The 55,741-nt window shown below is 55.5% G+C and carries 58 protein-coding genes and 1 tRNA gene (1 of these 59 running past the window's edge); 42 read left to right on the forward strand and 17 right to left on the reverse strand.

Annotation, left to right across the window (positions count from 1 at the left end; all coding sequences use genetic code 11):
- Positions 1 to 119: 119 nt before the first annotated feature.
- From BUC32_RS08745 to ribD, 14 genes are all read left to right on the forward strand, one after another.
- Positions 120 to 1,376, forward strand: coding sequence for a sarcosine oxidase subunit beta family protein (locus tag BUC32_RS08745; RefSeq protein ID WP_073251680.1), 1,257 nt, complete (start codon positions 120 to 122; stop codon positions 1,374 to 1,376).
- Positions 1,377 to 1,388: 12 nt separating this feature from the next.
- A complete protein-coding gene (locus tag BUC32_RS08750; protein WP_073251682.1) occupies positions 1,389 to 1,661 on the forward strand; it encodes a sarcosine oxidase subunit delta in 273 nt (90 codons plus the stop codon).
- On the forward strand, positions 1,658 to 4,591 hold the full coding sequence (locus tag BUC32_RS08755) for a sarcosine oxidase subunit alpha family protein (protein WP_073251684.1): 2,934 nt from the start codon (positions 1,658 to 1,660) through the stop codon (positions 4,589 to 4,591). The genes BUC32_RS08750 and BUC32_RS08755 overlap by 4 nt, the downstream gene beginning before the upstream one ends.
- The gene (locus BUC32_RS08760) at positions 4,584 to 5,135 is read left to right on the forward strand and encodes a sarcosine oxidase subunit gamma (protein ID WP_073251685.1); all 552 of its coding nucleotides are present in this window, start codon (positions 4,584 to 4,586) and stop codon (positions 5,133 to 5,135) included. Before BUC32_RS08755 ends, BUC32_RS08760 begins: the two co-directional genes overlap by 8 nt.
- Positions 5,136 to 5,178: 43 nt before the next feature.
- Positions 5,179 to 5,487, forward strand: coding sequence for a hypothetical protein (locus tag BUC32_RS08765; RefSeq protein ID WP_073251687.1), 309 nt, complete (start codon positions 5,179 to 5,181; stop codon positions 5,485 to 5,487).
- Between the two features lie 36 nt (positions 5,488 to 5,523).
- Complete coding sequence (gene dnaG / locus BUC32_RS08770) at positions 5,524 to 7,461, forward strand: DNA primase (protein ID WP_073251688.1); 1,938 nt, start codon at positions 5,524 to 5,526, stop codon at positions 7,459 to 7,461.
- 126 nt (positions 7,462 to 7,587) lie between these two features.
- A complete protein-coding gene (gene rpoD / locus BUC32_RS08775) occupies positions 7,588 to 9,570 on the forward strand; it encodes an RNA polymerase sigma factor RpoD (protein ID WP_073251691.1) in 1,983 nt (660 codons plus the stop codon).
- A 99-nt stretch (positions 9,571 to 9,669) separates the two neighbouring features.
- On the forward strand, positions 9,670 to 9,963 hold the full coding sequence (locus BUC32_RS08780) for an HlyU family transcriptional regulator (protein ID WP_073251693.1): 294 nt from the start codon (positions 9,670 to 9,672) through the stop codon (positions 9,961 to 9,963).
- A 91-nt stretch (positions 9,964 to 10,054) separates the two neighbouring features.
- The gene (locus tag BUC32_RS08785; RefSeq protein WP_073251695.1) at positions 10,055 to 11,110 is read left to right on the forward strand and encodes an Ldh family oxidoreductase; all 1,056 of its coding nucleotides are present in this window, start codon (positions 10,055 to 10,057) and stop codon (positions 11,108 to 11,110) included.
- 298 nt (positions 11,111 to 11,408) lie between these two features.
- On the forward strand, positions 11,409 to 11,615 hold the full coding sequence (locus BUC32_RS20400) for a hypothetical protein (protein WP_139280686.1): 207 nt from the start codon (positions 11,409 to 11,411) through the stop codon (positions 11,613 to 11,615).
- 60 nt (positions 11,616 to 11,675) lie between these two features.
- The gene (locus BUC32_RS08795) at positions 11,676 to 12,539 is read left to right on the forward strand and encodes a haloalkane dehalogenase (RefSeq protein WP_245815156.1); all 864 of its coding nucleotides are present in this window, start codon (positions 11,676 to 11,678) and stop codon (positions 12,537 to 12,539) included.
- Between the two features lie 69 nt (positions 12,540 to 12,608).
- Positions 12,609 to 13,028: a secondary thiamine-phosphate synthase enzyme YjbQ gene (locus BUC32_RS08800; RefSeq protein WP_073251838.1), complete on the forward strand. Its 420-nt coding sequence runs from the start codon at positions 12,609 to 12,611 to the stop codon at positions 13,026 to 13,028.
- A 222-nt stretch (positions 13,029 to 13,250) separates the two neighbouring features.
- The gene (gene nrdR / locus BUC32_RS08805) at positions 13,251 to 13,718 is read left to right on the forward strand and encodes a transcriptional regulator NrdR (RefSeq protein WP_073251701.1); all 468 of its coding nucleotides are present in this window, start codon (positions 13,251 to 13,253) and stop codon (positions 13,716 to 13,718) included.
- A 20-nt stretch (positions 13,719 to 13,738) separates the two neighbouring features.
- Positions 13,739 to 14,806 (forward strand): bifunctional diaminohydroxyphosphoribosylaminopyrimidine deaminase/5-amino-6-(5-phosphoribosylamino)uracil reductase RibD, encoded by a 1,068-nt coding sequence (ribD, locus tag BUC32_RS08810; protein WP_073251703.1) that lies wholly within the window; start codon positions 13,739 to 13,741, stop codon positions 14,804 to 14,806.
- Here ribD and BUC32_RS08815 read toward each other — a convergent pair.
- From BUC32_RS08815 to BUC32_RS08825, 3 genes are all read right to left on the reverse strand, one after another.
- A complete protein-coding gene (locus tag BUC32_RS08815) occupies positions 14,803 to 16,812 on the reverse strand; it encodes a capsular polysaccharide biosynthesis protein (RefSeq protein WP_073251705.1) in 2,010 nt (669 codons plus the stop codon). The genes ribD and BUC32_RS08815 overlap by 4 nt on opposite strands.
- Positions 16,813 to 17,949 (reverse strand): polysaccharide biosynthesis/export family protein, encoded by a 1,137-nt coding sequence (locus tag BUC32_RS08820; RefSeq protein ID WP_245815158.1) that lies wholly within the window; start codon positions 17,947 to 17,949, stop codon positions 16,813 to 16,815.
- Between the two features lie 97 nt (positions 17,950 to 18,046).
- Positions 18,047 to 19,339 carry a capsule biosynthesis protein gene (locus BUC32_RS08825; RefSeq protein ID WP_073251708.1) on the reverse strand — a complete coding sequence of 431 codons (1,293 nt, stop codon included), beginning with the start codon at positions 19,337 to 19,339 and terminating at the stop codon, positions 18,047 to 18,049.
- A gap of 132 nt (positions 19,340 to 19,471) precedes the next feature.
- Here BUC32_RS08825 and BUC32_RS08830 point away from each other — a divergent pair, with 132 nt between their 5' ends.
- The gene (locus BUC32_RS08830; protein WP_073251710.1) at positions 19,472 to 20,059 is read left to right on the forward strand and encodes a riboflavin synthase; all 588 of its coding nucleotides are present in this window, start codon (positions 19,472 to 19,474) and stop codon (positions 20,057 to 20,059) included.
- Positions 20,060 to 20,078: 19 nt separating this feature from the next.
- Here the strand turns inward: BUC32_RS08830 and BUC32_RS08835 are convergent, their stop codons facing one another.
- Complete coding sequence (locus BUC32_RS08835; RefSeq protein WP_073251842.1) at positions 20,079 to 21,131, reverse strand: proline racemase family protein; 1,053 nt, start codon at positions 21,129 to 21,131, stop codon at positions 20,079 to 20,081.
- A gap of 197 nt (positions 21,132 to 21,328) precedes the next feature.
- On the opposite strand from BUC32_RS08835, the gene BUC32_RS08840 reads away from it, so the two are divergent.
- The 9 genes from BUC32_RS08840 to BUC32_RS08880 all read left to right on the forward strand — a co-directional run bounded on the left by BUC32_RS08840 (position 21,329) and on the right by BUC32_RS08880 (position 27,658).
- On the forward strand, positions 21,329 to 21,964 hold the full coding sequence (locus BUC32_RS08840) for an NUDIX hydrolase (RefSeq protein WP_073251712.1): 636 nt from the start codon (positions 21,329 to 21,331) through the stop codon (positions 21,962 to 21,964).
- 164 nt (positions 21,965 to 22,128) lie between these two features.
- Entirely contained in the window at positions 22,129 to 23,247 is a 1,119-nt protein-coding gene (gene ribB, locus BUC32_RS08845; RefSeq protein WP_073251844.1) for a 3,4-dihydroxy-2-butanone-4-phosphate synthase, read from the forward strand.
- Positions 23,248 to 23,250: 3 nt separating this feature from the next.
- On the forward strand, positions 23,251 to 23,802 hold the full coding sequence (locus BUC32_RS08850) for a 6,7-dimethyl-8-ribityllumazine synthase (RefSeq protein WP_073251713.1): 552 nt from the start codon (positions 23,251 to 23,253) through the stop codon (positions 23,800 to 23,802).
- Positions 23,799 to 24,266: a transcription antitermination factor NusB gene (gene nusB, locus BUC32_RS08855; protein ID WP_073251715.1), complete on the forward strand. Its 468-nt coding sequence runs from the start codon at positions 23,799 to 23,801 to the stop codon at positions 24,264 to 24,266. Before BUC32_RS08850 ends, nusB begins: the two co-directional genes overlap by 4 nt.
- A gap of 355 nt (positions 24,267 to 24,621) precedes the next feature.
- Complete coding sequence (locus BUC32_RS08860) at positions 24,622 to 25,431, forward strand: GNAT family N-acetyltransferase (protein WP_073251717.1); 810 nt, start codon at positions 24,622 to 24,624, stop codon at positions 25,429 to 25,431.
- Between the two features lie 171 nt (positions 25,432 to 25,602).
- The gene (locus BUC32_RS08865) at positions 25,603 to 25,929 is read left to right on the forward strand and encodes an ArsR/SmtB family transcription factor (RefSeq protein ID WP_073251719.1); all 327 of its coding nucleotides are present in this window, start codon (positions 25,603 to 25,605) and stop codon (positions 25,927 to 25,929) included.
- On the forward strand, positions 25,922 to 26,329 hold the full coding sequence (locus tag BUC32_RS08870; RefSeq protein WP_073251721.1) for an SRPBCC family protein: 408 nt from the start codon (positions 25,922 to 25,924) through the stop codon (positions 26,327 to 26,329). Before BUC32_RS08865 ends, BUC32_RS08870 begins: the two co-directional genes overlap by 8 nt.
- 198 nt (positions 26,330 to 26,527) lie before the next feature.
- Positions 26,528 to 27,220 carry a nitroreductase family protein gene (locus tag BUC32_RS08875; protein WP_073251722.1) on the forward strand — a complete coding sequence of 231 codons (693 nt, stop codon included), beginning with the start codon at positions 26,528 to 26,530 and terminating at the stop codon, positions 27,218 to 27,220.
- 21 nt (positions 27,221 to 27,241) lie between these two features.
- Complete coding sequence (locus tag BUC32_RS08880) at positions 27,242 to 27,658, forward strand: ACT domain-containing protein (protein ID WP_073251724.1); 417 nt, start codon at positions 27,242 to 27,244, stop codon at positions 27,656 to 27,658.
- 31 nt (positions 27,659 to 27,689) lie between these two features.
- Here the strand turns inward: BUC32_RS08880 and BUC32_RS08885 are convergent, their stop codons facing one another.
- Positions 27,690 to 28,010, reverse strand: a complete 321-nt coding sequence (locus tag BUC32_RS08885; protein ID WP_073251726.1) for a hypothetical protein — start codon at positions 28,008 to 28,010, stop codon at positions 27,690 to 27,692.
- Positions 28,011 to 28,178: 168 nt separating this feature from the next.
- On the opposite strand from BUC32_RS08885, the gene BUC32_RS08890 reads away from it, so the two are divergent.
- A complete protein-coding gene (locus tag BUC32_RS08890; RefSeq protein WP_073251727.1) occupies positions 28,179 to 29,753 on the forward strand; it encodes a zinc-binding metallopeptidase family protein in 1,575 nt (524 codons plus the stop codon).
- A 15-nt stretch (positions 29,754 to 29,768) separates the two neighbouring features.
- On the opposite strand, the gene BUC32_RS08895 is transcribed toward BUC32_RS08890, so the two are convergent.
- Positions 29,769 to 31,280 carry a trimethylamine methyltransferase family protein gene (locus tag BUC32_RS08895; protein WP_073251729.1) on the reverse strand — a complete coding sequence of 504 codons (1,512 nt, stop codon included), beginning with the start codon at positions 31,278 to 31,280 and terminating at the stop codon, positions 29,769 to 29,771.
- 113 nt (positions 31,281 to 31,393) lie between these two features.
- Here BUC32_RS08895 and BUC32_RS08900 point away from each other — a divergent pair, with 113 nt between their 5' ends.
- Complete coding sequence (locus BUC32_RS08900) at positions 31,394 to 31,855, forward strand: MmcB family DNA repair protein (RefSeq protein ID WP_073251731.1); 462 nt, start codon at positions 31,394 to 31,396, stop codon at positions 31,853 to 31,855.
- A gap of 3 nt (positions 31,856 to 31,858) precedes the next feature.
- Positions 31,859 to 32,041 (forward strand): hypothetical protein, encoded by a 183-nt coding sequence (locus tag BUC32_RS08905; protein WP_073251732.1) that lies wholly within the window; start codon positions 31,859 to 31,861, stop codon positions 32,039 to 32,041.
- 10 nt (positions 32,042 to 32,051) lie between these two features.
- Here BUC32_RS08905 and BUC32_RS08910 read toward each other — a convergent pair whose 3' ends face one another.
- Complete coding sequence (locus BUC32_RS08910) at positions 32,052 to 32,240, reverse strand: DUF6324 family protein (protein WP_073251734.1); 189 nt, start codon at positions 32,238 to 32,240, stop codon at positions 32,052 to 32,054.
- 64 nt (positions 32,241 to 32,304) lie between these two features.
- On the opposite strand from BUC32_RS08910, the gene BUC32_RS08915 reads away from it, so the two are divergent.
- Both BUC32_RS08915 and BUC32_RS08920 read left to right on the forward strand, forming a co-directional pair.
- The gene (locus tag BUC32_RS08915; protein WP_073251736.1) at positions 32,305 to 32,790 is read left to right on the forward strand and encodes a GNAT family N-acetyltransferase; all 486 of its coding nucleotides are present in this window, start codon (positions 32,305 to 32,307) and stop codon (positions 32,788 to 32,790) included.
- A gap of 43 nt (positions 32,791 to 32,833) precedes the next feature.
- Positions 32,834 to 32,910 (forward strand) — tRNA-His (locus tag BUC32_RS08920).
- 64 nt (positions 32,911 to 32,974) lie between these two features.
- On the opposite strand, the gene BUC32_RS08925 is transcribed toward BUC32_RS08920, so the two are convergent.
- Complete coding sequence (locus BUC32_RS08925) at positions 32,975 to 33,271, reverse strand: DUF6476 family protein (RefSeq protein ID WP_073251738.1); 297 nt, start codon at positions 33,269 to 33,271, stop codon at positions 32,975 to 32,977.
- On the opposite strand from BUC32_RS08925, the gene BUC32_RS08930 reads away from it, so the two are divergent.
- The 5 genes from BUC32_RS08930 (at position 33,270) to BUC32_RS08950 (ending at position 37,169) form a co-directional block, all read left to right on the forward strand.
- Positions 33,270 to 34,307 carry an RluA family pseudouridine synthase gene (locus BUC32_RS08930; protein ID WP_073251740.1) on the forward strand — a complete coding sequence of 346 codons (1,038 nt, stop codon included), beginning with the start codon at positions 33,270 to 33,272 and terminating at the stop codon, positions 34,305 to 34,307. The two genes, BUC32_RS08925 and BUC32_RS08930, sit on opposite strands and share 2 nt — an antisense overlap.
- Before the next feature lie 167 nt (positions 34,308 to 34,474).
- A complete protein-coding gene (rpoH, locus tag BUC32_RS08935) occupies positions 34,475 to 35,371 on the forward strand; it encodes an RNA polymerase sigma factor RpoH (RefSeq protein ID WP_073251742.1) in 897 nt (298 codons plus the stop codon).
- Positions 35,372 to 35,467: 96 nt separating this feature from the next.
- Positions 35,468 to 36,385 carry a capsular polysaccharide export protein, LipB/KpsS family gene (locus BUC32_RS08940; RefSeq protein ID WP_139280687.1) on the forward strand — a complete coding sequence of 306 codons (918 nt, stop codon included), beginning with the start codon at positions 35,468 to 35,470 and terminating at the stop codon, positions 36,383 to 36,385.
- A 91-nt stretch (positions 36,386 to 36,476) separates the two neighbouring features.
- Positions 36,477 to 36,746 carry a DksA/TraR family C4-type zinc finger protein gene (locus tag BUC32_RS08945; RefSeq protein WP_073251746.1) on the forward strand — a complete coding sequence of 90 codons (270 nt, stop codon included), beginning with the start codon at positions 36,477 to 36,479 and terminating at the stop codon, positions 36,744 to 36,746.
- Positions 36,747 to 36,827: 81 nt separating this feature from the next.
- Positions 36,828 to 37,169, forward strand: a complete 342-nt coding sequence (locus BUC32_RS08950; protein WP_073251748.1) for a RidA family protein — start codon at positions 36,828 to 36,830, stop codon at positions 37,167 to 37,169.
- A gap of 58 nt (positions 37,170 to 37,227) precedes the next feature.
- Here BUC32_RS08950 and BUC32_RS08955 read toward each other — a convergent pair whose 3' ends face one another.
- From BUC32_RS08955 to BUC32_RS08965, 3 genes are all read right to left on the reverse strand, one after another.
- A complete protein-coding gene (locus tag BUC32_RS08955) occupies positions 37,228 to 39,048 on the reverse strand; it encodes a M3 family oligoendopeptidase (RefSeq protein ID WP_073251750.1) in 1,821 nt (606 codons plus the stop codon).
- A 108-nt stretch (positions 39,049 to 39,156) separates the two neighbouring features.
- Positions 39,157 to 40,107, reverse strand: a complete 951-nt coding sequence (locus tag BUC32_RS08960) for an alpha/beta fold hydrolase (protein ID WP_073251752.1) — start codon at positions 40,105 to 40,107, stop codon at positions 39,157 to 39,159.
- The gene (locus BUC32_RS08965) at positions 40,107 to 40,397 is read right to left on the reverse strand and encodes an SCP2 sterol-binding domain-containing protein (protein ID WP_073251754.1); all 291 of its coding nucleotides are present in this window, start codon (positions 40,395 to 40,397) and stop codon (positions 40,107 to 40,109) included. The genes BUC32_RS08960 and BUC32_RS08965 overlap by 1 nt, the downstream gene beginning before the upstream one ends.
- Before the next feature lie 66 nt (positions 40,398 to 40,463).
- Here BUC32_RS08965 and BUC32_RS08970 point away from each other — a divergent pair, with 66 nt between their 5' ends.
- The 5 genes from BUC32_RS08970 to BUC32_RS08990 all read left to right on the forward strand — a co-directional run bounded on the left by BUC32_RS08970 (position 40,464) and on the right by BUC32_RS08990 (position 45,493).
- Positions 40,464 to 41,030: a tetratricopeptide repeat protein gene (locus BUC32_RS08970; protein ID WP_073251756.1), complete on the forward strand. Its 567-nt coding sequence runs from the start codon at positions 40,464 to 40,466 to the stop codon at positions 41,028 to 41,030.
- Between the two features lie 16 nt (positions 41,031 to 41,046).
- Positions 41,047 to 43,863 carry a helicase-related protein gene (locus BUC32_RS08975; RefSeq protein ID WP_073251758.1) on the forward strand — a complete coding sequence of 939 codons (2,817 nt, stop codon included), beginning with the start codon at positions 41,047 to 41,049 and terminating at the stop codon, positions 43,861 to 43,863.
- A 66-nt stretch (positions 43,864 to 43,929) separates the two neighbouring features.
- Positions 43,930 to 44,304 carry an RNA-binding S4 domain-containing protein gene (locus BUC32_RS08980; protein ID WP_073251760.1) on the forward strand — a complete coding sequence of 125 codons (375 nt, stop codon included), beginning with the start codon at positions 43,930 to 43,932 and terminating at the stop codon, positions 44,302 to 44,304.
- Between the two features lie 54 nt (positions 44,305 to 44,358).
- On the forward strand, positions 44,359 to 44,697 hold the full coding sequence (gene fdxA / locus BUC32_RS08985) for a ferredoxin FdxA (RefSeq protein WP_073251762.1): 339 nt from the start codon (positions 44,359 to 44,361) through the stop codon (positions 44,695 to 44,697).
- Positions 44,698 to 44,974: 277 nt separating this feature from the next.
- Positions 44,975 to 45,493, forward strand: coding sequence for a CarD family transcriptional regulator (locus BUC32_RS08990; protein ID WP_073251764.1), 519 nt, complete (start codon positions 44,975 to 44,977; stop codon positions 45,491 to 45,493).
- Between the two features lie 129 nt (positions 45,494 to 45,622).
- Here BUC32_RS08990 and cobS read toward each other — a convergent pair whose 3' ends face one another.
- Entirely contained in the window at positions 45,623 to 46,372 is a 750-nt protein-coding gene (gene cobS / locus BUC32_RS08995; RefSeq protein WP_073251846.1) for an adenosylcobinamide-GDP ribazoletransferase, read from the reverse strand.
- Positions 46,373 to 46,453: 81 nt separating this feature from the next.
- On the opposite strand from cobS, the gene cobT reads away from it, so the two are divergent.
- Positions 46,454 to 47,464, forward strand: coding sequence for a nicotinate-nucleotide--dimethylbenzimidazole phosphoribosyltransferase (cobT, locus tag BUC32_RS09000; protein ID WP_073251765.1), 1,011 nt, complete (start codon positions 46,454 to 46,456; stop codon positions 47,462 to 47,464).
- Positions 47,465 to 47,516: 52 nt separating this feature from the next.
- Here cobT and BUC32_RS09005 read toward each other — a convergent pair whose 3' ends face one another.
- A complete protein-coding gene (locus BUC32_RS09005) occupies positions 47,517 to 49,385 on the reverse strand; it encodes a monovalent cation:proton antiporter-2 (CPA2) family protein (protein WP_073251767.1) in 1,869 nt (622 codons plus the stop codon).
- Positions 49,386 to 49,401: 16 nt separating this feature from the next.
- Positions 49,402 to 49,857: an Lrp/AsnC family transcriptional regulator gene (locus BUC32_RS09010; RefSeq protein WP_073251848.1), complete on the reverse strand. Its 456-nt coding sequence runs from the start codon at positions 49,855 to 49,857 to the stop codon at positions 49,402 to 49,404.
- 153 nt (positions 49,858 to 50,010) lie between these two features.
- On the opposite strand from BUC32_RS09010, the gene hppD reads away from it, so the two are divergent.
- Both hppD and BUC32_RS09020 read left to right on the forward strand, forming a co-directional pair.
- Positions 50,011 to 51,108, forward strand: coding sequence for a 4-hydroxyphenylpyruvate dioxygenase (hppD, locus tag BUC32_RS09015; protein WP_073251769.1), 1,098 nt, complete (start codon positions 50,011 to 50,013; stop codon positions 51,106 to 51,108).
- A gap of 131 nt (positions 51,109 to 51,239) precedes the next feature.
- Positions 51,240 to 51,596 (forward strand): VOC family protein, encoded by a 357-nt coding sequence (locus BUC32_RS09020; RefSeq protein ID WP_073251771.1) that lies wholly within the window; start codon positions 51,240 to 51,242, stop codon positions 51,594 to 51,596.
- Here BUC32_RS09020 and BUC32_RS09025 read toward each other — a convergent pair.
- From BUC32_RS09025 to BUC32_RS09035, 3 genes are all read right to left on the reverse strand, one after another.
- Positions 51,581 to 52,459, reverse strand: a complete 879-nt coding sequence (locus tag BUC32_RS09025; protein WP_073251773.1) for a lysophospholipid acyltransferase family protein — start codon at positions 52,457 to 52,459, stop codon at positions 51,581 to 51,583. The genes BUC32_RS09020 and BUC32_RS09025 overlap by 16 nt on opposite strands.
- A gap of 263 nt (positions 52,460 to 52,722) precedes the next feature.
- On the reverse strand, positions 52,723 to 53,556 hold the full coding sequence (locus BUC32_RS09030) for a 1-acyl-sn-glycerol-3-phosphate acyltransferase (protein WP_073251775.1): 834 nt from the start codon (positions 53,554 to 53,556) through the stop codon (positions 52,723 to 52,725).
- Between the two features lie 111 nt (positions 53,557 to 53,667).
- A protein-coding gene (locus BUC32_RS09035; protein WP_073251777.1) for a hypothetical protein crosses the window boundary here: on the reverse strand, positions 53,668 to 55,741 show its 3' portion. The gene runs 431 nt beyond the window's last position; 2,074 of the gene's 2,505 nt are visible here — the last part of the coding sequence; the start codon falls outside the window, past its right edge — the gene reads right to left on this strand; it ends in the stop codon at positions 53,668 to 53,670.

Raw genomic sequence — 55,741 nt, forward strand, 5'->3', positions numbered from 1 at the left:
AACCAAAGTTAGAGCAAATTCGGCATCGCCTGTCGCAAAACACCAAGTAGATCCTGTTCGCGCATTGCACTTTGCCATCAAGCCGGGTTTCAATGGCGGTGATCTGACGGGAGTGAATCATGCGCTTTTCTGGGTGGAAAGTTATCAAAGAGGGATTGTCTGGCAACAAAGGGTGGGGGGCACATTGGCGTGATGCCCAGCCTAAACCGGAATATGACGCGATTATTATCGGTGGTGGTGGTCATGGTTTGTCGACGGCTTATTATCTGGCCAAGAACCACGGCTTGACCAATATTGCGGTTGTTGAAAAAGGCTATCTTGGTGGCGGAAATGTTGGACGCAATACCACCATTGTTCGGGCCAATTATTTTCTTCAAGGCAACTCAGAATTCTATTCGCACTCGCTGAAACTGTGGGAAGGGCTGGAAGAAGACCTGAACTACAACGTCATGCATTCCCAGCGCGGCCTAATCAATCTTTTCCATTCGGACGGTCAGCGTGACGCCTTTGCACGCCGAGGCAATATGATGGTTAATCAAGGCGATGACGCGATCCTGCTGGACCGCGAAGGGGTGCGCAAACATCTGCCGTATCTGGACTTTGAACAAACCCGGTTTCCGATCTTTGGCGGGCTTTATCATCCTCGCGGCGGTACAGCACGTCATGATGCCGTGGCATGGGGTTATGCACGCGGCGCGTCGGATCGCGGTGTGGACCTGATCCAGAACTGCGAAGTCACCGACATTGATATCGAAGGCGGTGTTGTCAAAGGTGTGCAGACCACGCGTGGCCCCATCAAGGCCAAGAAAGTTGGCATCGTTGTGGCGGGCCGTTCGGGGCAGGTGGCCGCCATGGCCGGACGCCGTCTGCCGATCGAAAGTCACGTGCTGCAGGCCTTTGTGACCGAAGGCCTAAAACCTGTGATCGATCATGTTGTCAGCTTTGGTATGGGTCACTTTTATATCAGTCAATCTGACAAGGGTGGTCTGGTTTTCGGTGGTGACCTTGATTTTTATGCCTCATATGCGCAACGCGGCAATCTGCCGATGAAAGAGCATGTGATGGATGCGGGCATGACCCTGATGCCGATGATCGGCAAAGCTAAGGTGCTGCGCTCCTGGGGTGGGATCATGGATATGACGCCTGATGGATCTCCCTTTATTGACAAGATGGACGGAGTCGATGGGCTATTTATTGATTGCGGCTGGAATTACGGCGGCTTCAAAGCGGTTCCCGCGTCAGGTTGGTGCATGGCGCATCTGATGGCCACAGACACACATCACGAGGCTGCGGCCAAATTCCGACTCGACCGGACGCGAACCGGCGTGAACATTCTTGACGAAGAGGGCACGGGCTCTCAACACAACCTGCACTGAGGAGGAACCACAATGCGTATTAAATGTCCTCATTGCGGCGAACGGGATCGACGCGAGTTTTATTATGTTGGCGATGCCGTGGCGCTGGATCGCCCAGACCCCGACGCAGGCGACGTGGTCTGGGACGACTATGTGCATAACCGCGACAACCCCGCCGGAGTGACCCGCGATCTTTGGTATCACGAGAGTGGATGTTCTACATGGATTGTCGTGACCCGAAATACGGTCACCCATGAAATCTTAAAAACCGAGCTGGCCTCGAAAGTGAAGGAGGCGATGGCATGAGGATCAATGGTAAGGGTCTGGTCGACCGATCTACTCCGCTGACATTCACCTTTGATGGCCATTCTGTGGATGCTTATGCAGGGGACACCGTAGCATCGGCGCTTTTGGCTGCCGAAGTTAAACTGGTTGCGCGTTCGTTCAAATATCACCGCCCGCGTGGCGTGATGGGAGCGGGCAGCGAAGAAGCTGGTGCGCTGATCACAGTGGGCAATGGGGCCGGACAAGACCCCAACGTGCGTGCGACAATGCAAGAGGTTTACAGCGGTCTGGAAACCCGCTCGCAAAACCGCTGGCCATCTTTGAATTTCGATGTACTGAGCCTCAACGATCTGGCTTCGCCTTTCCTGAGTGCGGGGTTTTATTACAAGACCTTCATGTGGCCCAAAGCGTTTTGGGAAAAGCTGTACGAGCCGGTGATCCGGCGCGCGGCTGGTATTGGTGGGTTGAGTGGAGAGCACAACCCGGACAGCTATGAAAAGGCCTATGCGTTCTGCGATTTTCTGGTGATTGGAGCAGGGTCTGCCGGTTTGATGGCGGCCTTGACTGCCGGCCGCGCTGGAGCTGACGTGATCCTGTGTGATGAAGACAGCATCATGGGTGGACGCCTGAATGGTGAAACCTATGATGTTGGCGGCGCGACGGGCCAGGATTGGGCCGCTTCCACGGTGGCGGAACTGGCGTCGATGGACAACGTACGCCTGATGACACGCACCACCGTGACCGGGGCGTATGACCAGGGCACATTTGGCGCCTTGGAGCGCGTATCGCACCATTTAGAGGATCGCGGTGGTCGTCCGGTGGAATGCTTCTGGCGTATCGCCGCCAAGCGGTCCGTTTTGGCGGCAGGTTCGATCGAACGTCCGGTGGCATTTCGCAACAATGATCGTCCCGGCATTATGACCGCAAGTGCGGTGCGGACTTACCTCAATCGCTATGGTGTGGCGCCGGGCAAGGCGGTGACAGTTTTCGCCAACAATGATGACGCCCATCGTACAGCGCGTGATCTTGTGGAGGCTGGCGTGCATGTGGCCGGTGTGATCGACACCCGTCGTGATGCACCTGACGGCGATGGCTATGAGGTTTATAAAGGGGCTGAGATTTGCAACAGCGAGGGTCGCAAGGCGCTTGAGGCTGTGACGTTCCGCTATCCCGATGGCCGCGAAGACAAACTGCAAACCGACTGTCTGGCGATGTCAGGAGGGTGGAATCCATCTGTGCATATGACTTGCCACATGAATGGGCGACCTGTCTGGAATGAAGGTATTCAATCCTTTGTTCCGGTCGATGGCACTGTCCCGGGCATGTTGACGGCCGGGGCCTGTAACGGCGTGTTTTCAACCCATGGCGCGTTGACCCAAGGCATCGCCGCTGCCCAAGAGGCGCTGAGCGACCTGGGGGTCAAAACGGCAAAAGCAGATGTCCCTAAAGCCGAAGATGCGCCTTATCGCTTGAAGCCACTTTGGGCTGTTGAGGGCAAAGGCCGCGCGTGGCTTGATTTTCAGAACGACGTCACGGTCAAGGACGTGAAACTGGCCGCTGCGGAAAACTTTCGCTCGGTCGAGCATATGAAACGCTATACCACGCAAGGCATGGCGCCAGATCAGGGTAAGAACTCGAATGTGGCGGCGCTGGCGGTGCTGGCAGACGCCACGGGTCGCGGTATTCCTGAAACCGGGACAACCACTTTTCGCCCGCCTTATGTGCCAGTTTCCATTGCAGCGATGGGTGCGGGATCGCAGGGCATCGGGTTTGCGCCACAACGGTTCACCACCAGTCATAAGGCGAGTGTTGAAGCTGGCGCGCCCATGGTCGAAGTGGGCATGTGGTATCGCCCCAGTTTCTTCCCCGCACCGGGTGAAAAGACATGGCGACAATCCTGTGACCGTGAAGTTAACAATGTGCGCAATGCGGTAGGCGTGTGTGACGTGTCAACCCTTGGCAAGATCGACTTGCAGGGCCCGGATGTGGGAGAATTTCTGGATTTCGTCTACACCAACATGTTCTCAACGCTCAAAGTGGGGCGTACCCGTTATGGGCTGATGTTGCGCGAAGATGGTACGGTGATGGATGACGGAACCACGGCACGGATGGGGGAAAATCACTATGTGATGACCACCACCACTGCAGCGGCAGGCCCCGTGATGCGCCACCTTGAGTATGTGCACCAGTGCTTGCGGCCTGATCTGGATGTCTCGATGATTTCGGTCACAGAGCAATGGGCCCAGTTTGCTGTTGCCGGGCCAAAATCGCGTGAATTGCTGAACGGATTATTGGCAGAAGAGATCAACAGTGACAGCTGGCCATTCATGGCCTGCGGTGAGGCCTTGATCCAAGGTGTGAAGGGCCGCTTGTTCCGCATCTCTTTCTCGGGAGAACATGCTTATGAGGTTGCGGTGCCGTCACGCTATGGTGACAGCCTGTTCCGATTGCTGGTCTCGCGCGCCGAGTCTATGGGCGGTGGTGCCTACGGCATGGAGGCGCTGAATGTGCTGCGTATCGAGAAAGGCCACATCACCCATTCAGAAATCCATGGCCGCACCAATGCGTTCGACATTGGCTTCGCTCGTATGGTCAGCGCCAAGAAAGACTGTATCGGTAAAACAATGAGTGAGCGTCCCGGCTTAGTGGGCGACACACGCGAGCAACTTGTCGGTCTCAAACCCATTGGGGTGGTGAAACAACTGACCGCCGGGGCGCATCTGTTTGAGAAGGGCGCTGATCCGGTTCGTGTGAACGAGCAGGGCTATACCACGTCAGTCGGGTTTTCGCCCACGCTAGAAACCTATCTTGGGCTTGGGTTTTTGAGAAACGGGCGTGCTCGCCATGGTGAAGAGATCCAGATGGTGGATCACTTGCGTGGCATCACAACCCAATGTGTGGTCTGTGATCCGGTATTTATTGATCCTGAAGGAGGACGTGTTCGTGGTTGATTTGATGGCAAAATCGCCCTGTGACGGGCTGCTTCCGGTTGAGCATGGTGGCGTTTCGCTGAGTGAGATTGACATGACCGTGCTGACCTCAGTCTCCCCATACAAAGGTCAGGACAAGGCTTTGTCGGCTGCGCTGAAAGAAGCACATGGAATGGCGTTTCCCGGGATCAACCGGGCCACGGGCAAAGAAGGGGCGCGTGCGATCTGGTTTGGACAAGGTCAGGCAATGCTCATCGGGCCGGATCCGGCCTCTTCGCTTTGCGTGCATGCTGCGGTGACGGATCAATCTGATGCCTGGGTTTTGGTGCGGCTTGAAGGAGGCAGAGCCGAAGATGTGCTGGCCCGTTTGGTGCCGGTTGATCTGCGGCAGGCAGCTTTTAAACGTGGACACACGGCGCGCACCCAATTGCAGCACATGATGATCTCAGTCACCCGCACGGGGGACAGCAGTTTTTTGATAATGGCCTTCCGATCCATGGCCAAAACCCTTGTGCATGATCTGGAAACTGCCATGCGGGGGGTTGCGGCAAGGCACGCGGGCTGACATCTATAGAGGGTCTGCCTGTTGCTGCCAAAAGGTGTATCCAATGCGTAATCTTACCATCGCTTCTTGCCTGAGCCTTGTTGTTTTATCGTCGCCCGTTTTTGCGGACAAAGCTGAAGAGTGCCAGTTGCAGGCTGATATTGTGACCCGCGCAACAGAATTGCGCATCGAACGCAACAGCCAGAAAAAGACACTTGAGATCATGACCTCTGGCGAAGATGAAGCCGTTGCGGAAGCATATATCGGGGCTGTTCCGGCGATTGTGGACTGGATTTACACGCTGAAGCGCAAAGAACTGAAGCAAGAGGTCGGCCCGGGTGAGTCCTACTATAGCTCCTGCGTTGCACAATAACTGGAAAGAGGCGCCTCTTGCGCCCATATTTGATCGATGAGCCTGCCACCCGGATTTCTGGATGAATTGCGCACCCGCACCAGCCTGACACAGGTGGTGGGGCGTAAAGTCATGTGGGATGCACGCAAATCCAATCAAGGCAAGGGCGACATGTGGTCTCCGTGCCCATTTCATCAGGAAAAAACTGCATCCTTTCACGTCGATGACCGCAAGGGTTTCTATTATTGTTTTGGGTGTCACGCTAAAGGGGATGCAATTTCCTTTGTGCAGGAAACCGAAAATGTCGGTTTCATGGAGGCAATCCGTATTCTTGCTGATGAAGCCGGAATGCAGATGCCAGCGCGTGATCCCCGAGCGCAGGAAAAGTCCGACCGACGTACGCTGTTGGTTGAGGTTATGGAACAAGCGGCCCAGTTTTTCCGTCTGCAGTTGAAAACCGGCGCTGGAACGACGGCGCGGGACTATTTAGATGGTCGCGGGCTGGGTGAAGCCGCCCGGGACCGCTGGGAAGTTGGCTTTGCACCCGATGGATGGCAGGCGCTGTGGGATCACCTGACGGCAAAGGGCGTTGAGGCTGATCTGATTATAGGCTGCGGATTGGCGAAACCGTCGACCAAAGGCGGCAAACCTTATGACACGTTCCGCAACCGCATAATGTTCCCGATCCGCGACGCCCGAGGGCGCTGTATCGCTTTTGGCGGCCGCGCGATGGACCCAAATGACAACGCCAAATATCTGAACAGCCCTGAGACGGAATTGTTCGACAAGGGTCGCAGCCTATACAATCACGCCCCCGCCCGCGAGGCGGCTGGTAGAGGTCAGCAATTGCTGGTCGCCGAAGGTTACATGGACGTGATTGCCCTTGGCGAAGCGGGATTTGGCGCGTCCGTCGCGCCTTTGGGTACAGCGATTACCGAAAACCAGCTGGAGCTTTTGTGGCGCATCGCGCCCGAACCGGTGATTGCGCTGGATGGCGACAAGGCGGGTCTGCGCGCCGCTATGCGGTTGATTGATCTGGCGCTTCCTCTTCTTGAAGCCGGAAAATCTCTTCGCTTTGCCTTGATGCCCGAAGGGCAGGACCCGGACGATGTGATCCGTGCCAAAGGGGCAAGAGCCGTTCAAAAGGTGCTTGAAGCCGCAATCCCTATGGTGGACTTGCTTTGGCAACGCGAAATTGAGGGCAAGATTTTCGACAGCCCTGAACGCAAAGCGGCGTTGGACAAGGCGCTGCGCGAAAAGATCATGCTAATCCGCGACCCGTCCATTCGCCGGCACTATGGCGACGCGATCAAAGACATGCGGTGGCAATTGTTTCGGCCCCAGCGAGGTGGAGGGGGATTTCGCGGCAAAGGCAAATGGAACGCCCAACCCAAGGTGCAGACCGACACGCGCGCCTCGATGTTGGCAGCATCTCATGGGGCCGTTGAGCAGCGCCTGCGTGAAGCGGTTATTCTGGCGGTTGCACTTTGCACTCCCGAGGTTCTCGACGATTTTGAACATGAGATTGAGCGGTTGGAGTGTCAGGATCCGGAAAACGCACGCCTGCGAGATGCTTTGTTGCGTTATGCCAACAGTCCCGATCCGCGCGCCGCGATAGAACAAGCTTTGGGGCCTGAGGCTGTTGAAAAGCTGCTGCGCCACCCCCATGTGGCGATTGCGCCCGCCGTGCGTCGCCCTGGTGATGTGGAAATGGCACGCCTGACCCTGAGCGAAGAGCTGGCCAAACTCACAACCGAACACGGGCTAACGGTCGAGATTGCCGAAGCAGAAGAAGACTTGCGAGGGGTTGCAGACGAAGCTGTCACCTGGAGACTTGGGCAGGCGGCCCAAGCCCGTAACCGCGCTTTGCAAAGCAGGCAAGAAGACAGCGGAGATTTTGACGTTGGCCCAAACGGGGCACCGATCGACAAAGAAGAGCGTGCCGCACTGGACGCATTGATGGAACGAATTGGCTCTCCGAAGAAATCCAGCTAGGCGTTTGCTGGGCTTTCCGTTGAGGAGCAGGTAAAGGAATCAGGGTAAACGGGTTGCGAATCACTCAATCTAACGATTGATTCGTTTTAGCGAATCACCCACGAGCCCTTTTTGCAGGAGCACCGCATGGCCGCCAAAGATACCGACGACCGTAAGTCCACTGACCAAGAGGCCGAATCCTCGCTGGATATGAGCCAGACAGCCGTCAAAAAGATGATCGCTGAGGCTCGGGAGAAGGGCTACATCACCTATGATCAGCTGAATCAGGTTTTGCCCCCCGATCAGGTGAGTTCCGAACAGATTGAAGACGTGATGTCGATGCTGTCGGAAATGGGCATCAACATCATTGAAGATGAAGAAGCCGAAGAAGAAGATCAAAAATCTACCGCAGTGGTCGACACATCGTCGGCCAACCGTGAGGTCACTCTGGGCTCTGGCACCGCTGAAAAGCTGGACCGCACAGATGATCCGGTGCGCATGTACCTGCGCGAAATGGGCTCAGTTGAACTGTTGAGTCGCGAGGGCGAAATCGCCATCGCCAAGCGTATCGAAGCTGGCCGTAACACGATGATTGCCGGGCTTTGCGAAAGCCCGCTGACATTTCAGGCGATCACCATCTGGCGCGACGAACTTTTGTCTGAAGACATTCTGTTGCGCGATGTGATCGACCTTGAGACCACATTTGGCAATCAGATGGGAGAAGAGGAAGAAGAACCCGTAGTTGATACCTCGAACGTCAATGCCGCTCCCAAGAAAGAAGGCGAAGACAGCCCCGAGCTGGACGCCGATGGCAACCCGATTGCCAAGGACGACGACGACGACGAAGACGAACAGGCCAACATGTCGCTCGCGGCAATGGAAGCGGCACTGAAGCCACGGGTTCTCGAAACTCTGGACCTGATTGCGCGTGATTTTGCCTTGTTGTCGGAAATGCAGGACGCCCGGATCAGCGCGACCTTGAATGAAGATGATACGTTCTCGAAAAAAGCTGAGGACAAGTATCAAAAACTGCGCGCCGAGATCGTTCTTTTGGTAAATGAACTGCACCTGCACAACAACCGCATCGAAGCATTGATTGACCAGCTCTACGGCATCAATCGCCGCGTGATGCAGATCGATGGCGCGATGGTCAAGCTTGCCGACCAAGCCCGGATCAACCGCCGCGAATTCATTGAAGCCTACCGCGGTCGCGAGCTGGACCCGACTTGGCTCGAGGACATGAGCCAAAAGACAGGCCGTGGCTGGCAGATGTTTATGGAACGCTCAAAAGACAAAGTGCTGGAACTGCGCGCTGACATGGCTCAGGTCGGTACTTATGTGGGTCTGGATGTTTCTGAATTTCGCCGGATTGTGCAGCAAGTTCAAAAAGGTGAAAAAGAGGCGCGTCAAGCCAAGAAAGAAATGGTCGAAGCCAACCTGCGTCTGGTGATTTCGATTGCCAAAAAATACACCAACCGTGGGCTGCAATTCCTTGATCTTATTCAGGAAGGTAACATTGGCCTGATGAAGGCGGTGGACAAGTTCGAATACCGTCGCGGGTACAAATTCTCGACCTATGCGACTTGGTGGATCCGTCAGGCAATCACCCGTTCGATTGCCGATCAGGCCCGCACCATCCGTATTCCGGTTCACATGATTGAAACGATCAACAAACTGGTTCGCACCGGTCGTCAGATGCTGCACGAGATTGGCCGCGAGCCGACGCCGGAAGAGCTGGCCGAGAAACTGCAAATGCCGCTTGAGAAAGTGCGCAAGGTGATGAAAATTGCCAAAGAGCCAATCAGCCTCGAAACCCCGATTGGCGACGAAGAAGACAGCCAACTGGGTGATTTCATCGAGGACAAGAATGCCGTTTTGCCATTGGACAGCGCCATTCAGGAAAACCTCAAGGAAACCACCACGCGGGTTCTGGCGTCGCTTACTCCACGCGAAGAACGGGTTTTGCGAATGCGGTTTGGTATCGGTATGAACACCGACCATACGCTGGAGGAAGTTGGCCAACAGTTCAGCGTGACCCGCGAACGCATTCGTCAGATTGAAGCGAAAGCCTTGCGGAAACTGAAACACCCCAGCCGGTCGCGAAAACTGCGCAGCTTCCTGGATCAGTGATTAGAGCGGCGCCTTCGGGCGCCGTTTTCTTTGTAATGCCTGCACCCGATTTTGAATGCGCGAATATGATGCAGGAAGAATTCAAGTCAGGAGGCCCCCATGTCATTTCTTAAAAAACTCTTCGGTGGAAGTGGTGAAAGCACGCCTGCGCCCAAGGCCGAACCGGTCGAATACAACGGCTTTTCAATCTACGCAGAGCCCATAAATGAAGGCTCCATTTTTCGGATTGCGGCGCGGATCGAAAAAGAAGTCGACGGTGAACGACGCACCCAACAACTTGTGCGGGCAGATACGCTGAACAACTCCGACATGGCCGCCGAGATTTCGTTGACTAAGGCCAAGCAAGTCATTGACGAGCGCGGTGAGCGACTTTTTGACGGGCCAAATGCCTGACGGAACATGCCTAATTTTCCGATCGGTGTCGTAAACAGGCCAGCCCTACCAGCGAGCCAAATGCCTTCTTCGCGTTAGGTAGGAGGACGAAATGGCTAATCCAAGTAAATATAGCCCTGACACACGCCGGGTTTCGGTGTCAGCACGGGATGCGCATAAGATCATCACCGGGCTAATGGCCCATCACGGATGCGCCCCGGAAGTTTGCAAAGACGTGGCCGATCATTTGATGGATTCAGAGTTCAGTGGTGTTGAATCCCATGGCGTGTGGCGTATCCACCAATATGCGAAATATTACGAAACCGGCTATTTGCGCGCCAACACGCAGGCGCGTCTCTATCAAAATGACAAGGGTGCCTGGTTGGTGGATGGAGGCGGCAGCATCGGAATTCCCGCCATGTCCATAGCTGTAAAGAATGTTGTGGCGCGGGCGAAGGACACTGGGATTGCGGCGATTGCGCTGCATGATGTTGGGCACACCGGCAGGCTTGGGCGATTTGCCGAGGAGGCGGCAGATCAGGGCATGTTGTTGATCATTATCGGCGGAGGTGGGCGCGAGAACTGGAGATTGGTGGCCCCCTACGGTGGAGCCAAACCCCTGATGTCGACCAACCCTTATGCAATTGGTATTCCCGGCGGTGATCACGGTCCGGTTGTGATGGACTTTGCCACGTCTGCCGCTGCGGCAGGGTGGGTTTACGGCGCGCAAATTGCCGGAGCGTCGCTGCCGGATGGCGTTCTGATCGACAAAGAAGGGGCACCGACCAACAACCCGGACGACTATTTTGATGGGGGCGCTATTCTGACGGCAGGCGGGCCCAAAGGTTATGCTATGGCAGTGGCTGCTGAGATGATTGCAGAGGCGATGCTCGGCCCGGTCACAACCGAATGCAACTGGCTGATGATCGCGGTGGACTGTGGTCTTTACCGCGAAGCGTCTGCAATGCAGAAAACTGCCGAAAGCATTTTAGCCGAGTTGCGCCACTGCCCTCCGGCACAGGGTTTTGATCGCGTTGAGGTGCCGGGAGAACGGGAGCGTGCCGCACGTGATCGCAATCAGGACCAACCAATTGAACTACCTGTCGCGACCTGGTTGGAAATACTTGAGCTTGCACGCGAGGCCGGCGTCTCTTTGCCGATGGAGTGATGGCGCAAGCACTTTTACCGAACTGCTATTGAACAAGCCGTTGAACGCACATTAGATTATTGGTAGTCCAGCTAACAGAGGTCCCATGTTCTTACGTCGTTTTATCCCCGCTTTTGTTGCAACGACTATGATTGCCACGACGGCCATTGCATTTGGGATTGTTCCCTGGCGCGTGAACTTGCTGCCGGGAAAGGGAAACTTCGAAGTCATTGAAGGAGCTGGTTCCGGCAATCAGAGATTTTGGTGCGAGGCCGGGAAATTCGCGGCCGGTCCTTTACGAGCGCGCGGGAATACGCGGATGTATATTCTGACACCAACTGGCCCGGCCAAAACACAAGCGAACTCTTTTGGCGTTGGTTTCACGATTGCTCCAACTCAGGAAATTCTGGATGCCGCCAATCGACCCGGTGATGGGGGGAATTATTCAGTGTCCATCACTAAGGTCGGCTACAATCTGACGGTCAGCCATGCGCGTGGGTTTTGCGGTCGAAATATCCTGTTCTAAACAACGTTTGTTAGAAGCTCAGCAGATTTGACAGGGGGGCACGAACCGGAGGAGATGTTTGTGGAAAAGCAATTCGTTGACGTGAATGGTCAGAAAATGGCCTATGTCGAGATCGGATCCGGGCGGCCGATTGTGTTTCTGCACGGCAATCCTACGTCCTCCTATCTGTGGCGCAACGTGATGCCAGAATTGGCGCATCTTGGACGATGTATCGCGCCTGACCTGATCGGTATGGGCGACAGCGCCAAATTGCCAGATGCAGAACAAGACACTTATACGTTTCAAACGCACCGAGCTTATCTGGATGGTTTCTTTAAAGCTCTGGACTTGCGTGAAGACGTGCTTTTTATCATCCATGACTGGGGATCGGCCTTGGGGTTCGATTGGGCCAATCGACATCGAGGGTCCGTGTCAGGTATCGCCTATATGGAGGGGATCGTGACACCGCTGGCAGGCTGGGATCAATTCAATCCCCGAGCCGCACCAGTGTTTCAGGCCTTTCGTACCGAAGCGGGTGAAGACATGATCCTGGATAAAAACATGTTCATCGAGCGTGTTTTGCCGGGGTCGATTTTGCGTGATCTGACCCCGGAGGAAATGGATGAATATCGCCGTCCGTTTCTGAACCGAGAGGATCGTTGGCCGACCTTGACCTGGCCTCGTCAAATCCCGGTTGGTAATGACCCTGTAGATGTAACCGAAATCGTGCGGGCCTATAGTGAATGGCTTGCAGTTAGTGAGATGCCTAAATTGTTTGTCAACGCTGAACCAGGGGCTATTCTGGTAGGGGCTGTGCGCGAGATATGCCGAGGTTGGCCGAATCAAAGTGAAGTCACGGTCGCAGGCAGTCATTTCATTCAGGAAGACAGCGGCCCTGAGATTGGGCGCGCCGTTGCGGAATGGATCACGATTAATGGGATATAGGGGCGTTGCCCCTCGCGTTTTTAGCGCTCACCCCAGAGTAATTCTGAAAAAGTAAAAGCCGGGTTGATGATGCAGCGAGAATTTTCACTCCAGACCCATGGACAGGGGCTTTATGAGTTTACACGGGGTGTTGTCGCGTGGGTGGAAGACTGCGAAGTGGATACTGGGCTATTGACCTTGTTTGTACGGCACACATCCTGCAGCTTGTTGATCCAGGAAAATGCGGACCCGGAAGTCCAAACTGATCTGCAAAATTTTTTTCACCGATTGGTGCCTCCGAGCACGGACCCATCGATGTCTTACCTGACCCATACTTATGAGGGTCCCGACGACATGCCGGCCCATATCAAGGCGGCGATGATGCCGGTGTCTTTGTCGATTCCGATTTCGGCAGGCAACGCGGTGTTGGGCACATGGCAGGGGATTTACCTGTTCGAGCATAGAAATACGCCGCACACGCGGAGCGTGGCGGCGCATATTCTTGCATGAATAGGAAGTCTTGGAGGAACTTCTTAGACCCTAGATGGGGATAAAAACCGGTTTGCAACAGGGGGAATGAAAAAAATAATTCCCCGTGACGGCGAAAATTCATCATGTTGCGGTTGAAATTGCCCCCTACCCAAACCCTAGCGGCTGACCTATAGTGCCTGTGGATAAGTTGGGATTGCACCCAACTGCCAGAGGCAGAGACAAAACTGAAGGGGAAGGCCTATGCGCTGCCCGTTTTGCGGAAATATCGACACTCAAGTCAAAGATTCACGTCCAGCCGAGGATCATGTTTCGATCCGGAGGCGCCGGTTTTGTCCGGCGTGCGGTGGACGGTTCACCACCTATGAACGCGTGCAACTGCGCGATCTGGTGGTTGTGAAAACCAATGGCCGTCGGGAAGACTTTGATCGTGACAAACTGGAGCGCTCAATTCGTATTTCAATGCAGAAACGACCGGTAGACCCAGAGCGCATCGATCAGATGATTTCGGGTATTGTGCGGCGGCTTGAGAGTATGGGCGAGACCGATATTCCATCAAAAACGATCGGTGAGATCGTGATGGAGGCGCTGGCCCGGATCGACACTGTGGCCTATGTGCGGTTTGCCAGTGTTTACAAGAACTTCCAGGCAGCAGATGACTTTGACAAATTTGTCTCTGAGCTGCGTCCTGATACGCCGCCGGAAGAGTAACCCTGTCTGACAGACGCTATATGGCGCTGGCCCTGACGCTTGGTCGTCGGGGGCAAGGCAACACGTGGCCCAACCCTGCGGTGGGCTGCGTTCTTGTGCGTGATGGTCGCATTGTGGGGCGAGGCTGGACCCAGCCCGGAGGCCGTCCGCATGCGGAAACCGAGGCCCTGAAGCAGGCCGGCGATCTTGCACGTGGAGCAACGGCTTATGTGACGCTTGAACCTTGTGCGCATCATGGGCAAACGCCTCCTTGCGCCGAAGCTTTGGTCGCAGCCGGTATCGTGCGAGTTGTTGTGGCCGTCGAAGACAGTGATAGCCGTGTAGCAGGCAAAGGTCTGGCGCTCTTGCGGGGCGCCGGAATTGAGATTGAAATCGGGGTGATGGCAGATGAAGCCGCCCACGATTTGCAAGGCTTTTTCCTAAAGACCGATCTGGGGCGACCATTTTTGACATTAAAGCTCGCTGAGAGCCTTGATGGGCGCATTGCCACGGCAACAGGGGAAAGCCAGTGGATCACGGGCCCCCAGTCGCGGCGGTTGGTGCATGCAATGCGCGCGAGCCATGATGCGGTGATGGTTGGCGGCGGTACAGCGCGGGTTGATGATCCGTCATTGACCGTGCGCGAATTGGGTGTGGATCATCAACCGGTCAGGGTTGTTGTGTCACGCCGGTTAGATATTCCGCTTTTGGGGAATCTGGCGCGAACGGCGCGGGATGTGCCCGTCTGGATCGCACATGGCCGCGACGCGGATTCGTTGTTGATAGATACATGGCGCGATCTGGGGGCTGTCATGTTGCCTTGTGATTTGCAGGGTGCGCATCTGTCACCTGCGTCTGTGCTGCAGGCTTTGGGCGGGCAAGGCATGACCCGCGTCTTTTGTGAAGGCGGCGGCGCGTTGGCGGCGTCCTTGCTTGTCGCCGATTTGGTAGATGAGTTGGTTACCTTTCACGCCGGGCTCGCGCTTGGGGCCGAGGGGTTTGCGGCAATTGGGCCCATGGGGATTGAAAAACTAAGCAATGCACCTCGATATCGTCTGGCCGAAAGCCAAAAGGTCGGCGCCGATCTGATGACGGTTTGGCGGCGTTAACCGCGACGCCAAAGCGCGCTATAGCTGGCGAACACACCTTGAAGTTTTGACAGCATGCGGTTGACCCGGCCGGGATGCGGGATGTCTGCACACGCTAGGCGTTCGATGGCCACCTCAGCAGGGCAGGGCAGACTGGTCACTGGGTCAAAATAGCGTGGATAGTCGATCAAAACAGCATGTACGAGACCCTCAAGCGATGGCGTCGCAGTGCGTCGATCAGGTGTCTGTCCGCGGTCATCAGTCAGCCCCCAACCCGCATAGAAGGGTGCGCCCATAGTGACGACTTTCGTGCCGCGAAGAAGGGCTTCGAAACCAGTGCCCGAGGTCATTGTCCAGACCTCATCAATCTGTTCCAGCAATGCAGCCATATCGGCGTGATCTATCACCACATCGGCCCATTGTTCCGGGTTTTTGACTGCACCAATGCGCAAATCTGCCACCACATCAGGGTGCGGTTTGTAAATCACCACAGCGTCAGGATTTTCCGTCCGCACCTGTTTTAACAGGGCGGCATTGGTATTGGTTTCTCCTGCGCCTCGCTGGATTGAGGCATCATCTTCGACCTGACCAGGCACCAGAATACGCCGGCCCTGTGGTAACTCGGGCAGGTCCCCTCCAAGGTTGTATTTGCTTACCCCTTGTTTGCGCAGGGCCATCATCAGTTTTTCTACCCGCAAGGCTTGATCCGGTCTGAGATCGGCGCGCTGACTGATGAATTGCTCCAGTCGGCTGGGTAGTGACGGGTCGTAGTAGATGCCAAGATCATCCAGCACCAAAGACAAGGGTGGCACCAATTCGGCGCCGAGACCACGCGAGCGAAGGAACCCGTCTTCAACTCGTACTGCGGTGTCGGGCGCATCGTTCAGCCCCCAAACCATATGGCGCCGGGTTGGATCGGATTTGCCGAACTTCATGGGGCGAAATGTGCCAAACATTTTCTGTAAATGGGCCCGCTTCCAAAGACTCATGGCATGGCCATTCCACCCCTGACGGTCATCGCGCCAGACCCGCGTGGCAGCCTCTAATGTGTCAATCGCCTGCTCTAACGTACAAAGTTTATCGCGAAATGGATCATACCAGCGCGGGTAAAGGATCATGGCAGCTGCAAACAGCTGGGCACGCGTCAGGATACGTTGGCGGCGTGGCACTGGTCTTTCGTCATTGGTAAGACCCCAGCCTGCATAAAACGGCTGACCAAAGACACGCGGTTTGTGGCCCGCAAAAATGGCCTCAAAACCCATTTGTGAAGAAACTGTGTAGACGCCAACCGCACCTTCGAACAAAATCCAGGGTGAGTGTGGATCGCTACAAAGCTTAACGCGATCGGTTTCATCTTTGGGTCCGAAGTATCCCTGTCGTTGACCCTGTGCTGTCTCGGGATGGGTTTTGATGATCACTCGGCAACCAGGGTGCTCTTCCTGCGCCATCACCAGCATTTCAACAAACTCGGCCCGGTCGGCTTTGCTGGCCGTGACCGAAGCATCGCCGCGGGTCTGGTCGATGACCAGAACATAGCCGGGATCAGGCGAGGGCAGGGACGGATCATTGCCAGAGTATTTTGACAGATGGGCCTCTTTCAAACGCTCCATGGCTGCGCGGGCGCGGTTTAACAATGCGCTGTCATCCAGCGGATGTTTGGTCAGGAGGTCTTCCAGATCAGAAGGAACTGAGGGGTCAAAATGCGGAGATTGATGATCAATCACCAATCCCAATGGGGGTTCGCTACCCGCGCGACCCGGCAGGACAGATCGCAAAGCCGCGTCTTCTACATAAACAATACCGGCGCCTGTGAAGTCTGAGACCGCTTCGCCGCGCGAAGATGTTGGGCTTTGCCCCCAGACCGCGACCAAATCCTCCTCTGAGGGTTTGCCGAAGGTCACCTGCAAGCCAGATAGACGCAAAATACGTTTCACCCGCGATTGCGTGAAAAAGCCGCCATTGAAAGCGAAAAGCCGCCGGAGAGAGGTCCCTTCGGCGGCTTTGTTATCGAAAGACGTCTGCGTCAATTATAGACCACCCAATGAACCGATCGTGTCAGCCGATGTAAGTGTGCCGGTAATTGAGGCAATAGTTTTGTCCCATGTGGTGATCGGTGCTTCGGTCACATACAGCGTGTCGCCATCACGAATCACAAAGTCACGGGCCACAAACATGCCGTTGGGTTGGGTCAGATCAAGCACATAGACCATGCGCTGAGAGCCTTCCAGTTCCTGACGCCCCAATACCTGTTCAGAAACCGCTTCGGCTTCGTTACGGAAAATGAAGACGCCTGTGGGGTCGCCTTGGTTGGCGTTAATACCACCAACTTGTGCAATGGCTTCAAGCGCGGACATATCTTTGGTTTCAAAGTTGACACGGCTCTGAGTACCCGTTGCGCCAAGAGCAGTGAAGGCGCGGGTGTCTTCCTCGACCAGAATGCGATCTCCACCACGCAACGCGATGTCCAGCTGTGGATTTTCATAAAGGTCCTGTAACCAGATTTGGCCGCGCATATTGCCGCGTAGAACTGTAACCTGAGCGATCTCGGGCGTGATCGTCACCCCACCGGCGTTAGCCAGCATGGCGGTCAACGTGCGTGTCGGGCGTTCAATAGGGTAAACACCCTGAGCCCCGATGGACCCAACCAGCGAAACAGTGGAGCCATCTCCTGCAACCCTGCGGACTTCAACCTGAGGGTCCGGGGTTTGTTCTTCGAGTTTTGTACTGATGATCCGGCGAATGGACTCGGGCGTATTGCCCGCGGCCCGGATGCGGCCGGCGTAAGGAACAAAGACAAAGCCCGCGCCGTCAACCTGAACTTCTTCTAGGACGGCTGCAACTTGACCTTCGGGTCCCAAAAGCGGTTTGTCCACGTTTTCCCAGATTGTCAGGGACAGGACATCACCCGGTCGAATGGTGTCTGAGCCTATCACACCGGCGTTCTGAAACTGACCGGTGAATCCCAACGCAGGCACAACGGCGGTGGCGCGCGTCACGCGGTCGTTTACGGCCACAACAAAAGCATCGCCTTCTTGTTGCACAGACCCAGCATAGATTTCTTTTTTGTTCGGACCTGCACGTGGAATCAGGCTACAGGACGAAACGACGGTCAGCGCCACAACAATTGCGACGCACTTCACCCAGCGTTTTTCTACGGGTTTCACTGCTCGGTCTCCTCGACCTATTATTATTCTGCCTCAGTCTTTTTTTGTTAAACTACCGGAATCCGAAACGAAAATCCAGCGCTAGACCTTGTGTTTATTACTTCACAACACGCAACTGTTGCCTTGGGGCCGCTGTCCCTGAGCGAAGCGCTTCATAAGGATCCTCTGCGGACAGCATCATATCAACCACATGTCGCAGCAATTGACGACGGCCACGCGCCGAATAAAAACCACCGCCAACCTGGCTGGTTTCAAGCAGATATCGTCGATAGGTTTTGTAGGCGCGATTGTCTGGGCGGGTGGCGCTTGCAAAAAACTCTGCCAGCGGCTGACCGCTGACAAATTCCGATTGTTCATAAACGGCTTTGCCAAAAATCTTAAGCGGAATGCCACGCCACAGGGCCTGCTGAGCTGCCGTTGAGTTCACCGTGACAGCGCTGCGTGCTTCGTTCAGAAGTTGGGCCAGCTTGCCGCCCCGCACATAGTGAACGCGATCTGAAATACCGTGTTCCACCGCCAAGCGACGTATTTCCTGACGCACCGGGACCCGCCCGTCTTCGAGTGGATGAGCTTTGAAGACAAGGTGGTGATGGGACGGAGCACCTTTGGTGAATTGAGCAATCACCAAATCCAGAAACTCGGTCATGGTAGAAAAAGGTGAATGCTCTTGAAAGGAGCTGTCGTGTTCAAGCTGCAAAAGCGCCAGATGATAGGGAAACCCGCCATAACGGATACGCAGTGTTGAAATGCGGCGCTCGATTGCCTGAACTGGCATCAGAACAAGGCGTTTCAGATAAAGTTGAAATTCGCGTGTGACCGGCAAGGATCTGTGGGGGGTGAAGTTTTTGTATTTGCCGTTTCGAAACATGACAAACCAATGATAGAGCGCGCCGTAAAACACATGATGGCGCATGTCCCCCCAATGCGCCGGTGGCATGGGCGTGTCCATATCCGTGCCCTCAAGGGCCCTTTCCATATCGGCGATTTTAAGGCTCATGAGGCGTGAGTGTCCGTTTGATCCACCCCGTTCATAAGTGACCCAAAACGGGCGCAGATAGCCTTCCTCAAAGACATGTACCCGAAGACCTGCAGCCTGAGCTCGTTTGACAGCAGCGGCGTGAGCGTGGCGTACATCGCCATAAAGAACAATGTCGGTAACACCTTTGTTTTGACAGATTTGATCGAAAACGTCGGGCCAGTTGTCCAAAGTGCCGTGAAAGGGAATGTAGCGGTCGCGATCCCACCAGAAGGCTTCGTCGCCCGCATTGAAGCCAACCCTCCAGACGATAGATCCCGAACGACGCAGCATCTTGCCAAGCGCGTTGAAGAAGGGCCCATGAGGACCCTGCAAGAATAGGAAAACCCGGTTATTGCCACTCGAAATGACCATGATGCCCTGTCTTTAACGCACAAGTGCTTATGTCAACGCTAGTCGTGTCATTTGGCGAAAGTAAGGCGACTTGCGCGCGCAGTCATGGCAGGTTAGGTCTTGAAAACCCCTAGTCAGACCAAGGATACTCCCATGTTCACAGGCATTATTACCGACATTGGCACTGTGCAGGAACTGGAAAAACGTGGTGATCTACGCGCGCGTATTGGCACATCTTACGACACTTCCGGGATTGACCTTGGGGCGTCTATTGCCAGCGACGGTGTGTGCTTGACGGTGATTGAATTGGGATCGGACTGGTACGATGTCGAAATCAGCGCCGAAACCGTTTCAAAGACGAACATTGGCGAATGGGAAGTTGGCAAACGCGTCAATCTGGAGAGAGCCCTGAAAGTCGGTGATGAACTGGGCGGTCATATTGTGTCCGGCCATGTCGATGGTGTGGCCGAGATAGTCGCAATGCAGGACGAGGGTGATTCAACGCGCGTGACTCTGCGCGCGCCCAAAGAGCTGGCCCGGTTTATTGCCCCCAAAGGCTCAGTCGCGCTGAATGGCACGTCATTGACAGTGAATGAGGTCGATGGGTGTGATTTTGGCATCAATTTCATCCCCCATACCAAAGAGGTTACCAACTGGGGCGACGCGGCCGTCGGTCGGCGCGTAAACCTTGAGATTGATACACTGGCGCGCTACGTGGCCCGGCTTGCTGAAATGAGCTGAAAGTCGGCATTTCTACCTTTTACCACATGTCACCAATCGTAAAACCTGTCTGGAATGGATCCGTTGGGTCCAATGTCCAGTTTGAGGTGCCATAAATCCACCCCTGACCGGACAGGCTTGGGACAATCGCGGGATAGGGGCCAACCTGCGTAATTTCTTCGATGCGGCCGGTAAAGGTCGTGCCCATTGGGCCTGCGTTTATGTAATCTTGGCCGATATCCAACAGACCGCGCGCATGTAGAACCGCCATCTTGGCGCAAGTTCCCGTGCCACAGGGGGACCGATCGAGAATGCCGCTGGCTTCATTTGGATGAGAGGGAGCAAACCCGCCGGTCGAAATGGTGATCGCACCACGTCCATGAGTGCTTGGGGATATTGCGGCTCCCCAGAGGTTAGTGATTGTCGGGCCGGTAATGGCCGGATTGTCGGGATGCGCGACAGGAAGCTGTTCGACTGCGGCATGTCGGATGGCTTCGGACAAGCATACGATTTCACGACCATTGTCTGGCGAGAGTGAAATGCCAAGTGAGTCAGCGTCCGCCAGAACGAAGAACATTCCACCCCAGGCCACATCAACCTTGGTTTTCCCCAAGCCCGGAACTTCAATTGTTCTGTCCAGATGCACCGCAAAGGCGGGCACGTTGCGAAAGGTCACTCGGGTGACCTTGCCGTCTTTGCAATCGGCGCGCACCCGGATCAGCCCAGCAGGGGCCTCAAGGGTCAGCTCTGTTACAGGCTCCATCATAGGAATGATGCCGGTTTCCAGCAGCACAGTGGTCACGCAGATTGTGTTTGATCCACTCATGGGTGGGTATTCCATCTGCTCCATGATGATAAACCCGGCGTCGGCCTCCGGATGTGACGGCGGAACCAACACATTACAGCATAGCGCCGGATGACCACGTGGTTCCTGAAGCATCAGTGTGCGAACCTCGTCGTGGTTGGACTGCATCCACTGCATTTTCTCAAACACGCTGTTGCCGGGCAAATGCGGCATGCCGCCCGTGATGACGCGCCCCGGTTCGCCTTCGGCGTGGGCTTCGACAGCGGTGAGCATTCGACTGAGGCGCATGAGCAGTTTCCTTGAGGCGTTGAGAAAAGCGTAGTGTGCCATGTGCCTTCGGGAAAGAGCGAAGTTTTCCAAGCCACAATTCTGGCCTGTGTTAGGTGGAGGCCCTGCAACGTCACGTCAGGATTCGCATAATGGGTGACGCAACCTCATTCGTTCCTCTAACATCTCAAAAAGCTCATCGGCTCAAAGGTCCACGAATGCAAATTGATTCTTTCGATGACATTTTGGAACACAAGATTCGCGCGCGACTGGCTGAGTTTGAGCCTGTGAGCGTGACACGTCCAGATTTGCGCCAGGCAGCCGTGGCGATCATCGTGATGCAGAACCCGGACACAGGGGCGCCCAGTATCGTGCTGACTTTGCGGCCTGCGACCATGAACCGTCATGCAGGGCAGTATGCTTTGCCTGGTGGGCGGCTGGACGCTGGTGAAACGCAGGCGGGCGCAGCGCTGCGCGAGGTGCGCGAAGAGGTTGGGTTGAGTTTGCAAGAGGCAGATATTCTTGGGCAATTGGATGATTTTGAAACGTGCTCAGGGTTTCGGATCACACCTTTCGTCCTCTGGGGAGGCAGCGGGCAGGTTCTGGATCCCGATCCAACCGAGGTTGAAGCGGTGTTCTTTGTCCCTTTCACAGAGTTGAATAGCCCGGATATCCCGCAGATGCACGCCTGGCAGACAGGTGAAAAGCCTGTCCCATCAGCCTATATCCCGACACTTGGCCATAACATTTTTGCGCCCACCGCGGCCATGCTGTTCCAATTTCGCGAAATCGCACTTCGGGGTAAGGCCACGCGCGTTTCGGATTTTGAACAACCCAGCTTTACGTGGTCTTAAACGGGTACCCGAGAGGTCTTCTGCAAAACCCTGAACGGTGCGCTTGCATCGGGAAATTGTTGTATGTTTCTTCACGTATCATACGTTTTGCGGGGCTGGCGGCTCTGGCATTTGGTTGCGCCATGGGCTATCTCGGCCATAATCCACCGCTCAAAGGTAAACCCATGACGTTTGAAACACCCGGTCCGGTCGAAAAAGGCCTGCGTGACGCGATCAGCCCGATCGAAGAGATTATCGAAGAGGCGCGCCAAGGGCGCATTTATATTCTTGTGGATCACGAAGACCGCGAGAATGAAGGCGACTTTATTATCCCAGCTGAGTTTGCCGATGCAGCAGCGGTAAATTTCATGGCTACCCATGGGCGCGGATTGATCTGTTTGCCGATGACCGCCCAGCGAGTGGACCATCTGGGATTGCCTATGATGGCCGTGAACAATTCTTCACGCCACGAGACAGCTTTTACGGTTTCGATTGAGGCTCGCGAAGGGGTTTCGACCGGAATTTCCGCAGGGGATCGGGCGCTGACCATCGCCACGGCCATCAATGAGCAAAACACCATGGCGCATATCGCAACCCCGGGCCATGTGTTTCCATTGCGTGCTAAGCGCGGTGGCGTGTTGGTCCGCGCTGGTCATACCGAAGCTTCGGTGGATATTTCGCGTCTGGCGGGACTGAACCCCTCGGCCGTAATTTGCGAGATCATGAACGAAGATGGCACTATGTCCCGTTTGCCCGAGTTGGTTGAGATCGCGAAGAAGCACGGGCTAAAAATCGGCACAATTTCCGACCTGATCGCCTATCGATCGCGCAACGATAACCTCGTTGTCGAGTCGTCACGCGAAACCGTTCAATCCGAGTTCGGGGGTGAATGGGATATGCGTATCTTTACCGACCAAATTCACGGTGTTGAGCATGTCGCGCTGGTGAAGGGCGATATTTCAACTCCTGAACCTGTTCTGGTCCGTACTCATGCCTTGCACGAAGCAGGCGATGTCTTGGGATTGGGTCCAAAATCTGCTGATGAACTGCCAAGCGCGATGCGCCAGATCGCAGCCGAAGGGCGCGGTGTGGTCTGTCTGTTTCGTGAACCGCGTCACAGCCTTTACGCCAACGAAGACGAAGGCCCGCGCACGGTTAAACATACAGGTTTAGGGGCCCAGATGTTATCCAACATGGGGCTCAGCGAATTGGTTCTGCTGACCGACAGCCCGGACACTGTTTATCTGGGCATTGATGCCTACGGGCTTTCGATTGTGGGTACACGCCCCATCACCAAGGAGTAAACCATGGCTGGAGCAGAACAACATTACATCATGCCGCGTGCGGAATTCGACAAACCGGTCAAGCTCGCCATTGTGATGTCGCCTTACTACAAGGACATCGCCGGCAACATGCTGGCGGGCGCCACGGCCGAGATTGAGGCCGCCGGCGGCACATTTGAAGTGATTGAAGTACCGGGGGCATTGGAAATTCCCACGGCCATTGGCATTTCGGAGCGGTTGAGCAATTTTGATGGCTATGTCGCGCTGGGCTGTGTGATCCGGGGCGAGACGACGCATTATGAAACGGTCTGCAACGACTCGAGCCGCGCCATTCAACTGCTTGGTCTTCAGGGCCTGTGCATTGGCAACGGTATCCTGACGGTTGAGAACCGCAAGCAAGCTGAAGTCCGCGCTGATCCCATGGATCAAAATAAAGGCGGTGGGGCTGCTGCTGCGGCCTTGCATCTGATCGCATTGACTCGTAAATGGGGCGCCCAGCGTAAAGGCGTCGGATTTGTACCGGACGCCGAAGAATACAAAGTTGCTGGCGAACTCAAGGACAACCCCTCGGCATGACCAAATCGGCAGACCAGAAACGTTTGATGAAATCCGCAGCCCGGCTTTATGCTGTGCAGGCGCTCTATCAGATGGAACTATCCGGCCAGACGGTCGATCAGGTGCGGATTGAGTTTCTGGACCATCGCTTTGGCGAGCAGTTCGAAGACTACGAGATGGTCGAAGGCCACACAGGGTTGTTTACCTCGACAATCGAAGACGCAGTCAACAATCAGGCGCTGATTGACCAGATGACAGACCGCGGTCTTGTCGCCAAATGGCCAATTTCTCGCATTGATCCTACCTTGCGAGCACTGTTTCGGGCCGCAGGCGCGGAGTTGACCCAAACGACAACGCCACCCAAAGTGGTGATCAGTGAATATGTTGGTGTGGCCGCAGCGTTTTTCCCGGATGGAAAAGAATCCAAGTTTGTAAATGCGGTGCTGGATCACATGGCCCGCGAAGCACGTCCCGAAGCTTTTTAAGTCGGCCACAGATTTACGACCCTTGCCGAAAGGTACAAGAGAGACTACGTAGAGCCTTGGCGGGTTCTGCCCTTCTCGTGATCCGGTTGCATTCCAGTGGCCTTAAGCAATTCTGAGGGAGCTGGCTCTGTTCTGGCCCTGGCCTGATTATCTGGCGCCCACCTGTACATACAGGTCCTCAGGAATGAGATAACCCCACGGCTGCGTTTGCGGGCCCGCCACTTTCCCCACAGCACATCGATAATGCGACCATACCTCATCGCAAACCTCGACGATGGCCACTCTTCCAAAGTGGGTAATCTGGTTCTAAATCGCTATGGTTAAAGGGCGGAATTTCTCAAAGAGGGGTTTGTAAATGACTGATACGGGCGAGTATTTTGGTAACGCTGATCAAATTCCCTTGATGCACCGAGGGCGAAACCTTTGGGAGTTGATGCAGGATAACCCAGCATATTCCTTCTATGGCCGCATGGTTTCTCTATGTGATCCAGAAGATGATGCCATCAACAAAATGCTCTCATTGGCGCGCCTTCAGGGGGCGGCAAGCTGTCAGTATTATCCAATTGATCAGGCGGACGGTTTCTGTTCTGAACTTGAAGCTTTGGGTATGAATGCTGGTCGTTACGAACAGTGCCGGGGTGAAAAGGCGGCGATAGAGTCCAGCCGGAGGATTCTGGACGAATATCAACTGCCCGAGGATATCTCTGTCGTTGTCCTAGACCAAAGTTCATCCACAAAACTGGTTCGCGAGGTTGCTGATGTTTCGCTGGCCTGCGGCGTGATGCCGGTTCCGGGTTCCGTCATGCGCGGGACCGGTCGCAAGGGCGTTTGTCTCGCAGCGGTTGACGATGCTGGCAAAGTTGTCGCAACCGCATCTTCCTATCTTAGCAATCACCCCGATGGTACGAGGGCCAAAGATGCATTCTGGGGCATGTTGGCCACAGGAGAGGCTCGCCGGGGTGAGCGGATCGGTTTGATTCTTGGGGCACAATCGATTGTATGGATGTCGGAAAATCTAGGAGCCCGGTCTTTCAATACCGGTATCACCGCTGACAATGCTTCATCCATGGCGTTGTGTGAAAAACTTGGCGTCATACCATCCAAATGGACTTTTATTGCCTGTATCGATCCAGAGGCGATGAAAAATGGGTCAGTCACCCGCTAAAATTCTAAGTCTTAAATGCGCTCTAAGACATGTCAGCAGGTTTTAGGGCGTTGTTTGGCCAAACGTATCGTTCAACGCATCTGAGCAGCAGCTACCTAATTTCTCACTTGACATGATACCATTTGGTATCGCATATAGAGATACCAAATGGTATCACTTAGGGAAGCTGTTATGACCCCTGATCTACAACCGGCCTTTCGAGCTCTCGCTGATCCGACCCGTCGAGATATCCTGCGTATGTTGGGTGATCGTGAAATGACCATCGCTGAAGTCTCTGAAAACTTCGACATGACTCGTGCTGCGGTGAAAAAGCATCTGGTGATGCTGTCCGATGGTGGGTTGATCAACGTGCGTGCCGAGGGACGTGAGAAACTGAATTCTCTGAATGCCGACGCGTTAAGGCCGGTGATGCACTGGTTGGGTTGGTTTGACCAATTCTGGGATACGCGTTTGGATGCTTTGAAAAATGTCATTGAACAGGAGGAAACCAATGACTGATACGACAATTCGAAAATCTGTGTTTCTTGCCGCCGACAAGCCGCGGGTGTGGGAGTTTTTGACCAAGGCCGACATGTTGGGCAAGTGGTTCCACCCTGCAAAGGAAGATCTTGTTGAAGGGCAGGAGTATACGCTGACCAGCCAGAAAGACGGGGATCGTATGTGCTGGGGATCGGTTGAGGCCGCAACGCCGCATGATTACATGAAATGGTCATTTACCGTGGGGCCCCTAGCAGGTGCGATGACCGTGGTGGAATGGCTCTTGGAAGAGGCCCCGGGCGGCACCCGATTGACCTTAACCCACAGCGGCCTGCCGGACAGCGGTGAAGGTTATGGCCTTGTTATGGCGTTGGACAAGGGCTGGCACGGCTTTCTGTCAAACCTGCACGACATGGAGTAAGGGCAGGGTGCTCCCGCCCAATGATGCACCACGCTGGCGCGTGACACGGTATTGGTTGGGCCCGGCAGCGCGCGGGCAAAGCCCGAGCGCCGCCCCCCGCTCCCCGCAGGGGGCGAAGAGAAAAAGCCGCGCAATTGAGCGGTTTCACGTGACCCGGAAGTGACCTAGGCTGGTATTTAAACCAACAGGAAGCCCGTCATGTTTGCCCGAGAGAATCTGAACTACGATCCGTTATTGTTGCCTGATCGCATGGATTATGATGACGCTATGGTGCGGGCCGAAGCCGTCACATTTTTTGAACGGATGCGTGGCCGTCACACCGTGCGCGACTTTTCAAATCGCGATGTGGAGCGCGACGTGATTGAAACCTGCATTCGCACCGCGGGTCGTGCGCCCAGTGGCGCAAATCATCAACCCTGGCATTTCGTGGCGATCTCAAACCCCGCGTTGAAATCACGCATCCGTGCCGAGGCCGAAGAGGAGGAACGCCGTTTTTACGCAGGCGGTGCAGGGGACGAATGGATCAAAGCGCTTGAGCCGATTGGCACCAACGACAGCAAGCCCCACCTTGAGGTGGCCCCTTGGCTGATTGTAGTGTTTGCGCAGCGCTACGGAGAATTTGAAGACGGTACGCGGTACAAAAACTACTACGTGCCAGAAAGCGTCGGCATTGCCAGTGGTTTCTTGATTGCCGCTTTGCATCATGCAGGCCTGAGCATTTTAACCCACACACCAAACCCGATGAAGTTTCTGAATGACGCATTGGGGCGGCCGGCTTCGGAAAAACCGGTTATGATCCTTGCCGTGGGCCATGCTGCAGAAGACGCCCAAGTTCCCTCGGTGGCGATGATGAAAAAGCCACTCGAGGAAATCCTTACTGTGTTAGATTGACCGCAGTACGGGGGAAGCCAGATGCCGGATGTCGTCTCAAGCGCACATGACATGATTTCGTCAATGTCGCCGTTTTTGCGGCGCGAACGATATGTATTTGTCTCGCTTCCAGAAGGCGAAATCGGGACATCTTTGCTTCAAGAGGCTTTGGCGACGTACCGGGAGGATGAAGGTATGTCTCTCATTCTAAGCGTGGATGTGGCGCGGCAGGCTGGTCTGCCTGTGGATCAGCCGATGCGGTGCATCACGCTCAAGGTTTTCTCATCGCTCGAAGGAGTGGGGCTCACGGCGGCTGTCTCCAGAGTGCTGGCCGAAAATGGGATCGCCTGTAATATGGTCTCCGCATTTCATCATGATCACGTGTTCGTACCAGAAGCAGACGCGGAACAGGCGGTAAATCTTCTCAAAGACCTTCAGTCAGCCGGAATTGTCAGTTAACCGTCGGAAACTCTGATGAGGCAGATCGCGGTCATTGATTTTTTTGAGGGGAACGCGCCTTTGCTTCGACTGGAGCAAGGCGGGGTGGACCCACAGGCAGATCGTCCTTTTTTCCGCCGCCCGGACGATCGTCGCCCGCCATGCGCATGATCACGATCGAAAACTGCACCCCGGCAAACACAATCCCATTGAAAATGAAAAGCATAACAACTGCGACCACGCCGCCAGATGTTGCGTTCACCAGATGCCACAGGTTTGCGACGTTCATCCACAACAACAGGCCAACAAATATTGCGGAGAGACCAAATCCAGTCAGGACCTGACGGATATACAATCGAACGAGTTTGGGCATGATCGGCTCCTTTGCTGGGTCCTATGATATTCTATTCTTTGCATGTGGCAAGGGATGGTTTCCACAAAGGCCAAGATTGGCCCGTCCGCGACAGTTTGGCGGCGCAATCACGCTTGCCGATGTTCTGTTTGACCCCATAGGGTGTGGCAAATTGCTCAGGAGAGGCTCATGGATCAGGCCAAGACAACCGCACGCGACACCGTTAAATCCCGGATGGGAGAGATTTCTGACTGGACCCGAACAATCTGGGACTATGGCGAAACCGCCTGGCGCGAATACAAAAGCTGCGCGTTTTACGTTGATCTTCTGCGCCGCGAGGGCTTCGAGGTCGAAGAAGGTTCGGCCGGAATGCCCACAGCGTTTTGCGCGACGTGGTCGAACGGCGAAGGCCCAACCATCGGCGGCTATGCCGAATACGACGGCATCCCCGGAAACTGTCAGGCGGCGGAACCCGTCAAAAAACCGCGCCCCGGATTGGGTCCACATGCCGGTGGTCACACTGACCCGCATTCGGCCTTGGGAACTGGCGCATTAGGAGGCTTTTTGGCGGCCAAGGCGGCGATGGAAAAGCATGACATCAAAGGTACACTCAAGTTCTTTGGCGAGCCCGCCGAAAAGGTGCGTGCGTCCAAGCCAATCCATGCCGCCGCCGGATACTACGACGATCTGGATGCCGCGATCTCGTTCCATCCGTTTTACATGGCCCCTTTGTGCAACACGGTCCGCTGGGACACCCACTGCGGGGTTGGCTATGGCGTGATTTATGAATTTACTTGTGATGAACCCGAAACATGGATGGCAGCGGGCGAGGGCTCTCCGATCCCGGCAAGTCATGCGGCAGCCCGTGCACCTGGCGCCACTGATGCGCTGAACATGATGTACACGTCTGCCAAGGCGCTGCGCGAACACGTGATGGCGCCCGGCCAAAGCTGGTCAATGAACGAGACTATTATCAGCCACGGGCAGGCCACCGCCGACAACATCCCAGCGCAGATTGCGCAAATTCAATATTTCATCCGCATTTCCGAAGTAAAAGACGCCGAACATGTCATTCGGGGGCTGGATCACTTTGCCGAGAATGCCGCGCGCATGAACCATTGCTCGTGGCGACGTCACTGGGTCGCCAAATCGCGCCCCGGATTGCCCAACCACACAATTTCGGCAGCAACCTATGCCAATCTTGAAACCGTTGGCGCACCGGTTTGGGGCGATGAGGCCAAGGGTTTTGCCCGGGCCATCCAGTCAGAACTGGGGCTCGAGCCTATGGACGAGCCGTTTTTGAAAATGACGACCGAGTTGAAAGACCCGAAAATTGCCGAGGCTGAGATGCGCGAAATCCTTCCGCCGTCGCAGCGGCATTTCACTTCGGACGACTATACTGAATATTGCTGGCATGCGCCGACGGTGCGTCTCTACATTGGGCGCCCCGCGCTCGAAGCTCCTGCGGGCTATGCCTATCCGGCGTGGACCATGAACGCGATGGGCGGTTATGCGGCATGTATTGACCCTATGGTCGAAGTCGCAGCGCAAGTCGTGGCCATGACCGCGCTTGATTTCCTCACCGACGCTGATCTGCTTGAGACGGCACAGGCCGAGTTCCGCGAACGCACAGGCGGCGGTGTGGGGGGGGACAAGTATCTGGCGCCGCTTTGCGACTATGAACCGCCTCTGAACTTCCGCTGGCCGGAATATGTGACCACGGCGCGTGGAGAAGATTGGGTGATCCCAACTATGCCGGGATAACAACGGTCCGCCGATCTAATCCATGATCGGCGCGCCCCCTGCGGCGGTGTGATCCGCAATATAGGCCTCAAGGCTGGCCCGACGGTCTGCGCCCCCTTCGGGCGGAGTGAACTCTGACAGGACCTGTTGCCAGATGCCTGTTGCACGGGAGTCCGCTGTGACGGCGCCATTAAGTTCCCATGTGCCAAAGTTATTCAAGTCCGCCACCAGTGGTTTATAAAACGCGGTCTCGTAACGCTGCATGGTTTGGTCGGTGGCAAAGAAATGACCGCCGGGGTCAACCTGTTCAAGCGCACTCCACCCAAAGGCATCTTCGCTGGCGTCGGGCGCGGTGCATAGATCAGCAATAGTTTGCAATGCCTCAACATCATTGATGAATTTTTCAAACCCAAAGGTCAGCCCCCCTTCGAGCCAGCCTGCGGAATGAAACACCATCCCGGCATTGGCCATCAGATTGCCCCACAGTGAATGATGGGTTTCGCCGGCGGCCTGCATGTCGGGGGCATTGGACGCCGCTCCGGCGGCACCGCGCCAAGGCAGGCCAACGTGGCGGCACAATTGCCCGGTGCCAATACTCATTTGGACATGAACCGGCGTGCCAAAAGCAGGTGCGCCCGATTTCATGTCCACGTTTGATCCAAACCCACCAATGCAGACCGGTGTTCCGGGGCGAACCAGCTGAGTCAACACAAGCGCGCCCAAGGCTTCGGCGTGTTGCAGGATCAAAGCGCCAGCGACCGTGACCGGGGCCATCGCACCCGACAGGCAAAACGGCGTGATGATCGTCAACTGCCCCGCGCGGGCAAAATCCATCAGGGCCTGTCCCATGGGGCGGTCAATCTGGCGAGGCGAATTGGTGTTGACCACGGTCGAGCACCACGCGGATTGGAGAAATTCCTCATCACTCAATCCCAACGCAAGGCACATCATCTCAAAACACTCTGCGACTTGTTGTGGACCACGCCCATAGACGAAGGGGAATTTGTCAGACAGCGACAGCTGAGAGCGCATCATGTCGTAATGGCGCAAGTGCACGGGCACATCCTGCGGCTCGCAGCAGGGCCCAAGTTTGTGAATAACATCAAAACTTTGGCAAAGCCTCAGCGCATTGTCAAAATCGCGCAACGAGCCGGGTCTGCGCCCGTTGATCAGGTCGGTGGCATTCGGACAGCCTGCTCCGGGACCAAAGACCAAGGCGCCATTTTCAAGCACCAAATCTCGTTCTTTTGAGGAGGCCCGCAACTGGATCGAAGCAGGGGCCGAGGCAATCGCGGCGGTCACCATATCCCGACCAATGAAAACCATGTCTTCGTTCACACGCGCACCACCCTTGGCGTAAACGTCGCGCGCGTCGTTCAATAATACCTTGAGGCCCAATTCTTCCAACAGTTTCAGCGCCATCTCATGCATGGCTTCGATTTTGTCGGTGCTAAACACCTCTTGCGGTTGAAACGGGTGGCGCAGCCTACGCCACTCGGGGCGGTGTTCGATCAGACGTGTCGGGGCGCGTTTGTTGCGACGGACCATGGTGTCTCCTGTGGCTGCTTACGAGTGAGCGTAGGGCAGGCCACAATCCTGTCTGACTTGTTTGCGACATGGCAAGGGTTGATTTTTGTTCACGGATTGTTCACATTTGACACATGAGCGATTTACTTCAACCCGGCCAGCTTTTAGCTCGTGGCGTCAGCCGCCACTTGCGCAGTCATGGGTTTGTTTCTGTGGAGGAATTTGTGCCAGCCCGCGGCCTGCGCGTGGACGTCATGGGGTTGGGACCCAAGGGTGAGCTGTGGATTGTGGAATGCAAATCCAGCCGTGCAGATTTTCTAAGCGACAGTAAATGGCAGGGGTATCTGGAATGGTGTGATCGCTATTTCTGGGCGGTGGATACGGATTTTCCCACTGATCTATTGCCTGAGGAAACCGGTTTGATCATGGCCGACGCCTATGACGCGGAAATCATCCGCATGTCTCCAGAAGAAAAACTGGCTCCAGCACGGCGAAAAAAGATGATCCAGAAGTTTGCCACGGATGCTGCGCGCCGCTTGCACCGGTTTCGCGACCCGGGGGTAGCGGGGCTGATCGACAAAGATGCCGAGGATTAAGATATGATGGTTAAGTTTTATTACCCGGATGGAGACTGGTGTTACCGCACCATTCAAACCGTACACGCAGTGATTCACAAAGAGGGTAAGCTGATTGCACGCGCTGAACGTGGTGAACGAAGCGGGTATTATGAGTTCGAAATCAGTGCGTTTGAACTTAAGGGGCCGGGAGAGGTTCTAACTTAAGAGTAGCGCACTATTTTGCGACTTTGCGTGCGGCGGCGGCAGCGGCTTTGATTTCTTCCGCGATCTCTTCGGCCTCTTCCGGGCTGAAATCCATAGGAACCTCTAATTCGCCAGCTTCAATGAACAGGCGCACGAACCCATGATCGGTTGGCCCAATCTGAAGATTTGCTTCGACGTCGCGTTCGGTATTGATGCCCATAATGGTTCTCCTGTGATCAGATTTCGCGTAGCGTGAATCTGAGCGATTGGCAAGGTGCGTGCATATGCAGGACGATGTGGTTTTCAGGAGATTCGATGCTGATGACGCGGCGTGGTCAGTGGCGCAGCATCGCAAACTTTACGACGACGCCGAAGGGTTTGATGACAGTTTTGGCGATTTGGTTGAGCAGATCATCACGGACTTTCTGAACGATCATGATCCCTTACAAGAGCGGGGTTGGATCGCCGAACTTAATGGCGTCCGCCTGGGGCAGATTTTTTGCGTCAAACTGGATGATAGAACCGCCAAATTGCGCTTGTTTTTAACGGTTCCTGACGCGCGTGGGCTGGGTTTGGGTAAGGCGCTTCTTGGGGCTTGCATGGATTTTGCACGGGACAAAGGCTATGCCAAAATGCAGCTTTGGACCCATGAAAGCCATGAGGCCGCCTGTGCACTTTATCGCAAATTTGGTTGGGAACTGACCAACTCAAAACCGGTTCACAGCTTTGGTGTTGATCTGGTTGAACAAAGCTGGGAAATTGAACTTTAGGTGCTTGCATTCATCTGCAAGTCTCGCTAAATCGCTTTTGCGTGCCGCCTTAGCTCAGTTGGTTAGAGCACTGGTTTGTGGAACCAGGGGTCCCCCGTTCAAGCCGGGGAGGCGGTACCATCCCCCCCTTTCAGTTTTCCGGCAATTTTTTGGCAAATGACCGTTTTGTACAAAAGTTTTCGACCTATTGTCCGATTTGTACATTTTGGCGGAGTGCGCCTGTTAACTGATCGTAAATCAGAATTTGGTTGTCATCAGTGACAACAGCCCACCAGCCCTGACCAATGGTCAACGCGGTTGCCGACACCCCATCGGGCAAAACGATCTGATCGGGCATTGTTGGGCCGTCTGCATTCAGGCGGATGACAATCAGCGCGACAACCACTACAAGCCCGACCATCATGACGCTGGTGAGCGCTGTTACCAGCAAACGCAAAAATCGCAGATTGGCCGGTTCCACCGGTTCAGGAGTCTCTTCCATGGCCACAAGCCTTGTCACATTTGAAATCGCGGAAAACCCGCCGTCGCGTCTTGATAAGGCGCTTTCGCGAGATGTGCCAGAAGAAGCCACCTTGTCGCGCACAAGGCTGGCCAAGCTGATGGCCGCCGGGCATGTGATGGTCAACGGAGTTGAAGCCCGTGATCCCAAGGCCAAAGTGGCCGAAGGCGACACCGTGGAAATCCAAGTTCCGGTCGCCGAGGACACACATATTGGCCCCGAAGACATTCCGCTGGATGTGGTGTTCGAAGACGAAGACCTGATTGTCATCAACAAGCCTACGGGCATGGTCGTGCATCCGGCGCCGGGTACGCCGAACGGCACTTTGGTCAACGCTTTATTGCATCACTGTGGCGATACGTTGTCCGGAGTGGGGGGGGTGCAGCGACCGGGTATTGTGCACCGGATCGACAAGGATACATCCGGTCTTTTGGTGGTCGCCAAATCTGATCGCGCGCATCAGGGGCTGGCGGCGCAGTTCGAAAAGCACACGGTCGAGCGGTATTACAACGCCGTTGTCTACAGCGCCCCGGATGCCAACGATCCGCGCCTGCGCGGGGTGAAGGGTGTGAGCTTTGAAAAAGGCAATATCATGCGCATCACCACCCATCTGGCGCGCCATAAAACAGATCGCCAACGGCAGGCTGTGCTGTTTGAAGGTGGGCGCCATGCGGTGACCCGTTCACGTATTGTCGAGACCTTTGGGACGCCTGAAGTGGCCTCATTGGTGGAATGCTGGCTGGAAACCGGCCGCACTCACCAAATTCGCGTGCATATGGCGCATGCAGGTCACGGATTGATCGGAGACCCGGTTTACGGCGGACGTCGCAAGCTTGCAGAAAAGGCTATCGGCATTGCTGGAATCAACGCGGTCAAAGATTTTTCCCGCCAGGCACTGCACGCGGCTGTTTTGGGTTTCAAACACCCGGTGAGCGGGGAAATGGTGCGCTTTGAGGCCCCAATTCCACAGGATATGGCAGATCTGATCGCAATTTTGCGGGCAGGACCGAAACAATAGAGCCTGTATGATGACATGCGCGTGACAACGCTGATACAATTGTGGCAACGGGCGCGCGCAGGGCTAATCTTTTAGAAAGAAATTTGCGCTAGGGGTCCTTGAAAGGCCGTTAGCGCTCACCTAAATGAATGTTAAGGCTAATAACATTGAGCGGAGGGGGCAATACTATGGGCAACTATGCAAATCTGCCGGCACCAACACCGGAAGGCGGTCTAAACCGCTATATGCAGGAAATCCGAAAATTCCCGCTTTTGGAAGCGGAAGAAGAATACATGCTGGGCAAGGCCTGGGCCGAAAAGGGTGACACCAACGCGGCGCATAAAATGGTCACGTCGCACTTGCGACTGGCGGCCAAAATTGCCATGGGATATCGCGGCTATGGGTTGCCGCAAGCCGAGGTCATTTCTGAGGCCAATGTGGGCCTGATGCAGGCGGTCAAGAAATTTGACCCCGAAAAAGGCTTCCGTTTGTCGACCTATGCCATGTGGTGGATTCGCGCCTCGATTCAGGAATATGTCCTGCGGTCCTGGTCGATGGTCAAGCTGGGCACAACGTCGGCACAGAAAAAGCTGTTCTTTAACCTGCGCAAAGCCAAAGCCCGTATCGGTGCGTTAGAAGAAGGTGATTTGCGGGCCGAGAACGTCGCTCGAATTGCCAATGATCTGGGGGTCACCGAGAAAGAAGTGATCTCGATGAACCGCCGGATGAGCGGCGGTGATGCATCCTTGAATGCGCAGGTCGGCTCTGAGGGCGAAGGCACCATGGAGTGGCAGGATTGGCTTGAGGATGAAGACGCCGATCAGGCGGGCGATTACGAAGCCAAAGATGAATTGGCTGCACGTCGCGAGTTGCTGGCCCAGTCACTGGAAGTTTTGAATGACCGCGAAAAGGACATTCTGACCCAACGCCGTCTGAGCGAAAGCACTGTGACGCTGGAGGATCTGAGTGCGCAATACGGCGTGAGCCGCGAGCGGATTCGTCAGATTGAAGTGCGCGCTTTTGAAAAACTGCAAAAACGCATGCGGGGTCTGGCATCGGAAAAAGGTATGCTGCCTGCCGGTTAACACTTGGTCAATTTCGGGAAACACCGTAGCCTCGCTCTGGATACAGGGCGGGGTTTTTCTTTGGGGCAGGGCGCAAAAAAAGGTTTGGTGTTTCACTTGCCTGCCAGTTGGCTGACACAAGATGGCAAAGAAATCCCACCATTTTACCAGAAAGCCTTTGAGGGGCTGGATGGTCTGGGCGTTCCTTATAAAACGATCGTGCTGGATCGCGAGCGCGTACTGCAAAGGATTGATGCGGATGAATGCTTTCATCTGATCAATCACGGCAATACCCCACACCCAAGGGCCCTGATGGTTGGTTTGGCCTATCTCTATCCGTTCTGGCATGTCGATCCAAAGGGCATACGCGCCTTTTCTTCGATTGGTGAAACACGGTTTCGGCCTGGACAAATCGATGGCGATACAGCGCGCGAATTCCTGACTGGGTTGCGACACAAATGGGTTGAGCCACGTAAATCCCGGTACGAGCAACAAAGACAAATAGCCGAAGATCTCCCCGAAGGGGCGACAGCGGTTTTTCTGCAATCCGAAAAATATCGGCTGGTAGAAGAAACCTGTTTTATGGATTGCTGGCAGATGATTGAAGCCTGCCTGGAGGCTGATCAGGGCCCTGTCGTGGTCAAACCACACCCTTTGGATCTGGATCAGGACACATACGAGAGGCTGGTTGAGATGCAAAACCAACATACCGATTTGCATATCAGCCTCGACAATATTCACGATATTCTGGACAGCTGTGAACGTGTTGTGACGATTAACTCTGCGGTCGGGATCGAGGCCTATATGCACCGCAAACCGGTTATCCTTTGTGGGCAGTCCGACTTTCATCATATTGCCGATGTTGCCCGCTCTCCGGCGGCGCTGACAGAGTTGCTAAAGCAAGAGCCGTCTGGGCGGGTTCATGCAAAATTCCTGTATTGGTATTTCGCTCAGAATTGTGTGAATGCAGGTCGGGGAAATGTGGCGCGCCAAATCCTCAGGAAAGTGCGGGCCGCGGGGTATTCTCTTGAATAGGGTTTTCAGGTTTTGAAGCTCTGACAACGATCCCGCACTTTTCAGAAAGGATTGAATGCGCTAGTTTAATTGCGTTGCGAAAGGATATTCCATGGCAGGCGGATGGGCGCATGATGGCGCGGTGAATGAACAGATCGAAGCGTCGATCAACGATGAATTGGCCCGTATGAAAGCTGCCAAAAGGCCGGTTGGCGAAAGCCTGAAGTTCTGTGCCGAGTGCGAAGAGGAAATCCCCGAGGCACGACGCGAGGCTTTGCCGGGAGTGAAGCTGTGCATCGACTGTATGCAGGACCGCGATGCGGCATTCAAAGGGCGTGGCGGGATCAATCGACGTGGATCGAAAGACAGTCAATTGAAGTAGGTCAGTTGCGTGTAAGCGTCGATGCCTCATGTGTAGAGTCATCGAATAAGAATAATGAAATCAACAAATTAAGGACATAATATGATCGAACGTATCGACACTGGCGCCAGATCGTCAAAAGTCGTGAAGCACAATGGTGTGGCTTATCTTTCGGGACAGGTGGGCGAAGGTCCCACCATTCAGGCACAGGCCGAAGATTGTCTTGGGCGCGTGGATGCGGCGCTTAAAAAGGCCGGATCATCGAGAGAACAGATGTTGCGCGCGACGATCTGGTTGTCAGACATGAAGTACTTTGCCGAATTTAACGAGGTCTGGAACGCTTGGGTGCCAGAAGGTCACGCACCAGCCCGCGCCTGCGGAGAAGCCAAGCTGGCACGTGAGGTTCTGATGGTCGAGGTGATCGTGGACGCGGCCTACGACTGATCCGCCGAAAAAAATGTAGTGGCGGGGTGAACCCCGCCCTACGTCATTTTGAAAGAGGCTAGTCCTCCATCGCTTCCAACTCATCAATCATCGATGAAATCATCGACAGGCCCTTGTCCCAGAATTTGGGATCAGAGGCGTCCAGACCAAAGGGTGCCAACAACTCTTTGTGGTGCTTTGATCCACCGGCTTTCAACATGTCAAAATACTTGTCTTCAAAGCCTGCGTCGCCCTCGGCGTAGACTGCATACAACGCGTTCACGAGGCCGTCACCGAATGCGTAGGCATAGACATAGAACGGTGAATGCACAAAGTGTGGGATATAGGCCCAGAAGGTCTCATATCCATCCATGAAATCAAAGGCTTCGCCAAGGCTCTCGGCCTGCACGGACATCCACAATGCGTTGATATCGTCCGGGGTCAGTTCGCTTTCGCGCCGGGCAGCGTGGAGTTTGCATTCAAAGTCATAAAACGCGATCTGGCGCACCACGGTGTTGATCATGTCCTCAACCTTGCCCGCCAGCAGGATCTTGCGTTGTTCCTGGGTCTCGGCATTGTCGAGCATTTTGCGGAACGTGAGCATCTCGCCAAACACTGACGCGGTTTCGGCCAGTGTCAGGGGGGTTGAGGAGAGCATTTCGCCCTGATCTGCGGCCAGCACCTGATGCACGCCGTGGCCCAGCTCGTGTGCCAGTGTCATCACATCACGCGGTTTGCCCAAGTAGTTCAGCATCACGTAAGGGTGCACGTCAGTAACGGTTGGGTGCGCAAAGGCGCCCGGGGCCTTGCCCGGCTTCACCTCGGCATCGATCCAGCCCTTGTCAAAGAACGGCGCGGCCAGATCGCCCATGCGCGGATCAAAGGCGGTGTAAGCGTCCATCACCATTTTACGGGCGTCTTCCCAGCCCACGGTCTTGGTGTCTTCCATTGGCAGGGGCGCGTTGCGGTCCCAAACCTGCATACGGTCCAGACCCAGCCATTTGCGCTTCAATTCGTAATAGCGGTGCGACAGTTTGGGGTAGGCGGCAACAACTGCATCGCGCAATGCCTCGACCACTTCGGGCTCAACGTCATTGGACAGGTGGCGGCCAGTTTGCGCGGTCGGCATATTGCGCCAGCGGTCCACAACCTCTTTTTCTTTGGCCGAGGTATTGTGCACGCGGGCAAAGATTTTGATGTTTTCGGCAAACACACGGGCCAGTTCGCGTGACGCCATTTCGCGTTTGGCGCGATCCTGTTCGGTCAGGTAGTTCAAGGTGGCCTCGATGTTCAGCTCCTGACCTTCGATGTCGAATGTCAGGCCTGCGATGGTCTCATCAAACAGACGTTCCCACGCGTCACCCACCACACCAAGGTCATGCAGAAACTTCTCAAGCTCATCAGAAAGCTGGTGCGGTTTCATTGCACGAATGCGGTCAAACACTGGTTTGTAGCGGGCAAGCTCGGCATTTTGTGCAAAGGCCGTTTCCAAAGCGTTATCTTCCAGGCGGTTCAGTTCGAGTGTGAAAAATACCAGTGGAGTGGTGAAATCTGTCAGCTTTTCCTGACAGTTAGACATAAACTGTGCGCGTTCAGCGTCGGTGGTCATCTGGTAATAACGCAAACCGGCATAGGACATGATACGCCCGGACACGGATGAGATTTTTTCGTTTCGCTGCACGCATTCCAACAGGCCTTTGGCGTCGAGATCGCCCAGTTTGCCCTGATAATCAGCGGCAAAGGCGGCGCATTCTTTTTCCAGAAAAGCCATATCGGCCTCAAGCTCTGGGGCGTCTTCGCCTGTGTAGAGATCGCTCAGGTCCCATTCAGGCAGATTGCCAAGGCCTTCGGTGCCGTGGCTGGAGTTTGCATCAAAAACGGGAAAGGGCAGGTCGCGCATTTTCTAAACCTTTGCGTGAGTGTCGAATTGAGTGACAGATAGGCAGAGGGGCAGGGCAGGTGCAAGAGGCGGGCGGTAAAATCGCGCGTACCGCCCCGGTTTTACGGATTAGGCGCGGTCGAGATATTTGTCGAAAAAGGCTGCCGTCTGATCATGGATCGCCTCGCGGGTCGCGGGCAACTCCATCAAGACCTCATGTTCAGCATTTTCCACCAAGACCAGTTCGCCCTTGGGCCAGTTGGCCATGCGGGAGTGGATCGCAGAGGGGTCAACAATTTGTTCCTGATCGCCAAGAAAGGTCAGACAGGGCATGTCAGGTGAAGCCATGCCAGCCAATTCTCGGGTGTCTTTAAGTGCTTCATGCAGCCAATGCATGCTGGGACCACCCAAAGCCATGTCCGGATAGGTTTGCATCTGCTTTTGCATATATCTGAACATGTCTTCGTCATGCGTCAGAGTGTTGTCTTTGAAAGGCTCGGCCAGAACATAGGTTTCCGCCTTGGTGCCCGGGGTATGTTTGTGACCAAAGCCCGCGCGCTTGCTGGTCCAACTCATTGCCCAGGCCGCCGGGCGCATCACGGCGGACATCAGAATGCCCCACATCGGGGCGCTGAACATCGCTGCATTGACCGGCAGGCCTGCCATTAGGGCCCGCAACCCAATCGCGCCGCCCATCGAGTGGGCGACTAGGAAATAGGGTTTGGGCAGATCAAGGGCTTCTAATGCAGACAACACCGCGGCGATGTCTGTTTGATAGTCATCAAAGTTTTCGACGAACCCGGAACTGCGGTCTTCCAGCAATCGGTCGGCCAACCCCTGACCACGCCAGTCAATGGCCACCATCGCATAACCGCGTTTGGCAAAGGCCTCCGCCGTGCGGCCGTATTTCTCAACGTATTCCGTGCGCCCCGGGAACAGCAGAACGGTTCCTTTCTCAGAGGGCGCACGCCAGTGGCTTATGCGAATGCGCACCCCATCCGTTGTTGTCAGCCAGTGCGCGGTGCCGTTTTCAGGCCCCTCGGCAACATCGTGATGAAACGGGGCAGGGTGCATTTCCATCAGGCGAGAACCGCACCAAGTTTCATGGCCATGCCCATGTCGCCGTCCACAGACAGCTTGCCGGTCATAAAGGCAGCGGTTGGGTTCAATTCGCCTTCGAGGATCGACTGAAACGTTTCGGAATCGGCTGTCATGGTCACATCGGTTTCGTCGTCGCCGGCGCGCACACCGTCGCCGTCAATCACAACAGAACCTTCGTCTTCGATGACAAATTTGGCCGAACCGTCAAATGCGTCGCCACCCAGTTTGTCGCTGAGAGCTGCAACAGCAGCCGTTATAATATCGCTCATTTGTTATGTCCTTCACATGAGGCGCATCTGGTAATCTGTTCTGCGCACGCTAATATTGAGAGTGTTATGGGCACGTTAAAGTCAATTCTCAAACCTATCGTTGCGGCAATTGCGCTGGCAATGGCGATTTTTTGCTCTTCGGGTGCGATGGCCGACGAAGCAAAGCTTGATGAATTGGTGGGACAGCTGCGCGATGCAGATCCGGCGACGGCTCATCGTTTGGATGGCGAAATCCAACTGGAATGGAGCAAATCAGGCTCAGCCAGCGCGGATTTCCTGTTGAAGCGCGGGCAAGATGCGATAGAGCGCGGCGACATTGACGCCGCAATCGGTCATTTTACCGCCCTTGTGGATCATGCACCGGATTTCGCCGAAGGCTGGGTGTCACGGGCTGGGGCCTATTATCTGGCAGACCTTTTGGGGCCAGCGGTTCTGGATTTGGAATCCGCACTGGCGATCAATCCTCAGCACTATGAGGCCATTTTCGGACTTGGGGCCATTTTTGAAGCGATAGAGAAACCTGTTGAGGCCTACGCCGCCTATTCTCAGGTCAAGGCTATACATCCGCACCATCCGGACGTAACAGAAGCTTTGCAACGGCTCGAACCTCTGGCCAAGGGTCAGGAACTATAATCCAAAAGGCGCGGACATGTCTTTAGACAGGCGGATTACGGCGGTTCTCGGACCGACGAACACCGGTAAAACGCACTATGCGATTGAACGCATGCTGGGCTATCGGACCGGCGTGATTGGCCTGCCGTTGCGGCTATTGGCGCGCGAAGTCTATGACCGGATTGTGGCTGTGCGCGGGCCGTCTGTTGTGGCGCTGGTGACGGGCGAAGAACGCATTGTACCGCCACGCGCGCAGTATTGGGTTTGCACGGTCGAGTCGATGCCCGAGGGCATGGGCACAGATTTTCTGGCCATCGATGAAGTTCAGCTATGTGCCGATCCGGAACGAGGCCATGTGTTCACGGACCGTCTGTTGCGGGCCCGCGGCACACAGGAAACACTATTTCTTGGCAGTGACACCATGCGTGGCGCCATTCGCGAATTGGTGCCCGAAGCTGATTTTGTTCAACGCGCGCGCATGTCGACGCTGAGCTATTCCGGGTCGCGCAAGATCAGCCGGATGCAACCGCGCTCGGCCATCGTTGGGTTTTCGGTCGATAACGTCTATGCCATCGCCGAACTGTTGCGCCGCCAAAAGGGCGGGGCGGCGGTGGTGATGGGCGCGCTTAGTCCGCGGACCCGTAATGCGCAGGTGGAGCTGTATCAAAACGGGGATGTGGATTACCTCGTCGCTACGGACGCGATTGGTATGGGGTTGAACCTTGATATTGACCACGTGGCATTTTCTTCCCTGAGCAAATTTGACGGTCGCCGCATGCGGGCACTGGCACCAAATGAGCTGGCTCAGATTGCCGGGCGGGCAGGCCGGGGTATGAGCCATGGCACTTTTGGGGTGACTGGTGAGGCGCCTGTGCTGTCCAATGAGGTGGCCGAGGCGATCATGGATCACCGGTTCACCCCCATTCGCAAACTGAACTGGCGCAGCCCGCGTCTGGAATTCGGCTCTGTTCAGGCGCTTATCCGCTCATTGGAAGAGGCGCCTGATGACGAATGGTTGCTGAAGGCCCGTGAGGCAGACGATTTGATGTCCTTGAAGACCATGCAGCAATCAACCGAGGTGACGGCGCGTGCCAGCGACGCAAAATCCGTGCGTTTGCTATGGGATGTGTGCCGAATCCCTGATTTCCGCGGCATTAGCCACGCAGAACACGCTGGCATGATTGAGAGTATTTTCAGCGATTTGCACCAAAGTGGACAAGTTCCAGACGATTGGATGGCGCGGCAGGTGAAAAGGCTGGATCGGACAGATGGCGACATTGACACATTGTCGAAACGGTTGGCTTATATTCGCACGTGGACATATGTCGCGCAGCGCAAAGGCTGGGTCCGTGACGAAAACCATTGGCGCGGCGAGACTCGCGCTGTAGAAGACCGATTATCAGACGCTCTGCACGAACGTTTGACCCAAAGATTTGTGGATCGGCGCACATCAGTGCTATTGCGCCGACTCAAGCAGAAGGAGGCCCTTTTGGCCGAAGTGAATGACAAGGGTGAAGTGACCGTCGAAGGAGAATTCGTTGGTCGCCTCGAAGGGTTCCGTTTTATTGCGGACAAAGAAGCAACCGGACAAGAAGCCAAGACGCTAAAGCAGGCCAGCCTGCAAGCACTTGCGCCGCAGTTCCATCTGCGCGCGGATCGTTTCTATAACGCGCCGGACACCGAGATCGACTATACCGATCAGGGTGGTCTGATGTGGGGTGAATACGCCGTAGGTAAGCTGGTGGCTGGCGCGGAGGCGATGAAGCCCGGCGTTGAGGTGTTTGTCGACGACGAAGCCGGTGACGAAGTGGCCCAGAAAGTGCAGCGCCGACTGCAACATTTTGTCGACCGCAAGATTGCCGCGCTGTTCGAACCTTTGCTGAACCTCAGCCGCGATGAAGAGCTGACAGGCTTGGCGCGTGGGTTTGCGTTCCGCATGGTCGAAGCGCTGGGTATTATCCCACGCGGCGAAGTGGCCACCGAGGTTAAAGATCTGGATCAGGACGCTCGTGGTGCTTTGCGTAAACATGGTATCCGGTTTGGTCAATTTACCATCTTCATGCCTTTGCTGCTCAAACCTGCACCGACCCGGTTGCGTTTGTTGTTGTGGGCGCTGGCCAATGGTCTGGACGAATTCCCCGAGTCACCGCCCCCCGGTCTGGTGACCGTGCCAGCGGGCAAAGGCGTGCCGCAAGGCTTTCACTATATGTCGGGGTATCGCGCTGCCGGTGAACGTGCGATCCGCATTGATATGCTGGAACGTCTGGCAGATATGCTGCGCACCGAAAACAGCCGTGAAGGTTTTGAAGCCAAGGCCGATATGCTGTCGATCACTGGTATGACACTCGAGCAGTTTGCCGATCTGATGCAAGGGCTGGGCTATAAGGCCGACAAAGGCGAACGTGAGAAGGTAAAGCAAGTGGCGGAAACGCCCGCTACCGAAGCACCCGCCGCCGAAGCGCCTGCCGCCGAAGCCGACGCCCCGGCCGAGGAGACTGCGCCCGCACGCGAAGAAGCACCAGCCACAGAAACCGAAACAGTTGCTGAACCTGCTGATACGGCAGGCGAACCCGCTGAAGACGCGGCTCCGGAAGTGGAAGTGTTTTACACGTTCACCTGGGCCGGAAACCGTGGCAACCGTGGCCCCCGCCGGGACCGTGGCCAATCGCAAGGCGGTGGCCGTCAGGGGCAGGGTGAAAAACCGCGCGGCAAAGGCAAACCCAAAGGCAAAGGCGGCCCACGCCAGAACCAGGGTGCCAATCAGTTTCAGGCACGCCCTCCGAAAAAAGAAAAAGCGATTGATCCAGACAACCCCTTTGCGGCCGCATTGATGGGTTTGAAAGACAAAGGCTGATTGAAGCTGCGCGGCCTGCATTTTAATGCGGGCCGCGCTGTTTTTGTTCGCGAGTGATATTTCAACGTGACTGATCCCACCCCCAAAGAACGTCTGGACAAGTGGTTGTACCACGCGCGTTTTTTTAAAACGCGTACGCTGGCGGCCAAGGTGGTCACGGGTGGGCATGTGCGGGTCAACAAAGCCAAAGTTGCCAAAGCCAGCTATGGGGTGTCGGTCGGGGACGTTTTGACCTTTCCGCAGGCCAAGGCCATCCGGGTTGTGCGCGTTGAGGGGTTTGCAGAACGGCGTGGACCTGCGTCCGAGGCACAGGTGCTGTACTCAGATTTGAGCGAAGTCAAAGACAATGTTCCGTGTGCGCCTAGATACGAAGGAAATGGTCGCCCGACCAAGCGCGATCGACGCAAACTCGATCTAAAACGCGGACAAGAACTTGAATGACCGGCCTTGCTGAATTAGCTAGGGCCCCAAAGAACGTGTAGAGAAGATTCATCAATGACCTATATCGTCACCGAAAACTGCGTGGCCTGTAAATACACCGACTGTGTCGAAGTGTGCCCCGTGGACTGTTTTTACGAGGGTGAGAATTTTCTCGTGATCCACCCGGACGAATGCATCGATTGCGGTGTGTGTGAGCCAGAATGCCCTGCGGATGCGATCCGCCCGGACACTGAGCCTGACATGGAAAAATGGGTTGAGTTCAACCGCAAGTATTCGGAAATGTGGCCGGTGATTATCACCAAAAAAGACCCTCTGCCCGAAGCTGATGATCGCGATGGCGAGTCCGGCAAAATGGAGAAATACTTCTCGGAAGCACCTGGTGAAGGTGGCTGAGATGTGATTCGGCGGGTGTTTTCGGGGTCAAACTCGCAAAAACCCGCTTAAAACGCTGAAATTCAACGGGAAACGGGGCGATTTGCGGCCCGCTGCTTTGATTCGGGTGTTTTTTGTGCTATATTGTTTTTAGAAATGAAATAATGCCTGTAAGCCATCCGCGTCGTGACGCATCGGATGGCTTTTTGTACCAGAGAGCCTCCCACAAACGGGGAACATCGTTTCCCGCGTGTGTGTATTTGTCTGGTTCGTCTGGGCGCACCTTGGAAAGGGTAACATGAGCAAGTCGAAGAGAAACGAATTTCGCCCGAACGAATACGTGGTTTATCCTGCACATGGCGTGGGGCAGATCGTGTCGATTGAAGAGCAGGAAGTGGCCGGCATGGAGCTTGAGCTGTTCGTGATCTCGTTTGAAAAAGACAAGATGACGTTGCGGGTGCCTACCAATAAGGCAACCGAAATCGGCATGCGCTCACTCAGCTCGCCGGATGTTGTGAATCAGGCGATGACCACGCTGAAGGGTAAGGCCAAAGTGAAGCGCGCCATGTGGTCGCGCCGCGCTCAGGAATACGAGCAAAAGATCAACTCGGGCGATTTGATCGCCATCGCGGAAGTGGTGCGCGATTTGCACCGCACTGACGATCAGCGCGAGCAGAGCTATTCTGAGCGTCAGCTGTATGAAGCCGCCCTTGAGCGTCTGACGCGCGAAGTTTCGGCTGTGGCTGGCGGCGATGAAGTGGCGGCGTCGAACCGCATTGGCGAAGTTCTGTTGTCCAGAGCTCCGGCTGCTGCCTAAGATTTTTGAAAAATTAGAGAAAAGGCTGCGCTCGATGTGAGCGCAGCCTTTTTTCATGGAAGATCGCCCGGCAAGACAGCACCGGAGTCTCCGGTAGGGACATTTGACCCCATTTGGAAGACAGTCCGTTTAGAGTGTCAGGGTGATCAGCAGGGCAATTTCCACCAATTGCTGGGTCGCCCCAAGAATATCCCCGGTTTGCCCACCAATTTTGGACTTGGCTATGCTTGCGGTGGCGAGCGAAACCGCCAATGCGACCACAATCAAAGACATCGCATGGCTGCCTGTTAACAGGACGCTGGCCACGATGGCGAGAAAGACTGCAGCGCCTGCGGTCTGCTTGGAGGGCCGTCCCTGGGCGTGCGACAAGCCGGTGTCGCGAGCATGGGGCAGGGCGGCCATAAGAACAGGCATTGCCGCACGTGACAGCATATCGACCGCCACCAGCGCCCAGAACCACTGAGGGCTTTGCAGGATCATGCCCACGGCCACCCAGCGCGCCGCCAGGGACAGGCACAGGGCAATCACCCCATAGCTGCCGATATGGCTGTCTTTCATGATCTCCAGACGCCGGGACCGGTCCCAGCCGCCCCAAAGACCGTCTGCACTGTCGGCAAGGCCGTCTTCGTGCATGGCACCGGTGACGATCACATGGGTGGCAATCCAGATTAAGGCGGCCAAAAGCGGAGGCACGCCAAAGGCCAATGCCGCACCGGTCGGTAATGCCGCCAATACTGCAGTTGCGACTCCGGCTAGCGGATAGGCCCAGGCCGCGGCAGCACCACGGGTAAAATTTGCGCGGATGGGGAGGCGTGTCAGCAGGGCCAGTGCAGTGGCAATGTCACCAACCCGTAGCATGGCTGTGTCGTCCTTAGGCATTGCGACGCCTTTTCCTGTCTTGTGGGTCTGAGGCATTCAGGTAAACAACTCCTGACAAAAAGATTCAACAGGAGCGACCCCATGTCTGCTGATTTTTCCACTCTGGCCGAGTTTCGTGCGCTTTTGGCAGATGCACCGTCCACGGATGCCAAAGCAAAAGGCGAGGCCGAGGACCGCAATGGTCAACTCACCAAGCCTCCGGGCGCTTTGGGCCGGCTGGAAGATATGGCGATCTGGTATGCAGGCTGGCGCGGCAACGGTCGCCCGTCAATCGATGCGCCACAGGTGATTGTCTTTGCTGGCAATCATGGGGTTACAGCACAGGGTGTTTCTGCTTTTCCGGCAGAAGTGACCGAGCAGATGGTCTTGAACTTTCAGCACGGAGGGGCGGCGATCAATCAGTTGTCCAAAGCTGCGGGGGCAACGATGGATGTCTATGCTTTATCTCTGGACACACCAACAGCAGATTTCACGCAAGAACCGGCCATGGATGATGCGGGTTTTCTTGAGGCGCTGAAAACTGGTTGGGATGCCGTCAGTCCAGATGCGGATTTGCTGGTCGTTGGCGAAATGGGCATTGGCAACACCACGTCGGCGGCGGCAATTGCCAACGCGTTGTTTGGTGGCGATGCAGAAGATTGGGTTGGTCGCGGAACGGGTGTGGATGATGCGGGTCTCGCGATCAAAGCGCGTGTGGTGCGCGAAGGCGTGGCACTGCATGGCGGTGGTGACGGTCTCGACGCGTTGCAAAAACTGGGTGGCCGCGAATTGGCGGCGATGGTTGGCGCGATTGTCAGGGCCCGTTCGTTGCGTATTCCGGTGATTATGGACGGATTTATCTGTACCGCTGCGGCCGCGACGCTGGCGTCTACACAAGACGGCGCGTTGGATCACGTGATCTCCGGGCATGTGAGCGCCGAAGCCGCGCATCACGCGTTATTGGGTAAGTTGGGCAAAGAGCCGATCCTGAGCCTTGGAATGCGTCTGGGCGAAGCGTCGGGGGGGGCTTTGGCGATCAATATTCTGAAATCGGCGGTGGCCTGTCATTCCGGCATGGCGACCTTTGCCGAAGCCGGCGTTTCGGACGGCTGATCTGCGCGATCTGATTGGTTTGAAAGGGCGCCTGAACGACAGGCGCCCTTTTTTATTTGCTGTCTTCGCCAGAATCCAGGGCCGCCAGCAAAGCAACTTCCAGTTCGGCCTGTAGTTCTTTGGCGCGGGCGACGTATTCCGGATTGTTTTCAAGCCGCATGTCAGGGCGCCAGAGGGTGGCCAGCTCGCGAACGGAATATCGATCATGCTGATAAAAGGCCTCTTCGGCCTTGGCAGCCTCATATTCGTTCATTCCAATATTTTCGAGAACATAGCGTCCGGCCCGCAAAGACGAGTCAAACAATTCACGCACAATGTCGTCTGCCCCGGCCTGATACAGCTGAAAGACGTGTTGACGATCATGCGCGCGCACAACGATGTGCAAGTCAGGACGTTCGCGGCGGGCGTGACGCACCAGATTTAGTGAGGCGTCAATGTCGTTGATGGTGATCACCAGAACGCGGGCCTTGCTCAGTCCAGCAGCATGCAACAGTTCGGGGCGGGTGGGATCACCGAAAAATCCTTTGACCCCGAATTTGCGCATCAGTTCGATGGCGCGAATGTCATGGTCCAGAACCACTGTGTTGAACCCTGCAGAACGCACCAGCCGGTTCACGATTTGGCCAAAACGGCCAATGCCCACAATGATCACCGGACCTTCTTCGTCGATCTCATCATGCTCGTGGGTTGGATCGTCGTCTTCAATGAAACGGCGTAGCAACAGATCATGCACAATAAACAGCAAGGGTGTGATCAGCATCGACAAGGCCACGATCAGCATCAGGTTTTCAGCCAGTGCCGGTGGTAACACATGTTGTTGCAGCGAGAATGAGATTAACACAAAGCCAAATTCACCCGCCTGCGCCATGGCCAGCGTGAACAAAATCTGATCGCGGCCGCGAAGGCCAAAGACGCGGCCCAATAAGTAAAGGATCAGGCCTTTGGCAAACATGATTGCCAGTGTGATCGACAGGATCGGCCAAGGGTCGGCAAAGAATCCGACAAAGTCGATCTGCGCGCCCACCGTGATGAAAAACAGACCTAACAGCAGGCCTTTGAAGGGCTGAATGTCGCTTTCCAGTTCATGGCGAAATTCGCTGTTGGCCAATAGGACACCCGCTAGGAAAGTTCCCAGAGCAGGGGACAGCCCCACAAGCATCATCAACAAAGCAATGCCGACCACGATCAGCAAAGCAAAGGCCGTGTACATCTCGCGCAGGCGCGCGCCGTGGATGAACCGAAAGATGGGCCGCACAAGGTACATGCCTGCCAGAACCACAAGGCCCACAGCGCCAAGCGTGACCAGCGTCACGCCCCAACCTGGCAGGCCATCGACCAGCGACATGGTGCTGTGGCTGGTCTCGTGGGACGGACGTTGGATTGATCCGTCCTGCGAGAGCTGCATTTCCGGGGCCATCGCCAGCAAGGGCAGGATCGCAAGCATCGGGATAACAGCGATATCCTGCGCCAGCAGAACCGAAAAGGACGAACGCCCGCCTCCGGTCTGCATCAGTTTTTTCTCTGAAAGGGTTTGCAGCACAATCGCCGTGGATGAGAGCGCAAAAATCATTCCCAGAGCGATCGACATTTTCAAAGGATACCCGAGGAATATTGAGGCCGTCATGACCGTCGCCCCGGTAATGCTGATCTGCATGCCACCCAAGCCCAGCAGCTTGTCTCGCATCGCCCACAAGGCACGCGGGTCCAGTTCGAGGCCGATCAGGAACAGCATCATCACCACGCCAAACTCGGCATAGTGCAAAAGATCTTCGGGCTGTTCGATCAATCCCAAAACCGGGCCAATCGCCACGCCTGCCAGCAAATAGCCAAGCACAGATCCCATACCCAACCGCGAAGCGATGGGGACGGCGATCACAGCTGCCAGCAAAAAGATCGTGGCCTGATACAGAACACCTTCCATGAAACTTCCTCTTCCTTCAGGTCGGCAGCGGTGCGTCGCGTTTGAACTGGTCCATAACGATCTGGCTTTGCACCCGGCTCACGGCAGGATGTGGCAGCAAAAGTTCGTGAATCAAGGTGTTGAGCGCGCCTAAGTCTTCACAATAGACGCGAAGCAAATAATCCGCATCCCCTGTCAGCGTCCAGGCGCTGGTGACTTCAGGGCGGGTGTTGACCATCGACACAAAGCCGCGACCATGTTCGGGGCCATGCACGCCCAATGTGACCTGCACAAAGGCCTGAACCCCCAGACCTACTTTGTTGGGGTCCAATCGGGCGGAATAGCCCTGAATGTAGCCGTCGGTCTCAAGCCGCTGCCGGCGACGACCAGCCTGACTGGGTGACAAGTTGAGAATCTCTCCCAACTCCTGCGCCGTCAGGTGGGCGTTTTTTTGCAGCGCGGCCAAAAGCCGTTTGTCCATGTCATCCAGCATGTGCGCAGTTTCCGCGTTTTTTGTAACAGATGTGCGTAAGGTACGCATTTTTTGTGCTGAATGCACCCATCTTTGCGCAATAACTGTGCCGATGCCGATCTATATTGAGGACAAGCGAACACTTAACACATTCACCAGCAATGGAGACGCGAAATGGGTCCTTTCCCGCATGATGCCCCCCGAGCCGAAATTTCTGACTATAACCCTGCCGGAACCGATGGCTTTGAATTCGTAGAATTTGCCCACCCAGAGCCGCAAGAACTGCGTGATCTTTTTGTACGTATGGGATTTGCCCATGTGGCCAACCATAAAACCCGCGCCGTTGAACTGTGGCAGCAGGGGGATGTGACCTATATCCTGAACAACGACCCGGACAGCTTTGCCCTGCGCTTTGTCGAAGAGCACGGACCTTGCGCGCCGTCGATGGGCTGGCGTGTTGTGGATGCGCAAAAGGCGTATGAGCATGCGATTGCCCAAGGTGCCGAAGCTTATGATGACGGCGATAAAACGCTGGACTGGCCTGCAATTAAAGGCATCGGTGGCAGCTTGCTCTATTTTACTGACCAGTATTATGACACGTCGCCCTACAATGAAGAGTTCGACTGGACGGATACATCAAAGCCAGAAGGCGACGGGTTCTATTACCTTGATCACCTGACGCACAATGTCTTCAAAGGCAATATGGACAAGTGGTTCAAGTTCTATTGTGATTTGTTCAATTTCCGCGAAATCAGGTTCTTTGACATCGAAGGCAAGTTCACCGGGTTGTTCAGCCGCGCGCTGACCTCGCCTTGCAACAAAATCCGTATTCCGATCAACGAAGATCGTGGTGAGACCGGCCAGATCGTCAGCTATCTGAGAAAGTACAATGGCGAAGGCATTCAGCACATCGCTGTGGGCACGGATGATATCTATGCGTCAACCGACAAGATTGCGGACAAGGGCCTGAAGTTCATGCCCGGCCCAAATGAGGCCTACTACGATCTGAGCTATACCCGCGTTGTAGATCATGGCGAGCCAAAAGACCGGATGATGAAACACGGTATTCTGATCGACGGAGAAGGTGTTGTAGACGGCGGAGAGACCCGCATCTTGTTGCAGATTTTCTCAAAAACAGTGATCGGCCCGATCTTTTTCGAATTCATCCAGCGCAAGGGCGACGACGGCTTTGGTGAGGGTAACTTCAAAGCCCTGTTTGAATCCATTGAACGCGAACAAATCGAGAGCGGCGAAATCGAAGCCGCCGAATAACCCGGTCCAACACAGGGAAGAAGAGCCGCCCGGTTGCAAGTCCGGGCGGTTTTTTCTTTGGCCGGGCGGTGTTATCCTTTTTTGTGTATTGCCTTAGCGTTGTTCGAGTTGATTTGAGGAGGGACCTCGTCATGGTGGTGAAGCGCATCGTTTCAAACATCGCCTGTCTGTCGACGGAAGAGGTGCAAAAGTTTTATTGCGACCTGTTTGACCTAAAAGTTGCGATGGATTTTGGGTGGATCGCAACCCTGACATCCGAAGAAAACGCACCAGCTCAAATCAGTATTGCCCAGCACGGGGGCTCAGGCACTGACGTTCCTGACTTGTCTATCGAAGTTGACGATGTTGATGCGGCCTATCTGCGGGCCCAACAAATGGGCCTTGAGGTCAACTATGACCTGACAGACGAGCCATGGGGCGTACGACGGTTTTATGTCACGGACCCGACAGGTAAGTTGCTGAATATATTGGCTCATTCAGATAAATAAAGGCCGGGCACCAATCCCTCGGCGGTAGATTTTAGTGTGGCAGAATCCGTGCCAGGAGCTTTGGGCGGAGCATAATGAACATCGTAAGTCCCCCCCAGTTTTTCCAGCAATTCGGCAGCATAACGGAGCGAGCCAATCTGTGCCCCAATGTTGTCATTTCGCATACTGAAATATCGGGAAAATTTGCGTAAGGTATAATAATACTGCGAATTTTTGGCATCTAGCGCGGCAGGAACAATCGGTGCGTCGCAACGCTTTGATATCTTTGAGGTTCCGTTGCGCCAGGCCGGCTCAACCAATTTGTCTTGGGTACGGTAGGGAACCCGACCGGATCCGAATATCAGCAACGCACCACCCGATTTGAGATGGTTTTGCATCGCCTCGTGGGTGCTGCGGGCCGACAAAGCCTGATTTTTCTTGCTGATCCGAACCGGAACAATGTTGTCTTTCCCCAGAAAATCCTGCGCCTCCAGATTGGCGACGACTTTGATGTCCGATCGTTGCCGTTGAAGGGCGGTGATATGCGCCAGAAACTCGAACAGGCCAGTTGGGTGGGTTGAGGCGATGATAACAGCCCCTTGGGCAGGGACGTAGCCAAGGCCGTGGGGAATGATTTTTGTGCCGCCTCGACGGCTCAAAAGATCCTCAACAAGGGCAAGTCCGGTTTTATCCCCAATCTCATCCAGCAGGGCCTCGGCAGCACGTAACGAGAAAAAGGTCTGTCCCAAAAACAGTTGGCTGACCGCATCTGTCGTATGCAGTGCCGCACGTACCAGCCCCAGCCGGAAAAGGGACGTTTCAGGCAGATGCAGGCGGGAGCGCAGCGCTCCGTCTAACGGATGGCCTTGTCTAGTGCTGGTCACCTTGGCCTCTTTTGTTGGTTTAGAACTCTCATGCCGTGCTTAGCATAATGGGCAGAGTTGTTCTGGTGCTGAATTCCATACCTTGCGGTATCTTTTTTTACAAAGGTGGAACACAATGCGTGCCGCTACATGTGTATCAAGTGTCGCGCTTTTCAAGGTGAACTGGGACGATCAATGAGGTTTGATCGACTGGGACAGGCTGCTTTCAATTTTGCTGAAGGCCTGCGAGCAGGGAAGAGTCGAAGGGTGACGTCCCTTAAGGGTCAACGCGCCTCATAGAGATCGGGGATCAGACCTTCGGCGGCCTTTTGAATGTGTTCAGGTGCGGTACCGGCGGGCAGCGGCGCTGTGTAATGCACATCGTAAGAGCCGCCAAGTTGATCCAGCATTTCGGCCACATACCGCAGTGAAGCCACCATCAGGGCGGTATCCGGGTTCCCGCTGAGACGCATGGCCAGATTGCGCAGGCCATAATAGTAAGACGAGTTTTGCGCATTCACGGCGGCAGGAATGATCTCAACATTACAGTCCTGTGACACGCGGGTCGCGCCCGAACGCCAGTTGCGTTCTACAAGTTTGCCATCCTTGCGATCCGGCACGCGCCCGGAGCCAAAGATCAACAATGCCCCACCGTCCTCAAGATGCTGATGCATCCGGCTGGTGGTGTAATTCTTGGAGGACAGATGCGTCTGTTTCGTGATCCGCACCGGGATAATGGTTTCATGCCCCAGAAATTGCGCCATGTCTTCATTGGCAACAACCTTCAGATCCGGGCGTCGGTTCAACAGCGCGCCGGTATGGGCAAAATAGTCAAACGCACCCGTGGGGTGGGTGGACGCAATAAGGGCAGGCCCGGTTTTGGGGACGTGCTCTGCGCCATAAGCGGTGATTTTTGTGCCACCTTTGAGATCCAGAATACCGTGCACAAGCTCGGCGCCCATCGCAAAATCCATGTCGGTGCGCAGAGCCTCGGCTTCGCGCAGACCAAAAAATGGCTTTCGGGCTATCACGCGGCTTATGCTGTCTGCCGTGTGAATCACGCCGCGTAGCAGATTTAGCCGAAATCGGGCGTCTTCGGGCAGGCGCAGCCGATCCAAAAGAGCGCCGTCCAGGGGTCTGTTACGATACTTACTGATAACGATGCTCCTGAACGTCTGGACCCAAGTGTGCCTGATGCAAGGCAACTGCGATGCTATTGATACCCGAAATTAGCCTTTGGGCAGCTTCAATACGACATTTTTGCCGGATTTCACATAGCGCAGCTCGGTGTCGCTAATGGCCGCGACCTTGCCTCCGTCAATACGATCCCCAACCTGTACTTTCTTGTACCGACCATTTGACATACGCACCAAGGCACGGCGGCTTGACGCAGTGCCGTAGACGCCAATCAAGTTGATCTTTTTCAGGTTGATTGCATTTTGAATAGTTGCCTGCCGCGCCACCGATGCGCTGGAAGGGATTTTCGGACTGACAATGGCCGCAACCGGGGTTGCCACAACCGGATCAGCAGGTGTCGCACGCGCTGCGATCTGTGCAATGTTGGCCGGACGCTGGCGCGGGCGTAATGACGCGACCACGGCGGCCTCGGTAGGGGTGGTGTCCTGTTCGTCCGTGGCCTTGGCAAGAGCCGGACGTAAACGCGGCCGTTTGAGCGCCAGTTCATTTAGGGTACGCCCCCCGTAGGAGGCGCGCTCATTTTTTTCGATCAGGTCACCCGGGCGTAGCTTTGGGCGAAGTTTGCCCAGTTTGATAACCATTTGCGGAGTAACGGTTTCTCCGGGCGCGGGTTTGCGTTCCGGGAAAGCCCCGGGCAATACCGAAGGCTTGCCCAAATACACCATCACACCTTCCGGCGACATTGCGCCCTTGACGGTGGCACGCACCAGTCCGTTTTCATCCAGATCAAAGGTGGTTCCCTGGGGCGGTGGAGTCGTCTGTCGCGCCATCGCCCAATCGCGCGTGTTCTGAATTTCCTGCGGCAAAGCAACGGCATCTCGGACCGCGAGAAGCCGGTCAATTGAAGTGACATACAGGGTTTCTGTGCTACCTGCTGCCGGGGTGTCTGGCTGTTGCGGCGCGCGTTCCCAAATACCAGTCACTGCATAGCGCGCTTCGGCTTCATTCTCGCTCAGGGTTGTGGGGTGCCCCGCATCTGTCATGGCCTCAACAGCCGCGCTGTCAGTAAGGTCCAAGGGATCTTCGCTCAGCAGCGCATCTGCAACGGCATCATTTGTAAGGGCTTCGATTTCCGCACTATCGGTCAGGCTGTCTATCCCAACAGGCGAAAGCGCATTGGTTTCCATCGGGTCAGCAGCCGGGGCCACGGTTTCGGTTGGCGTGCTCTCAACCTCCAGTTCGGCGATCTGCGGAACAGGATTGCGGCGCAGCAAACCAGCGATGCCGTCGTCTACGAACAATGACGCCCAAAGCGCAACACCTGCCAGGAACAGCAATAGTACAATTGTCAGGATCAGACCCAGATGGCGCGGCTTGCCACCGATTTCGCCGTCACGGGCGCCAAAAATGGCCATGTTGCGCCGTTCGGACGCTGGCTGGTTTCGGGATTGCGACGGGGGTGTTTCCTCGGCTGTTACATCCTCTGCAACCAGAATGGGAACAGGCGAAGACACGACCGCAGGAGAAGCCCCTTTCGAGGCGGCCTTGCGATCGGCGCGACGGCTGAGGAACGATCCACTTTTGGAGTCTGAACCGGTTTCGTCTTCGGCCCCGGTGGAAGATTTCAAACCTTCGATGATTTTTGTGGGGTCAAACCGCAATGGCGCTTCGGAATGCGCACTGGCTTCATGCGCCGATGGCAACCCCGGCGCATTTGTTCCGGTCACGTCGCCGGGTAAGGCCGCGCCAAGCTCTGGCGCGCCAGGCGATGGCGCATCTTTGCGATGGGCCCGGATACTGGAAAAGGCAGACGGCGATGGATCTGAATTCTCATCTTTGTTTGCCGCCAGAGCCGGCACGTCTTCTGCGGAAGGTTCATCCCTTGCCACAGGCATGAATTTGATCGTTGGACCATCGGCAACCTGATCGCCTGGCGTGACTGAAGGATCAGGCAAAGTGTCGCCTGTGTTGCTGAGCGTTGGCGTAACTTCGGGCGCGGGCGCAGTCTCTGCAATGGGCTCGACGGTGGCTGGATCAGGGGCCGGTTCAACTCCATGACCTGTTATTCTGATCGGGTCAGTGTCGGCCTCGTGCTTTTGCCCGCCCAACAGGGCCACAGCCACAGTGGTCTCGCCAAACTGCGGCTCTTGCGGATAAGTGCCTTCA

The organism is Shimia gijangensis (assembly GCF_900142085.1).
Classification (GTDB): Bacteria; Pseudomonadota; Alphaproteobacteria; order Rhodobacterales; family Rhodobacteraceae; genus Shimia; species Shimia gijangensis.

What these genes read in the sequence shown, in the direction of transcription:
- BUC32_RS08745 (WP_073251680.1), top strand. Translation starts at nt 120, where the DNA reads ATGCGCTTTTCTGGGTGGAAAGTTATCAAAGAGGGATTGTCTGGCAAC.
- BUC32_RS08750 (WP_073251682.1), top strand. Translation starts at nt 1,389, where the DNA reads ATGCGTATTAAATGTCCTCATTGCGGCGAACGGGATCGACGCGAGTTT.
- BUC32_RS08755 (WP_073251684.1), top strand. Translation starts at nt 1,658, where the DNA reads ATGAGGATCAATGGTAAGGGTCTGGTCGACCGATCTACTCCGCTGACA.
- BUC32_RS08765 (WP_073251687.1), top strand. Translation starts at nt 5,179, where the DNA reads ATGCGTAATCTTACCATCGCTTCTTGCCTGAGCCTTGTTGTTTTATCG.
- dnaG (WP_073251688.1), top strand. Translation starts at nt 5,524, where the DNA reads ATGAGCCTGCCACCCGGATTTCTGGATGAATTGCGCACCCGCACCAGC.
- rpoD (WP_073251691.1), top strand. Translation starts at nt 7,588, where the DNA reads ATGGCCGCCAAAGATACCGACGACCGTAAGTCCACTGACCAAGAGGCC.
- BUC32_RS08780 (WP_073251693.1), top strand. Translation starts at nt 9,670, where the DNA reads ATGTCATTTCTTAAAAAACTCTTCGGTGGAAGTGGTGAAAGCACGCCT.
- BUC32_RS08785 (WP_073251695.1), top strand. Translation starts at nt 10,055, where the DNA reads ATGGCTAATCCAAGTAAATATAGCCCTGACACACGCCGGGTTTCGGTG.
- BUC32_RS20400 (WP_139280686.1), top strand. Translation starts at nt 11,409, where the DNA reads ATGTATATTCTGACACCAACTGGCCCGGCCAAAACACAAGCGAACTCT.
- BUC32_RS08800 (WP_073251838.1), top strand. Translation starts at nt 12,609, where the DNA reads ATGCAGCGAGAATTTTCACTCCAGACCCATGGACAGGGGCTTTATGAG.
- nrdR (WP_073251701.1), top strand. Translation starts at nt 13,251, where the DNA reads ATGCGCTGCCCGTTTTGCGGAAATATCGACACTCAAGTCAAAGATTCA.
- ribD (WP_073251703.1), top strand. Translation starts at nt 13,739, where the DNA reads ATGGCGCTGGCCCTGACGCTTGGTCGTCGGGGGCAAGGCAACACGTGG.
- BUC32_RS08825 (WP_073251708.1), bottom strand. Translation starts at nt 19,339, where the DNA reads ATGGTCATTTCGAGTGGCAATAACCGGGTTTTCCTATTCTTGCAGGGT.
- BUC32_RS08830 (WP_073251710.1), top strand. Translation starts at nt 19,472, where the DNA reads ATGTTCACAGGCATTATTACCGACATTGGCACTGTGCAGGAACTGGAA.
- BUC32_RS08835 (WP_073251842.1), bottom strand. Translation starts at nt 21,131, where the DNA reads ATGCGCCTCAGTCGAATGCTCACCGCTGTCGAAGCCCACGCCGAAGGC.
- BUC32_RS08840 (WP_073251712.1), top strand. Translation starts at nt 21,329, where the DNA reads ATGCAAATTGATTCTTTCGATGACATTTTGGAACACAAGATTCGCGCG.
- ribB (WP_073251844.1), top strand. Translation starts at nt 22,129, where the DNA reads ATGACGTTTGAAACACCCGGTCCGGTCGAAAAAGGCCTGCGTGACGCG.
- BUC32_RS08850 (WP_073251713.1), top strand. Translation starts at nt 23,251, where the DNA reads ATGGCTGGAGCAGAACAACATTACATCATGCCGCGTGCGGAATTCGAC.
- nusB (WP_073251715.1), top strand. Translation starts at nt 23,799, where the DNA reads ATGACCAAATCGGCAGACCAGAAACGTTTGATGAAATCCGCAGCCCGG.
- BUC32_RS08860 (WP_073251717.1), top strand. Translation starts at nt 24,622, where the DNA reads ATGACTGATACGGGCGAGTATTTTGGTAACGCTGATCAAATTCCCTTG.
- BUC32_RS08865 (WP_073251719.1), top strand. Translation starts at nt 25,603, where the DNA reads ATGACCCCTGATCTACAACCGGCCTTTCGAGCTCTCGCTGATCCGACC.
- BUC32_RS08870 (WP_073251721.1), top strand. Translation starts at nt 25,922, where the DNA reads ATGACTGATACGACAATTCGAAAATCTGTGTTTCTTGCCGCCGACAAG.
- BUC32_RS08875 (WP_073251722.1), top strand. Translation starts at nt 26,528, where the DNA reads ATGTTTGCCCGAGAGAATCTGAACTACGATCCGTTATTGTTGCCTGAT.
- BUC32_RS08880 (WP_073251724.1), top strand. Translation starts at nt 27,242, where the DNA reads ATGCCGGATGTCGTCTCAAGCGCACATGACATGATTTCGTCAATGTCG.
- BUC32_RS08885 (WP_073251726.1), bottom strand. Translation starts at nt 28,010, where the DNA reads ATGCCCAAACTCGTTCGATTGTATATCCGTCAGGTCCTGACTGGATTT.
- BUC32_RS08890 (WP_073251727.1), top strand. Translation starts at nt 28,179, where the DNA reads ATGGATCAGGCCAAGACAACCGCACGCGACACCGTTAAATCCCGGATG.
- BUC32_RS08895 (WP_073251729.1), bottom strand. Translation starts at nt 31,280, where the DNA reads ATGGTCCGTCGCAACAAACGCGCCCCGACACGTCTGATCGAACACCGC.
- BUC32_RS08900 (WP_073251731.1), top strand. Translation starts at nt 31,394, where the DNA reads ATGAGCGATTTACTTCAACCCGGCCAGCTTTTAGCTCGTGGCGTCAGC.
- BUC32_RS08905 (WP_073251732.1), top strand. Translation starts at nt 31,859, where the DNA reads ATGATGGTTAAGTTTTATTACCCGGATGGAGACTGGTGTTACCGCACC.
- BUC32_RS08910 (WP_073251734.1), bottom strand. Translation starts at nt 32,240, where the DNA reads ATGGGCATCAATACCGAACGCGACGTCGAAGCAAATCTTCAGATTGGG.
- BUC32_RS08915 (WP_073251736.1), top strand. Translation starts at nt 32,305, where the DNA reads ATGCAGGACGATGTGGTTTTCAGGAGATTCGATGCTGATGACGCGGCG.
- BUC32_RS08930 (WP_073251740.1), top strand. Translation starts at nt 33,270, where the DNA reads ATGGCCACAAGCCTTGTCACATTTGAAATCGCGGAAAACCCGCCGTCG.
- BUC32_RS08925 (WP_073251738.1), bottom strand. Translation starts at nt 33,271, where the DNA reads ATGGAAGAGACTCCTGAACCGGTGGAACCGGCCAATCTGCGATTTTTG.
- rpoH (WP_073251742.1), top strand. Translation starts at nt 34,475, where the DNA reads ATGGGCAACTATGCAAATCTGCCGGCACCAACACCGGAAGGCGGTCTA.
- BUC32_RS08945 (WP_073251746.1), top strand. Translation starts at nt 36,477, where the DNA reads ATGGCAGGCGGATGGGCGCATGATGGCGCGGTGAATGAACAGATCGAA.
- BUC32_RS08950 (WP_073251748.1), top strand. Translation starts at nt 36,828, where the DNA reads ATGATCGAACGTATCGACACTGGCGCCAGATCGTCAAAAGTCGTGAAG.
- BUC32_RS08955 (WP_073251750.1), bottom strand. Translation starts at nt 39,048, where the DNA reads ATGCGCGACCTGCCCTTTCCCGTTTTTGATGCAAACTCCAGCCACGGC.
- BUC32_RS08960 (WP_073251752.1), bottom strand. Translation starts at nt 40,107, where the DNA reads ATGGAAATGCACCCTGCCCCGTTTCATCACGATGTTGCCGAGGGGCCT.
- BUC32_RS08965 (WP_073251754.1), bottom strand. Translation starts at nt 40,397, where the DNA reads ATGAGCGATATTATAACGGCTGCTGTTGCAGCTCTCAGCGACAAACTG.
- BUC32_RS08970 (WP_073251756.1), top strand. Translation starts at nt 40,464, where the DNA reads ATGGGCACGTTAAAGTCAATTCTCAAACCTATCGTTGCGGCAATTGCG.
- BUC32_RS08975 (WP_073251758.1), top strand. Translation starts at nt 41,047, where the DNA reads ATGTCTTTAGACAGGCGGATTACGGCGGTTCTCGGACCGACGAACACC.
- fdxA (WP_073251762.1), top strand. Translation starts at nt 44,359, where the DNA reads ATGACCTATATCGTCACCGAAAACTGCGTGGCCTGTAAATACACCGAC.
- BUC32_RS08990 (WP_073251764.1), top strand. Translation starts at nt 44,975, where the DNA reads ATGAGCAAGTCGAAGAGAAACGAATTTCGCCCGAACGAATACGTGGTT.
- cobS (WP_073251846.1), bottom strand. Translation starts at nt 46,372, where the DNA reads ATGCCTAAGGACGACACAGCCATGCTACGGGTTGGTGACATTGCCACT.
- cobT (WP_073251765.1), top strand. Translation starts at nt 46,454, where the DNA reads ATGTCTGCTGATTTTTCCACTCTGGCCGAGTTTCGTGCGCTTTTGGCA.
- BUC32_RS09005 (WP_073251767.1), bottom strand. Translation starts at nt 49,385, where the DNA reads ATGGAAGGTGTTCTGTATCAGGCCACGATCTTTTTGCTGGCAGCTGTG.
- BUC32_RS09010 (WP_073251848.1), bottom strand. Translation starts at nt 49,857, where the DNA reads ATGCTGGATGACATGGACAAACGGCTTTTGGCCGCGCTGCAAAAAAAC.
- hppD (WP_073251769.1), top strand. Translation starts at nt 50,011, where the DNA reads ATGGGTCCTTTCCCGCATGATGCCCCCCGAGCCGAAATTTCTGACTAT.
- BUC32_RS09020 (WP_073251771.1), top strand. Translation starts at nt 51,240, where the DNA reads ATGGTGGTGAAGCGCATCGTTTCAAACATCGCCTGTCTGTCGACGGAA.